This is a genomic window from Kitasatospora sp. NPDC059408 (genome assembly GCF_042751525.1).
In the GTDB taxonomy this organism is placed as follows: Bacteria; Actinomycetota; Actinomycetes; order Streptomycetales; family Streptomycetaceae; genus Kitasatospora.
The window spans coordinates 55,435-96,499 of record NZ_JBHYWI010000027.1; the positions used below are offsets into that span (position 1 = coordinate 55,435).

The window sequence follows — 41,065 nt, forward strand, 5'->3', positions numbered from 1 at the left end:
CCACGGGGGCGTGCACCCCCCCCTCGGGGAGGGCGCGGGCCGGCCACCGCACCCCCCCCCCTTGCGGCCCCCGGCCCGCCGCCGGGGCGCCCGCCCCCGTCACCGGGATTTCATCGCCCCTCCCTAGCGTGACCGTGTTCAGACACAGGCATGGGAACGCAGGGGAGAGGACGGCCCGATGGCACGGAGGAGATCGACGATGCGGCTGCCGGTGGCGCTCATGGCCGCGGCGGCCCTGCTGGGCACGATGGCGGTCGCCAAGGCACCCGCCGGCACACCCGACGCCGCGCCGGGGCCGGACAGGCCGACGATCCGGTACACCGAGTACGGGATCCCGCACATCATCGCCTCGACCCTGGGCGGCCTGGGCGAGGGCTACGGGTACGCCGCGGCCAAGGACAACATCTGCACCCTGGCCGACACCTACCTGATGGTCAACGCCCAGCGCTCCCGCTACCTGGGCCCCGACGGCAGGACGAGCCCCGGCGAGAAGCAGAACACCACCACCAACCTCAACAGCGACCTGTACTTCCAGCGGATCAACGACAACCGGGTGGTGGAGCGGCTGATCGACCAGCCCGCCCCCAACGGGCCGGAGCCGGAGGTCAAGGATGCCATCCGTGGCTACGTGAAGGGGTACAACCGCTACCTCGCCGAGACCGGGGTGAACAACATCTCCGACCCGGCCTGCCGCGGCGCGGCCTGGGTGCGCCCGATCACCGAACTGGACGTCTACCGGCACGCGCACGCCGAGATCATCATGGGCGTCGCCGACCCGCTGCTGGACGGCGAGGTCAACGCCGCACCCCCGGGAGCATCGGCGGCACCGCAGGCCGCCGCACCACGGGCGAAAGCCGGACAGCAGGAGGCCGCGCCGCAGGACGCCGCGCCGCAGACCGCCGCTCCGCAGGCCTCGCCCGAGGAGACCGCGGCGAAGATCGCCGACGCGATGGCCGCCGCCCGCAGCGAGGGCAGCATGGGCAGCAACGCCCTGGCCGTCGGCACGCAGGGCGTGTCCGCGGGCACCGGCACCGGCATGCTCCTCGCCAACCCGCACTTCCCCTGGCAGGGCAAGAACCGGATGTGGCAGAGCCAGCTCACCATCCCGGGCCGGTTCAACGTCTCCGGGGCCAGCCTGCTCGGCCTGCCCGCCGTGAACATCGGGCACACCGACGACGTCGCCTGGAGCCACACCGTCGCCACCGTCGCCCCGTTCGGCCTGTTCGACGTGCAGGTGGACCCGCTGCACCCGACCAACTACCTGGTGGACGGCGCCTGGCAGCCCATGACCTCCCAGCAGGTCGGCGTCGACGTACTGAACGCGGACGGCACCGTCGGCCGGGTCACCCGCACGCTGTGGTCCACCCGCTACGGGCCCGTCACCACCTCCATGCAGGGAATCCCGCTGCCCTGGGTGGTGAGCGCCCACGCGGTGCGCGACGCCAACATGGACAACCTGCGGGCCCTGAACACGTGGCTCCACCTCGACCAGGCCAAGGACGTCAACGACGTCGTCAGCGCCCTGGAGACCACCGAGGGCGTCCCCTTCTTCAACACCGTCGCCGCCGACCGCAAGGGCAACGCCCTCTACGCGGACATCCAGGCCGCCCCGAACATCACCGACGCCCACGCGCAGTCCTGCCTCACCCTGACCGGCCAACTGCTCTTCAACCAGCCCCTGAAGCTGCCCAACATCCCGCCGATCTCCATCTTCGACGGCAAACGCAGCGAGTGCGACTGGCCCGACGACCCGAACGCGGTCGCACCCGGCCTGCTGGACCCGCACAAACAGCCCCGCCTGATCCGCTCCGACTTCGCCGGCAACGCCAACGACAGCGCCTGGCTCGCCAACCCCGAGCAGCCGCTGGCCTTCCCGCGCGTCATGGGCGACACGGCCGCACCCCGCTCGCTGCGCACCCAGGAGCTGATCCTGACCGCGCAGAACCGGATCAACGGCACCGACGGCCTGCCGGGCCGGGGCTTCACCCCGGAGAACATGCGCCAACTGCTGTTCGCCGACAACAGCAGGGCCGCCGACCTCGCCCTCAACGCCACGGTGACGGCGTGCCAGAACACCCTGTTCGGGCTCGTCCTGGTGGACGGCAACCTCGTCAACATCAGCGAGGCCTGCCCGATCCTGGCCGCCTGGGACCACAAGTACACGGCGGACAGCCGGGGTTCGTGGCTGTTCGAGAACTTCTGGGCCTACCTGACGAACGGGCAGACACCCGACAAGCTGCCCTGGCGGGTGCCCTTCGACCCCAAGGACCCGGTGCACACGCCCAATTCGCTGGACCCCGGCAACGACGCCGTCCGCAACTCGCTCGCCCGCGCGGTCCTCGCGCTGCGCAACTCCGGCATCGCGCTGAACGCGCGGCTGGGGGACGTCCAGAAGATCACCCGCAACGGCGAGCAGATCCCAATCCACGGCTCGATCCACGAACTGGGCGTGCTGAACGTGGTCACCCCCGGCATGGTCGACGGCAAGCTGGACATCACCTTCGGCTCCAGCTTCATCCAGCAGACGCTGTTCACCGCCGACGGCCCGCCGCAGTCCGCCTCGGTGCTGACCTACTCCCAGTCCGCCAACCCCAACTCGCCGCACTACGCCGACCAGACCCGGCTGTTCTCGGCGGGCCAGTGGGTGACGGAACGGTACACCGAGGACCAGATCGCGGCCTCACCGGTCCTGGAGGTCAAGGTCCTTGACTGAGACCGCGCCGCACACGACACCACACCCGAGGGGGAGCAGCGTGACGAAGACACCCACCCGCTGGCGAACGGTGGTGGCCCTGCTGGCCGCCGTCGTCGGATTCGTCGGGACGGCCGCCACGGCCGTCCCGGCCCAGGCGGCCCAGCCGGCCCCCGCGGGACCGCCCCGGATGGCGGACGGCTTCGGCCTGACCCAGGTCGACACGACCGTCGGCGGACCCACCAACTTCTACCTCACCGTCACCACGCCCGAGGTCACCGGCAAGCACCACATCAAGATCATCCTGCCGAGCGGCTACTACGACGACCCCGCCAGGCGCTACCCCGTGCTGTACTTCCTGCACGGCTCGCCCGACGACCCGATCCAGCAGACCTACCCGGCGCTGACCACCTCCAACGCGATGATCACCGTCATCCCGGACGGCGGCCCCCGCGGCTGGTACGCCAACTGGCTCAACCAGAACACCGTGCTCGGCGCCCAGAACTGGGAGAACTTCCACCTCAACCAGGTGATCCCGTTCATCGACGCGAACCTGCGCACCATCGCCACCAAGAAGGCCAGGGCGATCGCCGGCGTCTCCATGGGCGGGTTCGGCGCCTTCCACTACGCCCAGGACCGCCCCGACCTGTTCAGCCAGACCGCCTCCCTGTCGGGCGACATCGACCTGTCCGCCGACTCCATGGACCTGCGGCTGGCCGCCGTCGCCACGCTCGTCGACGCGCAGGGCGTGGTCTGCGCCTCGGCGTCCGGGTTCTGCGACCCGAACAACGACCCCTACAAGCCCGGTGTGGACAGCGACGCCCTGTTCGGCTCGCCCTACCCGGTGTTCAACGTGGACTGGCGCTGGAACGCGGTAGACCCGTCGCAGCACATGGACAAGCTCGCCGGTGTCGGCGTCTCCGTCTACGTCGGCAACGGCCGCGGGGTGCCCACCGACCTGGAGTTCTGGCTGGAGGGCGCGTCCAAGCACGTCAAGGACCGCATGGACGCCCTGGGCATGCCGTACTACTACGTCGACTACGGCGACGGCTCCGCCTGGGGCACCCAGTGCAACGGCGGCCACACCGGCTACTGCTGGGAGCAGGACCTGCGCGACCTGATCCCGCGCCTGGAGCGGGCGTTCGCCTCCTGACGGCCGTACGGAACCGCTGAAGGCCTCGGTCTCACCGCACGACGGTGGTGAGACCGAGGCCGGCCTCGTCCCCGTGCAGGATCATCTGGTGGGTGCGCCGCAGCATCCGGCTCGGCGCGACGCCCAGGTCGTCGGCCAGGTGCCGGCAGGCGCGGGCGAACACGGCCAGCGCGTCGGCCTGCCGGCCGCCGCGGTACAGCGCGCGCATCAGCATCGCGGCCACCGGCTCGTTCAGCGGGTGCTCCGCGGACAGCGCGAACAGCTCGGCCACCGCCTCGGCGGGCCGGCCCAGCCGCAGCTGCCACTCCGACTTGCGCTGCGCGACGGCGATCCGGCGCTCGGTGAGCCGCACCCGCTCCAGCTCGGCGAGCGGTCCGGGCAGCCCGGCCAGGAGCTCGCCGCGGAAGAGGTCCAGCGCCCGCGCGCACAGGCGCACCGCCTCGGCCGTGTCACCCGCCCGGTGGGCGCTCCTCGCCTCGGCGACCAGGTCCTCCATGCGCGCCAGGTCCACGTCGGCCGTGCCGGGGACGAGCCGGTAGCCGCAGCGGTCGTGCTCGATCACCTGCTCCGGGCCGTCCCCCAGGCGCAGCGCCTTGCGCAGCCGGTAGACGTAGACCGGCACCACGTTGGTCACCGGCGGCTCCTGGCCCCAGACGCCGTCCAGGAGCTCCTGGCGGCTGACCGTCCGTCCGCCGCGCAGCGCCAGCGCCGCGAGCACGGCCTGCTGGCGCAGGTGCCCCAGGTTCAGCGAGCGCCCGTCCTGCCAGGCCCGCAGCGGCCCGAGCACGGAGATCCGCACCCGCGGCCCGCCCGCCCGCGCGGCACCGCCACTGCGCAGCACCGGGCCCGCCTCCCGCGTGCGGGGGCCGCGGCCGGGGGAGACGAGCCCGCAGTCGAAGGCGTGGACGATGGCGGCGGCCCGGTCCCGCAGCCCGAGCTTGGCCAGGATCCGCACGAGGTGCCCGGCCACGACGTCCTCGGGAACGGCCAGCACCGCGGCGATCTCGTCGTCCCGCAGCCCGCAGCCGACCGCGTGCAGCACCTCGCGCTCCCGCCGGTCGAGTTGCTGCCCCCTGAGCTCCGTGTGGCCGAGCACGGCGGCGCTCGGCCGGCCGACGGTGACGGTCATCGACATCGCTGCTCCCTGGACTCCGGGCCGGCCGCTCGGGCGGACGGCGTCGACAAGCTAGTGGGGCAGTGACCGCCCCGTAATCCGGAACGATCCGGGGTAACCGGGTGCATGACCGAGACGGGCCGTCCTCTGCCCAGCGCGAAAAACGGTGTGCGCAGGGCCGGGCCCGGGGCAGCCTTGGCGGTATGAAGATCCTGGTGCTCGGCGGTTCGTCGTTCCTGGGGCGGGCGTTCGCCGCCGAAGCCCTCGCCCGTGGTCACGAGGTGACCACGTTCAACCGCGGCCGCTCGGCCGCCGACCTGCCCGGGGTGGAGGCAGTGCGCGGCGACCGCGACTCGGACGCGGACCTCGCGCGCCTGGCGGAGGGGCGGCGCTGGGACGCCGTCGTCGACACCTCGGCCCAGCAGCCCGCCCAGGCGGCGGCCTCCGCCCGGCTGCTGCGCGAGCGCGCCGGGCACTACACGCTGATCTCCTCCGTCCATGCGTTCGAGGACTGGCCGGCCCGTGTGGTCGACGAGTCCTCGCCGCTGCACCCGTGCCCCGCCGACACCCCGCCCGGGCAGGAGTTCAGCGCCGCGCTCAAGGCCGGCTGCGAGCGGGCGGTGCAGGAGCACTTCGGTGCCGGGCGCTCCCTGGTCCTCAACAGCGGGCTGCTGATCGGCCCGTACGAGCGGGGCGGCCGTCTGCCGTGGTGGCTGGAACGGATGGCCCGCGGCGGCCGGGTGCTGGCACCCGGTGAGCCCGGCCGGCCCGTCCAGCTGATCGACGTCCGGGACTTCGCGCTGTTCGGCCTGGACCTGCTGACGGCGGGCACGGCCGGCCGCTTCCTCACCACCGCGCCGCCCGGCCTGCTCACCTACGGGCAGTTCCTGGACACCTGCGCGCAGGTGGCGGGGGAGGGGCGCGCCGAGCTCGTCTGGGTCCCGGACGCGCCGCTGGTCGCCGAGGGCCCGGACGCCGTCGAGCCGTGGAGCGAACTGCCGCTGTGGATGCCCGACGTTCCCGAGGCGGCCGGCACCTGGCAGGTCGACACCGCCCGCGCCCGGGCGGCCGGCCTGCGCTGCCGCCCCTTCGCCGAGACCGCCCGCGACACCTGGCAGTGGCTGCGCGGGCGCGGCCCGGCCGACGACACCGAACCCGACGGCCGCAAGCGCGGCCGATTCCCGCTGGGCATCGAACCGGCGAAGGAGCAGCGCCTCCTGGCCGCCCTGTCCTGACCTCGGGGACTCCTGCCCCGGGGACTCCTACCCGGGGACTCAGCAGTCCTGTGAGGGAAGGGCGGGCGGGCCGTCCTCGGTGTGCATGGTGGCGCGCGCCCGCTGGACGTACCGGTCGATCAGGTGGCGCAGCACGCTGACGGTGGCGGCGACGTCCGGGTCGGGGACGCCGTCCAGTGCGCCGGCCAGTCCGGTGATGTTGGCCTGTTTCAGCCGGTCGAGCACGGCGTGTCCCTCGGCGGTGAGTTCGACCTGGCGGGCCCGGCGGTCCGTCGCGTCCTGGGTGCGGGCCACCAGCCGCTGGCCCTGGAGGCGGTCGATCTGCCGGGTGACGTGGGAGGACTTGACCATGAGGCGGTGGGCGAGGTCGGTGACCCGGCTGGCGCCCTCGGCCTCGGCGAGCGCGCGCAGCAGGTAGATGTCCGAGCGGGCGGCGGTGATGCCGGCCCGGGCCATCTGGCGTTCGTGCTGCTGTGAACGCGTCAGGAGGTAGGCCAGACTGGCCAGTACGGCCTCCAGGTCCGAGGTGGTGGTCCGTTCGTCTACGGGGTCTTCGGCGTCCGACATGCAGGAACCTTAGCGATCCGGTGCGGGCCGCGGCGGTGGTGTGGCGGTCGTGCGGTGCCGGTGCGGGCCTCTGACCGGATTTCGGACAGATTCGTTCGCCACCCGGCGGGGCCTTTCGCCGCCACGGACCGCGAGTTAGCGTGACGATGAGTTAGTTGCTTAAGGCATGCAATGAACCCGGGGGCCGCTGCACCACCCCGCCGCACCACCCCACCACGCCCCCGCCAGCCGCCGGCACACCAAGCTCCGGGAAGGGAGCCCCCCATGGCCACGGCCGCACCCACCCCCCGCTTCACCCACCCCGCCGCCCGCGGCGCGTGCCCCTTCGCCCCGCCCCCCGCCTACGAGCAGGCCCAGCAGGAGGAGCCGATCAGCCGCGTCTCCCTGTGGGACGGCACTCCCAGCTGGTTCCTCACCCGCTACGACGACATCAAGGCCGTTCTCGCCGACCCCCGCTTCAGCTCCGACGCCACCCGCCCCGGCTTCCCCTTCATCAGCGCCGGCGCCCGGCAGCTGGGCGCCGGCCAGGTCACCTTCATCCGGATGGACGACCCCGAACACGCCCGCCAGCGCCGGATGCTCACCGGCGAATTCATGATCAAGAAGGTCGAGGCGCTGCGCCCCGAGATCCAGCGCATCGCCGACCGCCTCCTCGACGACATGACCGCCGGCCGCACCGAGGCCGACCTCGTCGGCGACTTCGCCCTGCCCCTGCCCTCCCTCGTCATCTGCCTGCTCCTCGGCGTCCCCTACGAGGACCACGCCTTCTTCCAGGAGTGCAGCCGCGTCCTGCTGCGCCGCGACTCCCCGCCCGAGGACGTCGACGCCGCCCAGAAGCGCCTGGCCGACTACCTCGTCGCCCTCACCGAGACCAAGCGCACCGCACCCGACGACGGCATCCTCAGCCGCCTGGCCGAGCGCGGCGAGCTCACCACCGAGGAGATCGGCGCGATGGGCCGCCTCCTCCTGATCGCCGGGCACGAGACCACCGCGAACATGACCGCCCTGTCCGTCCTCGCCCTGCTGCGCAACCCCGCCCAGCTCGACCACCTGCGCGCCCACCCCGAGTCCGTCCCCGGCGCGGTCGAGGAACTGCTGCGCTACCTGACCATCGTCCACTCCGGCCTGACCCGCGTCGCCACCGAGGACGTCGAGGTCGGCGGCGTGACGATCCGGGCCGGCGAAGGCGTCATCTGCATGGTCAGCACCGCCAACCGGGACGCCGCGCAGTTCCCCGGCGGCGACGAGCTCGACCTCACCCGCGCCGCCCGCCGCCACCTCGCCTTCGGCTTCGGCACCCACCAGTGCCTCGGCCAGCCCCTCGCCCGCCTGGAACTCCAGATCGCCCTCGACACCGTCCTGCGCCGCCTGCCCGGACTGCGCCTGGCCGTCCCCTTCGAGGACGTCCCCTTCCGCGGCGAGATGCTCGTCTACGGCCTCCACGCACTGCCCGTCACCTGGTAACACCCCCAGCCCCCATACCAGTTCACCCACCCCGAAGGGAAAACCCGTGCTCGTCACCATCGACCAGGACAAGTGCTGCGGCGCCGGAAGCTGCGTCCTCGCCGCCCCCGACGTCTTCGACCAGCGCGACGAGGACGGCATCGTCGTCCTGCTCGACGCCCGCCCGCCCGCGGACCTCCACCAGGCCGTCAAGGACGCCGCCGACGTCTGCCCCGCCGCCGCGATCCGCCTGGAACTCGCGTGACCGCACTGCGGCGGATCGCCGTCGTCGGAGCCGGCGCCGCCGGACTGCACACCGCCGAAGCGCTGCGCCGGGCCGGCTACGACGGCCGCCTCACCCTCGTCGGCGCCGAGGACGCGCCGCCCTACGACCGGCCGCCGCTGTCCAAGCACCTGCTCTCCGGCCAGTGGCAGCCCGAACGCCTCACCCTGCGCGAGCCCCACGCCCTGGCCGAGCTCCGGCTCGACCTGCGCCTGGGCGTGGCCGCCGCCGCCCTGGACCGCCGGGCCCGCACCGTCCGCCTCGCCGACGGCCGCGAGGTGCCCTGCGACGCCGTCGTCATCGCCACCGGGGTCCGCCCGCGCCGCCTGCCCGGCGCCGAGACCCCGCTGGCCGGCGCCCACGTGCTGCGCACCCTCGCCGACGCCCTCGCCCTGCGCGAGGACCTGCGCACCGGCGGCCGGCTGCTGGTGGTCGGCGGCGGACTGCTCGGCGCCGAGGCGGCGGCCACCGCCGTCGCCCTCGGCGCCGAGGTCACCTGGCTGGTCTCCACCCCGACCCCGCTGGCCGGCGTCCTCGGCACCGAGACCGCCGGCCTGCTGGCCGGCCTGCACCGCGAACACGGCGTGCGGATCCACGTCGGCACGGCCACCCGGGTCCTTGAGCGCGGCGGGCGCGCCACCGGCGTCCGCCTCGCCGACGGCACCGACCTCGCGGCCGACACCGTCCTGATGGCCGTCGGCTCCGAACCCGCCACCGGCTGGCTGGCCGGCAGCGGCCTCGCCCTGGCCGACGGCGTGCTCTGCGACGCCTACTGCGCCGCGGGCGACGGCGTGTGGGCCGCCGGCGACGCCGCGGCCTGGCCCGACCCGCACACCGGCCGCCACCGGCGCCTGGAGCAGCGCACCAACGCCACCGAACAGGCCCTGCACGCCGCCCGCAACCTCCTGGCCGGCCCGGACGGTACCCGCCAGGCCTACACCCCGGTCCCGTACCTGTGGACCGACCAGTACGGCCTGCGGATCCAGGCCTTCGGCCGCCCCGGCGCCGCCGACCGCTTCGAACTCGTCGACGGCACCGTGGCCGAGCACCGCTTCGCCGCCGCCTGCGTCCGCGACGGACGGGTCGTGGGCGCGGTGGGCATCGCCGCCGCCAAAGCCCTGCGCGGCCTGCGCGCCCAGGTCGCCGCCCACGGCCCCTGGCCCCCCGACCAGGCCTGACCCGGCCGTAGGGGGCGCGTATAGTCCGGGGTCTGATGATCATTCGTATTCCAATTCTTGGGGTTCCCTTGAGCAACACCTCCATCAGGCAGCGCGGCGCGTTCCTGTTCGCGACCACCGCCCTCGTCACCGCGGGCGTCATGGGCGGCACCGCCCAGGCCGTGCCCAACTCCGGCTCGCTGTGGGTCGGTTACGGCAAGAGCAACACGTACGCCAGCGTCAAGTGCGTCCAGCAGATCTCCAACTCCCTGCACTACCAGACCGGTTACCACACGATCGACGTGGACGGCTCGTTCGGCCCCGACACCGACGGGGCGGTCAGGGCCATCCAGAAGTGGGCGAGCCTGCAGCAGGACGGCGTCGTCGGCCCGCGGACCGGCGACGCCATGATCACGGCCACCAAGGACGCCTACGGCTGCTACCCGTACCTGCCCACCCTCAGGTGACACCCGCCGCCCGGCCCCGGTAGGCGCCCGGCCCCGGTAAGCATCGGGCGCCGATGGGCCTGCCCCGCCCCAGCCCGTCTCCGGGCAGGGCGGGGCCCGCACCGGGGGAGCGGTCCTGCCGCGACGCGGCCTACCGGCCCAACGGTCATGCGGCTACCGTTAGTTGGCGCGAGCTATCGAATCCCACGCTGGCGAACGCTCCGGCCCGACTTTCCCCGGCCGTCTCTCGTCCCGGTCCGCCGACGCCCGTCCTGCCCGATACCCGGCTGCGGCCGCGGGGGCGGCGGCACTAGCCTGGCGGCTTCGCGAAGTGGAGGAGGGGCGCGGTGCTGGTCATGCCGGGGCGGCGGACGTCGACGATGGAGCTGCTGGCCGTCGAGGCGGCCGGCCGGGGGATGCGGGTCCTGGCGGCGGAGGAGGCGGGCCCGGACGCGGGCCCGGACGCGGGACCGGTGCACTGGTACGGCGGGCCGCTCGCGGGTGCGCGGCTGGCGGAGCGGCTCGGGTTCGCGCTGCTCGAACCGGCCGACGACTGGCTCGCCGAGCTGCCGGCGGAGTTCACCCGCCGGGACGTCAGGGCGGCGACCCTCGCGGACGCGTGGGCGCTCGACCGGCCGACGTTCGTCAAGCCGCCGCGGGACAAGTCCTTCCCGGCGGACGTCTACGCCGACGGCTCCCGCCTGCCCGCCGGCCTGGACCCCGCGACACCGGTGCTGCTCTCCGAGGTGGTGACGTTCGCGGCCGAGTACCGGCTGTTCCTGCTGGACGGGCGGATCGCCACGGCGAGCCGGTACGCGGTGTTCGGCCGCCTCGACCCGCGACCGCTCGACGGCGACCCCGCCGCCACGGAGATCGCCGAGTTCGTCGCCCGGCTGGTCGCCATGGCCGGCCCCACCCTGCCGAGCGCCGTCGTCCTGGACGTCGGACAACTGCTCGACCCCTACCGCCCGGGCCACCGCTGGGCCGTGGTGGAGGCGAACATGGCGTGGTTCTCGCACGCGTACGCCGCCGACCCGGCACGTGTGCTGGACGTGGTGCTGCGCGCGGCGGGACCGCGCGAGCGGGTGCGGCCGCAGGACCTGCGCTTCGTGCGGCACCCGGAATACCCGGATTGCCCAGGGCAGTGAGAAGGGCCGGGACGTCGCCCCGGCCCCTCCCTCAGCGGCGGATTCCGGAGAACCCGCCGGTCGGCTCAGACACACTCCCACCCGTACGTCGACTCGGACACACATACGCTGGTGTTCAGGTGGCCGTTGATGCCGAACGCGTGCGAGCCGGGGTAGTAGAGGTCGGACGTGCCGTTCATGTAGACCCGGTAGTCGGTCCAGGGCCCGCGGAGCGTGAAGAAGACCGTGGAGACGTCCTCCGCACGGTTGTAGGACACGCCGTCGACGCAGATCTGCTCGCCGTAGCCGTTCATCGGGCTGCAGCGGGAGGACGCCTGGGCCGGGGCCGCGACCGCAACCGTTGCCGCGAGCATCGCTCCGGCCAGCAGGGCAGCTCGAACTGTGCGCATGTGGTTCCCCCTTGTGCGGTGGATGGCGCCGGGAAAATTACGCTGTCGGCCGTCGAGCGCGACGGGAACGCCCGCATCGACATCCAGCATTGAAACAGCGGGGGCAACGGTGGGCAAGCCTTCCGTCAAAATGCGTCCGACCAGCTGTAATTGACGGACAGACGTACCGCAAGAGACACTTTTCCGGACTGAATGACAGGTAAGTGACATAGCATCATAATGACCTTGACCTGGGGGGATACTGCGCTGGATCGCTCTTGTGCCGGTCCCGGAAAAGCTATTCAGGTCGATAGTCGCGCATACGGGGAAAATTCCCCAGACCTGCCTTTCCGTGGAATGTTGAATTCCTGAGGGACAAGGTCGCCGCCGACCGCGTAACCGAAGGGCGGAACCGCGCGGTCCGATCCCTCGTCACCTACGGTGGCCGGTCGCCCGTACCGGCCTGACCGGGGGAAACGTGCACATGTCGCTGCGGTGGACCGCCGCGCGCCGACCGTGGCCGCACCCGAACGACCGCACGGCGAAAGGCCAGCAGACATGACCACGCACACCGACAGCGCCACCGACAGCGCCACCGATCAGCCCGAGCGGCCCGAGCAGCCCCCGGCGCAGCCCGTCGGCCCCGCGGTGTCCCGGCGGCGCCTGCTGCGGATCGGGGCCGGCGTCGCGGGCGGCGGAGCCCTGCTGGGGGCCGGTGCCGCGGGCGGGATGCTCGCCGGGTGGCTGCCCGGCGGGGTGGCGCTGAAGAAGGCGCTGGGCATGACCGGCACGGACGGCACCGTGCCCGACGCGGCGCCGGGAGCGGTGCACGTCGAGCAGGTCCGCTCGGCGGCGCGCGGCCGGAACGTCACGATGGTGACAATGCTCCCGCCCGGCGCCACGGCGAGCACCAACCTGCCGGTGTGCGTGCTGCTGCACGGGCGCGGGAACGACGCCCAGGGCATGGTGACCCTGGGCCTGCCGCAGTTCCTGGCGGCCGCGGTCAAGGCCGGCGTGCCGCCCTTCGCCGTCGTCGCGGTGGACGGCGGGGACGCCACGTACTGGCACCAGCACGCCCCCGGCGACGGCGACGACCCGCAGACGATGCTCCGCGAGGAACTCCCGGGCTGGCTGCACGCCCGCCAACTGCCCACGCCACGCGCCGCGATGGGCATCTCGATGGGCGGCTCCGGCGCCCTGCAGTACGCGATCGGCCGCACCCACGCCGGCCGCAACCTCGACGCCGTCGCGCTGCTCAGCCCGGCCGTCTTCCGCACCTGGGCGGACGCCCGCACCACCGGCGGCTACGCCGACGAGACGGACTGGCAGGCCCACGAGCCGGCGCTGCGCCTCGACGGGATGCAGACCGGTGCCCTCGGCGTGTGGTGCGGCCAGGAGGACCCGTTCTGCCCCGCCGCCCGCGAGGTCGCCCGTCAGGCCCGCGCCCGCGAGGCGCACTTCCCCGACGGCCTGCACACGGACGGCTTCTGGCGGCGGGTGCTGCCCGACGCGATGTCCCTGCTCGGGCACACCCTCGCCACCGCGTCCTGACCGCCGCCCACTACTGTGCCGGGGTGACCGAGAAGACGATCAACCGTTACCGCCAGGCCGTGGAGCCGCTGCTGGGGCCTGGCGAGGCCTTGCTGGACGTGGCGAAGGTGGTCCCGGTGGCCGGGGTCGGGGCATTGGGGGCCGACCCGGTGCCGTTCGGGTCGGCACTCGCGCGCATCGGCGCGGTCGCCGGGGGAGGGGGGAGCCTGGCGGCGGCCTTCCCCACCGGGACGGCCCTGGGGAAGGCCGGGCTGCTGACGGTCACCGACCGCCGGGTCGCCTTCGTCGAGGCGGGCCCGGACCTCCGCAAGCCCGGCCGCCTGCGCTGGGCCGCGCCCCGGGCCCGGGTGGCACGGGCCGAGCGCCGGCCGAGGACGCAGGCGATGGCGCGCTTCCGGCTCCACTTCGCGGACGGTTCGTCCGTGGCGATGATGACCATGCGCCGGCGCACGATCGAGTCGCTGGCCGTCCACCTGGGCCGGTGACGGGCGCTCAGGCCCCGGCGTCCGCCTCCGCCCGGCGCAGCAGGTAGGCGCCGGAGGCGGCGGCCAGCAGGGCCATGCAGGCGGCGAAGACCAGGCCGGCGTGGGCCAGGCCGAGCGGCCCGGTGAGCAGGCCGACGCCGATGACGGGGACCGAGATGCCGAAGTAGGCGACGACGAACAGCGCCGAGAGCGCGCCGCCGCGGTGCTCGGCGGGGCTCGCGGCGGCGACCTCGCCCACCGCGCCGCGCAGCCCCATGCCCTGGCCGGCGCCGCCCACCAGCGCGGCGAGCACCAGCAGGGCCAGGACGGCCCACGCGAGCGAGCCCGCCAGCAGCGCCAGTCCGGCGATCAGCACCAGGCAGCCCAGCGGGATGGCCCGCGCGGTGCCCAGGCGGGGGACGAGGAGCTGGCCGAGCGTGGAGGCGAGGAAGGCCGCGAAGACGACGAGCCCGACGACGGCCCGGTCGTGGACGTCCAGCGCCTCGGCGAGGAAGGCGGGGCTGACCGACGTGAACACCCCCAGCAGGGAGAACCCGGCGAACGCGGCGAGCCCGGCCGGGACGAACACCCGCCGGACCTCCGGCGTCAGCTCGGCCCGCTGGGGCCGGGCGGTGCGCAGCGGCCGGGTGCCGGCGACGGTCTCCGGCAGCGTCAGCACGAGGGCGAACGAGGCGGCGAGCAGCACCAGGTGCACCACGAACGGCAGCACCAGGGGCCGGGGCGCGTACTGCGACAGCAGCCCCGACAGCAGGGGGCCGCAGCCGAGCCCGCCCATGTTGGCGGCGGTCGCGGCGAAGCCCGCGCGTCCCCGGTGCCGCGCCGGGGCGAGCTCCAGCACGTACGCGGTGGCCGTGCCGGTGAACAGGCCCGCCGACAGCCCCGACAGCAGCCGCCCGAGGCAGAGCAGCGCCACGCTGTCCGCGGCCAGGAACACGACGGCGCTGCAGGCCGCGAAGCCCAGCCCGCACAGCAGGACGGGCCGGCGCCCCACGGTGTCCGAGACGTTGCCGACCAGCAGCAGGACGCCGATGACACCGAAGGCGTAGACGGCGAACACGACCGTCACCGTCAGCTCCGAGAAGCCGATCCGCTCCCGGTACAGCCCGTACAGGGGCGTGGGCAGGGTGGTCCCGGCCATGGCCACGGCGAACGCGAAAGCGGCCGGCAGGTAGCCCGCCCGGGCGGCAGCAGGCCGGACGGCCCGATGATCGGTCACCACGCCACGATAGGCACGCCACCCGGCCCGGCCCCCGGCCGGCGGCTCCGCGCTGCGCCGACCGGCCGTACGCCGCGCCGCGGCCGCCCGCGGTTGATCATGGCTGCGGTGGGGCCTATGCTGGCCCGGTGAACGCAGCCGTACCGCAGCAACTCGCCGTCCTTCCCGGCGAGTTCGTCGTCGAGCAGCACGGCCCCGGCGCCCCGGTGCCCGGCGGCGACTGGCTCGCCCTGGTCCGCGCCCCCGAGGGCCTGACCGTCGTTCGGCCCGCCGACGCCGACGCCGACGCCGACGCCGACGCCGACGCCGACGCCGGGGGTGCGGGCGAGGGCGAGGGCGCGGAGCGCTGGGCCGCGTTCTACGGCGGGCAGACCGCCCACGGGCTCGACGTGCCCGGGATGCTGGCAGCGTTGCTGACCCCGCTGGCGGCGGCCGGGATCCCGGTCTTCACCGCCTCCACCTTCCACGCCGACCTCGTCCTGGTCCCCGTCGCCCGCCTCGCCGCCGCGACGGCCGCCCTGCGCGCGGCCGGGCACGTCGTCGGACAGCCGGCCGACGGGCACCGGGGCACCCCTGACCGCGAGGCTCACAGGAAGAAGCTGTCCCCGGGAACATAGGGATTCTCGACGTCCGTCCTGGTGTCCGGGGAAAACCCACTGGCATCGAGGTACACATTGCTGTTGGAACTCACGTTCCCGTTCAGGATGTTGCCGTCGTCGTCGAACGCGCTGAGCGAGACATCGGACGCGCCGAAGATGGACGCGATGCCGCTGGGGGAAAGGATGATGTCCAGGAGCGACCTGTCGAAGACGTTCGCGCTCTTCCCCGGCTCGATCGTGATGGCGTGCTTCCTGGCCTTGTCGAGGAGTTCGCCCGCGGCCGCGACCGCCTCGGCGCTCCTGGAGCCCGTGGCCACGGTGCCCATGAGCAGCTCGCCGGACACCCCTATGAACGCCCGCAGGTCCTTGACCGTCCGGATGGTCTCCGGCAGCCGGCCGGCCGTCACGGCGCCCTTGATCTCGCCGATCCCGTTGGCCATGAGGGCGAGGTCCGCCACGAAGTCCGCCGCGAGCCAGTCCGCGTTCGGGCCGGCGATGACGTACATGGTCCTACCGCTGACGTTCGTCACCTGCACCGTCGCGGACAGGGCGCTCGACTCCGAGGCCGCCTGAACCCGCGCCCCTGCCGCGGTCGAGGTCCTCGCGGTGGCGGTGGCGGTGGCGGTGGCGGCGGGGGCCAGGGAGAGGGTCGCCCCGGACAGCACGGCGGCCAGCGCGGCCGCCGCCGTGGCGCGGCGGACGTTTCGAATGCGGCTGCTCCTGTCGTTCATTTCTCGTCCTTTCGAGATCGCTCGTCAGAGGTTGGCGCAAGGGGTTCTGAATGACCTTCACCGCGGCCGGCGGGGCCCGGCCGGCCAGGGTTCTCCTTTTCGTGGTCCTTCCTGGCCGTGAGTCATCTTCCTGCTGCCGTGTCCGGCATCACCAGCCGCGTGGAAGCCGATGCTCCGCAAAATCCTGCCGCCCGTCTTCGCGTCATCGGCCGCGCAGGATCCGCCTCCCGTCCGCGAGTTGCGTGATCACCGCGTCCTCCACGGGGCGTGCGCCGTACGCTTGTCCGGACAGCGACAGGGGACGTCACCGGGGGGTGCAGCGCTGGTGGAAACTCGCGGGGCAGGGGCAGGGGCAGGGGCGCCGGATCCGGGCCGGGCGGAAGACCTCGCCGAACTCATCGGCCTGCTCGGCGAGTTGCGGGCCTGGGCCGGACAGCCGTCCTACCGGGTGCTGGCCGGCCGGGTGGGGCCGCTGCTGCGGCCCGCGCGGACGGTGTCGGCGACCACGGTCGTCGACGCCTTCAAGGCCGGGCGCCGCCGCCTCGACCTCGACCTGCTCGTGGGCATCGTCCGCGCCCTGGGCGTCGACGAGGCCGGCACGGAACGCTGGCGGGCGGCCTGCATCAGGGTGCACGCCGGGGCCAAGACCGGCGGCACCGCCGGGGTCTTTCGCCAACTGCCCGCCGACCTCGCCACGTTCACCGGGCGCGGACGCGAACTCGCCGCCCTGCTCGCGGCGGCCGGCCCCGGCGGCAACGCCGCGACGACCGTCGTGATCTCGGCGATCGAGGGCATGGCCGGGGTCGGCAAGACCCAACTGGCCGTCCACGCCGCCCACGAGCTGGTCCGCGCCGGCCGCTACCGGGACATGCAGCTCTACGTCAACCTGCGCGGATTCGACCCCGAACTGCCCCCGGCCGATCCGGCGGCCGTCCTGGACGCCTTCCTGCGCCACCTGGAGGTGCCCGCCCAGCGCATCCCCGACGGCCTCGACGCCCGCGCGGCCATGTTCCGCGACCGCCTCGACGGCCGGGCCGCGCTGATCGTCCTGGACAACGCCGCCGACGAGGACCAGGTCCGCCCGCTCATCCCGGCCTGCCCGTCCAGCCTGGTCGTCGTCACTAGCCGCCGCAGCCTGCTCGGCCTCGACGGTGCCACCGCGACCCGGCTCGACGTGTTCGACCCCGCCGAGGCCCTCGCCCTGTTCGCCCGCATCGCCGGACCCGAACGCACCGCGGCCGAACCCGAAGCGGCCGCCGCGATCGTCGCCGCCTGCGGCCACCTGCCCCTCGCGGTCTCGCTCACCGCCGCCCGCCTGCGCTCGCGCCCCACCTGGACCCTCGCCTACCTGCTGAGCAAACTGCACACCCACGGCGTCGACTCCGTCGCCACCTCACGACAATCACTGCGCGGCGTCTTCGACCTCTCCTACGAGGGCCTGCCCCCGGCCGCGCAGCGCCTGTTCCGCCTCCTGCCGCTCAACCCCGGCCAGGACTTCACCCCCGGGGCCGCGGCGGCCCTGGCCGGCCTCGACGAACCCGGAACCGAACTGCTGCTGGAACGGCTCCAGGACGAACACCTGCTCCAGCAGAAGACCCCCGGACGCTACGCCCTGCACGACCTCCTCCACGCCTACGCCGCCGGACGCGCCCGCCCGGACCGGGACGAGGAACGCACCGCCACCGGCCGCGTCCTCGCGTGGTACCTGGCCGGCGCCGACACCGCCGCCGACCGGATCGTGCCCTCCCGCTACGCCATGGCGCCGGACCCCGCCCTCGCCGCCGCCTCGCCCCCGGCCTTCGAGGGCAGCGCCGACGCCATGGCCTGGTGCGACGCCGAGCACGCCAACCTGCTGGCCGCCGCCGAGAAGGCCGCCGCACTCGCCGAAAAGGCCGCCGCACCGTCGGTCGCCGGGGTGCCGGGCGGCGGCGACCTCGCCTGGCGCCTGGCGACCGCGCTGTCGACCTACCTGCACCTGCGCTGCCAGTGGCGGGAGCACGAGCACATCCACGAACTGGCGCTGGAGGCCGCCCTCGCCACCGGCCACCTGGCCGGCGAGGCCTGGGTCCGCAACAACCTGGGCATCTGCCTGGCCGCCCTCGGCCGGCCCGACCACGCCACCGCACACCTCACCCGCGCCCTCCAGGTGCGCCGCGTCCTCGGCGACGTGAGCGGCGAAGCGGCCACCCTGAGCAACCTCGCCCGCGCCGCCGCCGAGGCGGGCGACCTGGAGGCCGGCCTCGGCCACGCCCTCCAGGGCCTCGACGCCGCCACCCGCGCCGGCGACCGCAAACGGGAGGCCGCGGTCCTCAACAGCATCGCGATCTGCCTGTGGGAGCTCGGCCGGCCCGAGGAGTCGCTCGCCTACCTGCTGCGGAAACTGGCCATGCACCGCGAGGACGAGGACCCCAACGGCCTGGGCCTGGCCCTGCACAACATCGCCGAGGTGCACGAGGCCCTCCACCAGTACGACCGGGCCGCCGGCGTGCTCCAGGAGGCCCTCGACACCGCCCTCGCCGCGGGCGACGTCCACGCCGAGGCCGGAGCCCTCTTCGGCCTCGCCCGCTGCCTGCACGCCACCGGCCGCTCCCGCACCGCCCGCGCACACCTCCAGCGGGCACTCGCCGTCTTCGAGGACCTCGACGCCCCCGAAACCGCCCGCGCCCGCGACCTGCTCGCCACCCTCGACGCCTCCGGACCGCACACCTGAACCGGGGAAAGGCGCGTCGAAGCCCCGGTCGAGGGCGACGGACGACGTCACCCTCGACCGGAGCCCCGACACGCCGGGATCGACCCCCACGCCGCCCCCGCACGTCCGGCCGGCACGCGCCCCGCACGACCGGCCGGACGCCGGATCAGCCCACCAGCCGCGAACGGAAGCCGAGGTAGACGCCCTCGATACCGGGCGGCTTCTCCGACGAGAACTGGGTGACGCCCACGCTCGTCAGCTCCTGGGCGTCGGGGGACACGGCGAACGTCTCCGGCGTGCGGTCGCGCGTGTCGGGGTCGACGTGCCGCGCCGCTCCGGTCTCCACGCTGCTGCCCTTGTTCGTGGTGAACTTGATCTTCCCGAGCTTCTGGCCGTAGGTGCCCTCGACCTTGGTGACGTACTCGTCCTGGGCGAGGGTGAGTTCTTTCAGGGCTCCGCCGGTGCCGCCCATCTTGTCGCCCCAGTCGTTGCCGTACTTGATCTGGATCGCGTCGACGTCGTCGTAGCCCCAGACACGCACGGCCGTGATCCGTTCTCCGCGCTTCGTGACGGTGGGCGGGTTCGACGCGTCCCAGGGGGCGCTGCTGATGTTCGTCCCGTCCCAGCGGTTGCCGCCGTTGCCCCGTCCGTACGTGCCGTAGAAGAGTTCCCGGTCCAGGCCGGCCTTCGCCGAGTCGGGGATCTTGTCGACGAGGTAGGGCCAGAGCCTGGCGTAGTCGAGGACGTTGACGTTCATCACCGTGTCGTACTCCGCGTAGGTCTTGTGCTCATTGGCCTCCGGACCGCCCCTGGAGAGGATCCTCGACCCGGGGACCTTCACCTTCGCGCGGCCTTCGGCGTAGACCTTGTTCACGTAGGACACGTAGTCGGTGTTCGCGGCGGCCGGCTGGGCCTGCCTGCCGCTCCGGAGTTCCTGCGCCTGCTCGCGCCAGACGTCGACCGACTTCGCGGAGACGCCCAGCGAAGGCCCCTTGGCGATCGCGTCGTTGAGCGCGCCGAGCTTGTCCGAGGTGCTCTTCGCGCTGCTCCCGGCGTTGCCTCCCGGCGTGGTGAGGCTCGTGAGCCGGTCGCGCATGTCCTTGATCTCGCTCGGCGAGAACCCCCACTTCGCACCCTGCTTGACGCCGTCGGTCAGCAGTGCGAGGTGCACGTTGGCCGCCGCGGCGAACAGCGGGAGCGCCGCCACCGCGTAGCCGTCCTTCTGGAACTGCGGGATCTGCTGCTGGACGTTGACCAGGGAGGCCCGGTGCAGGGTCCGGATCCGCTCGGCGGCCTTGTCCCGGTCCTTTCCCGCGGGTGCCTTCGCGAAGTCGTTGACCGCCTTGGTGTAGTCCTCCAGGTTGGTGTCGATGCCCGTCAGGCTCGCCCGCAGGGTCTTCGCGTCGTAGTCGCCGAGCTTCGCGTCGATCATCCCCCCGACGCGGTCGCTCAGCTTCTGCCACAGCTGGTCGACCGACGGCTTGCCGGTCGGGAACAGTGCCTTTCCGAGGAAATCGGTCATGCCGGACAGAGCGCTGCCGCCGTAGGGCACGAGCTTGACACCGAACGCGAAGACGGCCAGCACGTACCTCGCGATCTGGTTCGGATCCGTCACCTCCAGCTTGTCGCCTTTGCGTGAGGCCGCGTCCAGGCTGGTGAGCAGCTGGGTGATCCGTTCGGTCGGCGTCTTGCCGTCCATGGCGTCGGTGGGCTGGGCGGCGGCTGCCGAGATCCGCTGCGCCTCCCTCGGCTCGCCCGCCCAGGCGTACGACGACGCCAGGGGGACCGAGCCGAGGGACAGGACGACGGCCGTTGCCACGAACTTGAGCGGGATGCGCCGTGTGCGTTTCATGCTTTGGTGCCTCCAGGTCTTCCGGGTGGGCCTCTCTCCAGACGAAGGGGCCGTCCGATCCGCCGAGTCGAATGGCTGGAGTCCGATGGAGTGGCATGGATCATCCTTCGGCACCCGCACTCCTATAAGTGTCGAATACCCACAAAATGTCGCCAGAGGACGGCCCAGGCTCCGCTGCGGAGCAGTCTGTTGACGAACCGTCGGCGATCTGAGCGGTGGCCGTTCAGCGGCCGACGGTCACGCGGGAGACGATCGGCTGGTGGTCGGAGGGGATCTCGGCCAGGGGGTCGCCGCCCTTGCGGAGCCCGTCGTAGCCGACGATCCGCTCCTCGGAGAAGGAGGGCTGGGCGCCCGTCCCCTTGATGTAGCCGATGTAGTCCAGCCGGTTGCGGTACTTGGCGTAGCCGTTGTCCTTGTCGTCGCGCAGCCCGGCGCGCGGGTTGTCGACCATGTCGTAGGTGTAGCCGGTGGTGCCCGGCGTCGCGAGGACCCCGCCGAGCGCCTCGTTCGCCTTCGCGACCTCACCGCTGACGCCCGCCCCGGGCGCGTGACCGTTCTTCGGGTCCGTGGTGTAGTACTCGACGTTGAAGTCGCCCGCGACCACGACGGGTGCGCCCCCGGCCTTGTTCGAGGCCCAGGCCCGCAGCTCCTTGAGCTGTTCGAGACGGACCTTGCGCGTGTTCCCGACCGGGCTGCTCCCCTCCTCGTCGGCCTGGAGGTGGGTCCCCGCGACCCACACCGACTGCCCGTTCACCGACAGGCGCGCGAGCGCCGCGCCCTTGTTGGACTTGTAGTCGGAGGTCTTGGAGTCGGAGTTCCGGTACACGAGCTGGTGGGACTCCAGGATCGGGTACTTGCTGAGGAGCGTCACGCCTCCGTTGACGACGAACGGCGAGTTGCTGCAATTCCCCTCGTAACTCGTCCACCGGCCGGAGCCGCTGCAGTATTCGCCGACCAGGCTCGTCTGGTACGGGTAGACCTCCTTCAGCTCCATGGTGCGCATCGCCTGGGCGTACTTGTTGAACGCCTCGTCCAGCACGACGACGTCGGCGTTCTCCCGCTTGATGACCGCGGCGGCGGCCTCGCGCCGCTCCGCGCGGCGGTCGCTGCCCGGGGTGCCGGCGAGCTCGGTGATGGAGGGCAGCTGCTCCACGTTGAACGCCATGACGCTCAGGGACGGGGCTGCGCTCTCCGCGGCCGTCGCCGTGCCCACGGTCAGCGGGGACAGCAGCGCCGCCGTCCCGGTGACCACGAGCGCCGCGCGGGGGAGGCGGGGGAGACGGGGAAGGTCGAGGGCCACGTGCTTCTCCAATTCGGTTCGGATCCGGTGTACTTGGTGGTCCCGCCGGTGACATCGGGGCGGGAGCCGGACACTGCGAGAATCCCAGCGCCCCGCCCGCGAGCACATCCGGGAAATGCCGCAGTGTTCTTGCGGATTTCCCGCAACGTGCAGGTTCCGCCCCGCCATGAGTTCGTGTCGCAACCTTCCGGCAACCGTTCGCGGGAATGGTTGACAGTGGTTGCCGCGTATCGGAGGGTGGAAGGCGTTCCGTCCCCGCGCAAAGGAGCCGGTATTCCCATGCGATGTCCACGAAAAGCCGGTTGATGACCGTCCCCGCGACCGCCCCCGTGACCGTCGTCCTGGTCGACGACCACCTGACCGTGCGAGCCGGCACCCGGGCGCTCCTGGAACCCGAGGGATTCGTCGTGGTCGGGGAGGCCGCGGCCGGACCCGAGGCGATCGACCTCGTGCGGACGCGCCGGCCCGACCTCCTCGTCCTGGACATGGTGCTGGCGTCCGGCCCGGTGCAGTCGGCCATTCCCGAACTGCGCGCGGCCGCCCCGAGGACGGGGATCCTCGTGCACAGCATGTACGAGGACGCGGCGCTCGTGCGCGGGGCCCTGGCCGCGGGGGCGTCGGGCTACCTGTCGAAGAGCACGTCCGTCCCCGAACTGCTCCTGGCCGCACGCACGGTGGCCGCCGGCGGCAGCTACGTCCAGCCCCCGCTCGGGGCGGACACGGCACATGTCCCGGTGTCCCCGCGGGCGTTGAGCCCGCGCGAGGGGCAGGTGCTGGCGCTGCTGGCCGACGGCTACACCAACCGCGAGGTCGCCGCACACCTGACGCTGAGCGTGCGCACGGTGGAGAGCCTGCGGGCCGGGCTGCGCAACCGGCTCGGCCTGGTCACCCGGGCCGACCTCGTCGCCCACGCCCGGCGCAGCGGCCTGCTCGACGGGCCGCCGGGGTCCCCCGGGTCCCCCGGGTCCCCCGGGTCCCCCGGGTCCCCCGGGGCCCGTGGGTAGCGGCCCCCGCGGGCGCCCGGCGATCCACCGGCCGCACGTCCTCGGCCCCGTGCGCAACCTGTGCCTGGCGCTGGCACTCCTCGGTGCGGTCGCCTACGCGGCGGACGCCCTCACGCAGGAACCGCTGCCCGTGCGGCCCGTCGCCGCCCTCGCCGTCGCCTCGGCCACCGGCGCCCTGGCGGCCATGGCCCGCGCGCTGCCGAGGGTCCGCGTGCTGCTGACCATGGTGGCCTGCGGGTTCGCCGCCCTGGCCGCCGGCCGGCTGTTCCACGCCGAGGCGGCGTACCCGGCGCTGGTCCTCCTGCCGGCGGCGGCGGTGTACGCGGTGCGGGCCTGGCCCGAGGCGAGGACACTGCTCGGCCAGGGCCGGGCCCGGGCCCTGATCGGCCGCCAGGAGCACTACGCGGGGCTCATCGCCGGGGAGCTCCACGACGAGGTGCTCCAGCTCCTGGCCCTCACCCGTCGCCAGCTCGACGCGGCCCTCGCCGAGGAGGACCCGCAGGCGCTGCGGCGCTCCGCCCGGACGGCCGTGGGCCGGCTCGACGAACTGGCCGCCGTGCTCCGCAGCATCGTCGCCACCCTCCACCCGGTGGCCCTGCGCGGACTGGGCCTGGCCGAGACGGTCCGCTCGCTGGCCGCGCGGGTGGCGGCCGAGAACGGCCTGATCGTGGACGTCGACGTCCAGGGCGAGCGGCTCGGGGCGGCGCCGGCGGCGGACGAGGAGGCGTGCCTGGCCGCCTACCGCGTCGTGCAGGAGGCCCTCGGCAACGTGGTCAAGCACGCGGACGCGGAACGGGTGCGGGTGTCCCTGGCGTACCGTCACCATCACGTCGTGCTGTCCGTCACCGACGACGGGCGCGGCCTCGCGCACACCTCCCCGACGCCCGGACCGGGGTACGGGGTGGAGGGGATGCGCTGGCGGTGCGAGGCGTACGGCGGGACGTTCTCCCTCACCTCCGACGGCGCCGGGTGCGGCACCACCGTGCGGGCCGCCATCCCGCTCCCGGGGGAACGCCGCGGCGCGTGAGCGCCGCGCCGTCCCCCCCGCCCTGCCGTCCCCCCCGCCCTGCCGGCCCCCCCGCCCTGCCCGTCCCCCCGTCCTGCCGTCCCCCCGTCCTGCCGTCAGGAGACGACGTCGGCCGGGCACAGCCGGCTGCCCGGCCGCCCGCGCAGGGCGGCGTCCACGCAGCCGCCCGGCAGGCCGTCGTGGGCCGTGGTGCCGAAGTTGGCGGTGACGGTCAGCGTGCCGTCGCCGAAGACGGTCCGCTGCACCAGGTGGTCCTCGGTCAGCCAGCGGAAGGAGGTCAGCGGCTCGGTGCCGGCCGCCTGGTGCAGCGGGGCGAAGTACTGCTGCAGGGCGGCCAGTTCGCGCAGGTTCTGCGCGTCGCGCGGGTCCTTGTCGCTGAGTACGAAGTTGAGCGGGGTGTTGGAGAGCATGGCCAGCAGCGCGCGCGTGGTCTTCTGCTCCGGCAGCTTCCCGAAGGGCAGCTCCCACCGTTCGGCGTTGACCAGCGAACCGTGCAGCGCCGTCTCGTACAGCGGCACCCGGTAGCGCGGGTCGTACATCGCCTTGAGGGCGGCGGCCACCCGGGCCTGGTGCTCGGGCTTGAAGTCCGCGGTGCGCACCGGCTTGAAGAAGGTGGCGGCGGCCCCTTCGGGCATGTAGCCGCCCCAGGCGCCGTCGTCCTTGGGGTCCTGCGGCCGGTTGTCGAAGTGCCCGGTCTCCATGGCCCACAGCCGTCCGTCCACCGGGGTCGCCGCGCCGTGGTCGAAGGCCAGTACCTGGTTGGCCCAGGCGCCGGCCGATTCCGAGCCGAGCACCAGCGGCCGCGCGGACGTGTCGTAGGAGCCGTCCGTCAGGCGCCGCATCCGGGCGAGGCGGTTGGCGCGGTCCTCGGCCATGGTCATCGCGTGGGCGGGGTCGTGGTCCCGGAAGAGCTCGCCCGCCGCATCCACGTCCAGGAAGTAGCTGCCGGCTCCGTTGGCGACCAGCGAGCGGGTGCGGGCGGCGAGGTAGTGGTGCTGCGGCTCGGCCTGCTCGAAGGCCTGGGAGCTCAGGTAGCAGCCCTTGTTGCGGAAGCCGGGCTGCGGCGTCCCGTCGGCCCTGACGACGCAGAAGCGGGGGTAGACGTCGTCCGGCCACACGGTGTTGGGGGAGGAGTCCTCGGTCTTCTGTTGGCCGTCGGCGAAGGAGTCGTACGGGCCGGCGAGGTAGCCGTCGGCCTCGGCGGCCCTGACGTCGGCGCCGGTCATCGGGGCGTCGTCCGAGTCGTAGCCGAGCCAGAGCCGGGAGACGCCGAGCGCCTTGAGCTTGTCGAGGTAGGCGGGCCGGCGGGCGCCGCCCCAGGCGTAGGCGTGGAAGGCGCCGAGCAGCTTCGCGGTCTGCGGGTTCTTCCGGATCTTCTCGGCCAGGCTGCCGAGTTGCCCGTGCTCGGCGAGCCAGTCGCGGTAGTCCGCGGCCGGGGCCACCGGGGAGCCGTCGGTGAGGGAGAGGGCCACGGTGTACGCGCTGGTGCCGTTCCCGGCGGCGAACCCGTGCTCGGCGGTGGCCCGCAGCCGCCCGTCCTGGGAGGCGAACGTCAGCGACGTGCCGATGTCGGTGGGGACGATGTAGCCGGCGCCGGCCCGGCCGGTGCGCAGCGTGTAGCCCCACACGGGCATGGACAGCTGGGAGTCCAGCTCCTGCGCCTCGCCGACGAGCGCGCCGTCGGGGGAGTTCCAGAACGGGTCGTCGACGGGCACGGACAGCCCCTCGCCGCGCGGGAACTGGATCGCGCCGGCGGCCGGATCGGCGGCGGTCACCGGCCAGCGCACCGAGGTGTCGGCGCCGGTGGCGGTGAGGGTGACCAGCAGCCGGCCGTGGTCGGCGCGCGCGTCGGCCCGCAGGCCCGCCTCCGGGTACGACCAGCCGGCGCCGTCCGCCGTCCTGGCCGGGGCACTCGCCCGGCCCAGCCCGGAGGCGGCGGCAGCGGAGAGCAGGACCGTCCGCCCGTCGCCGGTGCGGGCCTCGGTCCGCAGGGTGGCGGTGTCGATGGTGGCCGTGCCGCCGCGGACGGGCACGTCGACGCGCCCGCCGTGGATCCGCACCCGCTGGGCGGAGCCGTCGGTGACGGCGCTCGCCGCGGTTCCGGAGAGCAGCGCGGTGGCCACTGCCAGGACGAGGACGGAACGCGGGACGTGGCGGCGGGCGGGGCGCGCGAGGGGTGACGCATGAGTGCCTGTGTGCATGACACAGTGATACGGAGTTTTCCTAAGAGGTCTTTAAGAACCGCTGCCACTGGGTCCGCTGACGAACCACCACCGCTACGACGCCGGGATGTCCAGCGAGAACCGGCCGCTCCTCGTCGGTCCGGCACCCCAGTACGGGCCCTTCTGCCGGTACTCGACGGACAGCGAGTACGTCCCGCTCCCCGGCAGCCGCACCCAGTCGCCGTGGAACTCGCCGGCGCGTTCCACCGTGGTGTCGGAGACGCTTCCCGACGACACCACCGCGCCCTGGTACGTGACGGTGTGGGACTGCTCGGGAAGCGAGTCGTAGCCCCAGGCGAAGAGCTCGTCCTCGGTGTAGCCGGCGCTGCGGAAGTGCTTCTTCATGTCGTCGAACGTCGACGGGTTGCCGCTCCACCCGTGGACGAAGACGACCGGCCGGTGCCCGTCCGCGCGGGCGGCGGCCTGCGCCGGCGGGGGCTGGACCTGGGACAGCACCGCGGCGACCGCGCCCACGGCCACGATCGGGGCGAGGCGGCGTCGCACGGGACGGTGTCGCACGGGGTGGTGCCGCACCGGGCGGCCGGGCGGTGGGAACGTGCGGGAACGGGCCGGTGGCATGGGAATGTCCTCTCCTGGGGCCTGGCCCCGTCTTCCGACTGTCGTCTCTCGGTTCTCGGCTTTCGGGTTTCGGCTTTCGGTTTTGCGAGAACCGTCGAACCGATCGTCATCGGCGGACGAACGCGGGGCATCGGTGGAAACCCGCACGATTCCTGCGGCTTTCCCGCAGCCGATCGTGCTGCCGGGAACGGTGGCGGGTTCTTGCGGCCCGGTGGCATTTCTGCGCCTGGCTGCCTCCGGCGCGGCGGTGAAAACATGACGTCCACTCGGGAAATTCACCCTGCACCCAGCCGGAGAGCCGTGATGAATCGCTGTGCCAACGGAAACCCGGCACCCACGGGCCGGCCCGGACCGCGGTGGTCCGTCCAGGCCTGGAGCCTGGTGGGACTCGGCTACCTGGCCGCCTTCGGCGCCGCCACGGTGGCGGCCGTCTACACCCTGGCCGGGCGGGCGGACCGGCTTCCCGGCTGGTTCGTCGACGTCTACGACGGATTGGTCTACTCCGGAGTCCTCGTGGCGGCGGTCGCCTTCGTTGTCGGCCGTCGACGGCTCGGGCTGAGCCGGACCGAGCTGGGGCTTCCGCCCAGGAAGGAGGCGTTCTCCGCCCGCTCCCTGGGGGCCGTGGCCGCGGCGTACCTGGTGATGCGGATCGCCTTTGCCGTCCTCGCCCTCCTCCCGCAGCCGGAATCCGCGAAGGCGTCGGAGGTCCTGAACACCGGCATGAGCACGGGCAGGATCCTGCTCTGGTCCGCGACGGCCGGAGTCGTGGAGGAAGCCCTGCTGCTCGCCCTCCCGGTCGCCGTCATGACCCGCATGCGGTGGCCGTGGCCGGCCCAGTTGGCGGTCCTGGTCGCCCTGCGGTTCCCCTTCCACCTGTACTACGGCGTCCAGTTCCTGGCCCAGGCCGTGATCTGGGCGGGAGGCCTCCTGTTCGTCTACCGCCGGTACAGGGTCCTCTGGCCGTTCGCGCTGGCGCACTTCCTCTACGACACGATCAGCCAGTCCCTGTACGGGAGGGCGAACCCGCTCCTGGGAGCCGCGCTGCTGGTCCTCGGCGGGTTCTCGATGGTGTGCGTGGCCAGAGGCCGGTTCGGACGGACGACGTGAAGGCCGTCGCGCAGGAGCCGTCCCGGTGAAGCGGCCCGGAGGCGGGCGCACCCGCCTCCGGGGCCGTGACGGTGGATCAGCCGCCGCCGTGCACTCCGGGGCCGCCACCGGGCCCGGCCGCCTTGCGAGGGGGCACGGCCAGACGGCACCAGACGTGCTGGTGGCCGTCGTGGAGCCGGGCCGCCCCGCACTCCAGGCTGAGGGCGGCGACGATGCCGAGGCCGCGCCCCCGCTCCCGCAGCCCCTCGCCGGGGAGCCGGCGCCCGCCCGCGTGGAAGGGGTGGTCCCGGCCGAGGTCGTAGACGCCGACGATCAGGCTGCCCGGAGCGCGGGGCTCCGAAGGGAAGACGTCGAGGCACAGCGCGTCCAGGCGCCCGCCGTGTTCGGCGGAGTTGGCGGCCAGTTCCGCCACGACGAGCCCGGCACACGCGATGACCTCGCCGTCGCAGTCGTGGGCCGCGAGCCACGCGCACGCGAGGCGCCGGGCGTCGCGCGAGGGGGTGGTGCCGAAGGCGTGCCGGCCCCACGTGACGGCGTGTCGGCGCCGTGTCTCCCAGGAGCTCCAGGACATGGGATCCATTCCCTTCCCTTGACGGACGATCGGGACAACGCCAGTCTTTTCGACCGCACCCGATTCATCCAGGGGCAGATCTGCCAGGCGCCGGAAACATGCCGCCGAAAATATGGCGCCGATTTCCGGAGCGGCGGGATTTCGCGCAGCGGTGTCGTCAACGGGCCTGGCAGACAGGGGAGATGCCCTGAAAGGATGGCCCGTGACCGGGAAAGGAAATGCGGGAAGTCACCGGCCGCCACGGCGCCGGTCGCCGTCCGCGGCGGGGGAAGGGGAGGGCCCCGGTGCCGCCGGGCGGTCGGCGAAGGCCGCCCGGTAGTCCTTCGGGGTGACGCCCACGATCTTCCGGAAGTGGTGCCTGAGCAGGGCGCCGTCGCCCATGCCGGTCTCGTGGGCGATCTCCTCGATGTCCAGGGAGGTCTCCTCCAGCAGGTGCCGGGCGTGCAGGACCCGCTGCAGGGTCAGCCACTTGTGCGGGGTGGTGCCGATCTCCGTGCTGAAGCGGCGGGCGAGGGTCCGGGGCGACATGCGGGCCCGCTGCGCCAGTTCCGCCACGCTGTGCCGGGCACCGAGGTTCTCCCGCATCCAGCCGAGCAGGGGCTGGAGACTGGCGCCCGGGTCCTCGGGGACCGGCAGGTCGACGAACTGGCGCTGCCCGCCCTCCCGGTGGGGCGCCACCACCATCTTGCGGGCGATCGCGTTGGCCGCGGCGGAGCCGAGCTCCCGGCGCACCAGGTGGAGGCAGGCGTCGATGCCGGCGGCCGTGCCCGCGCTGGTCAGGACGGTGCCGTCGTCGACGAACAGGACGTCGCGGTCGACCCGCGCCAGGGGGAAGCGGCGCGCGAAGGCGTCGACGTAGCTCCAGTGGGTGGTGCAGCGACGGTGGTCGAGGAGACCCGCGGCACCCAGCACGAACGCCCCGCTGCACACCGAGAGCAGGGTGGCACCACGCCGGTGCGCGGCGCGCAGCGCGTCCAGGACGGCCGGCGGGTAGTCCTCGCGGATCGTGGCGGCGGGCACCGCCACCAGATCGGCGTCCCGCAACGCCTCCAGACCGTGCGACGGGATGACCCGGAACCCCGCACCGGTGGACAGCGGCGCGCCGGCGTTCTCGCCGCACACCCGGAAGTCGAACGGCGGCACGCCCTCCGGGGAGCGGTCGACGCCGAAGACCTCGCAGAGCACGCCGAACTCGAACGGGGCCACTCCGTCGACGAGCACGACGGCGACGGTGGTCAGCACGGCACCGGCCCGCCGCCGCGGGAGCGGGGCCCGCGCGCCGGCGGGTGCCGGCGGCGGGCCCGCGCGGGTGCCGTGCTACGCCGCACGGTGGTAGAGCTTGGCCGCGACGGTCCACCGCTCGCCCACCTTGAGCAGGTTCAGGTAGTCCTCCATGGTGTTCCCGAACAGGCGCAGCCGGACCTTGACCAGGGCCATCTCGGGCGACAGGACGTCGATGAGGAGGATCTCGTCGTGCCGCGGCGCACCGGCCTCGGCGGGCGACTGCCGCCCCTCCATGACCGCCCGGTACGCGGCGCGCGGGCGCACGACGACCTCGCCGTCCTGTGCCGAGTACAGGACCGAGTCCGGGTGGAAGACCCGTTCGAACAGGTCCATGTCCTGGGTGTAGAGGAGGTCGAAGTAGTCCTTCAGCAGGCCTTCGATCCCCGAGCTGTCAAACCTCGCCCTGAAGTCGTTCACGGTTTCCCTTTCGTCGAGGACCGGCCGCACGGAGCGCGCCAGGGGTCCGCCGGGCGATGTACACGAAGAGTCTTCGCCTTCCCGGCCTCCTCCACCAGGGACGACAGCACCGTTCGTCCACAAGATCCTGCCAACCCGGACGAGCCGTGCGGCCCGCCACCGCACACCGGGGGCCCGCCGCCGCACCGCACGTCGGGGGCACCGCACGTCGGGGGCACCGCACACCGGGGGCCCGCCGCCGTCCGGCAGCGGGCCCCACACGCGCGGGTGCCTTCACGCCGCCTTGGGCGCGACGATGTCCGCCTCGGCGGCGGCGCGCTTCACGGCCTCGCAGCCCTTCTGCGCACCCTGCCTGGTCGGGTAGGACTCGCCGACCGCGACGATCTCCCCGTTTCCCGCCTTGAGCCGGAACCTCCACTGGTGGGCCTTGTCCTCGTAGACCTCGAAGTGTGCGGCCATGCCGTCCTCCTGCCGGTGCTCGGGGCACTGCTCCTTCCAGCCTGCGAGCAGGCCGCCCGTTCGGCATCCCGGCTACGGACGGTGTGGCCGGCGGTGTCCGGGTGGCGGTATTTTGCGGGGGGAAGCGGCGTTCTCGTGACTCAGCGCTACCAGGGGTCGAAGAAGGCGTGGTGGAGTTCCGTCCCGTTGACGAAGCCGGCGGGCGGCTCGGCGAAGTCTCGGCGATTCCGCCGCGGCCGGAGGCACTCGTGTTCCCCTCCCGGGGCGGTGTTCACCGCTCGGCGCGGCTGGCGCTCAGCAGTGCGGAGGCCGCGTTCGCGTGGATGCGCAGCAGGTCGACGGTGCGGCGGGTGCCGTCCGGGAGGAAGGGCAGGACGGTGAGGGCGGGCACGGTGGCGAGCACCGTGATCACGAGCGCGGGGGAGAGGAGGGCGACCAGCAGCACCCGCTGCAGGTTGCCGATGCCGCGGGGGCTGAGGGGCAGGAAGGCCATGGCGAGTCTCCGCTCGTTGTTCGCGCCGGGGTGGTCCCGGCGGGACCAAGCTGGCACGCGCGCGGGTTCGCCGGGGTTGTTCGCCGCTCCGTCCCAGGTCAGGCCCGAACAACCCGGGTTGTTCGGCGGCAAGGGCGATAATGGCGGCAAGGCCGGGCGGCAACAGGCGAGTTGGGGGAGCGGGTGGCGGCGCAGGGCAACCGGGGCGGGCGGCCCCTGGGGGAGGTCCGGGCCGACACGCGCGAGGCGCAGGAGCTGGCCGAGTTCCTGCGTCACCTCCTGGAGAAGGCCGGGACGTCGCTGACCGGCCTCGCGGGGGTGGTCGGCTTGGCGCCGAGCACGGTCAGCACGTACCTGAGCGGCAAGGTGCCCGAGGAGGAGTTCGTCCTCAAGGTGGTGGCCGCCACGACCCGCGACCCGCACGACCGGATCCGGGCCCTGCGCCTGCTGAAGGCGGCCCGCGACCCCGTGTCCCGCCACACGCCGGCCCGCCGCGCGGGCGCCGGCGCGGACCCGGACGGGCACCGCTCCCACCTGGAGAGCCTCCACCGGCGGCTGATCCGCGCCGAGGACCAGCGCGAGGACCTCCAGCGGACGCTGGACAACACCACCAGGCTCGTCATGCTCCTGCTGGGCATCCTCCAGGCGCTCCAGCAGCGGGTGGGCGAACTGACGGTCGAACGCGACGCGCTGCTCGGCCACCGCGAGGAGATCGCGCGGCTGCTCGCGGCCCAGGAACAGCTCGCGCGGGCCCAGGCCCAGGAGCGCCGGACCGTCGGCGAACTGGTGCGGACGGAGGCCCTGCGCAGTGAGACGGAACGGCTGCTGCCCCAAGTGCTCGACCAGGTCGTCCGGTTGACCGAGCAGGTCGCGCTGCTGCAGGGCGGTGCGGCCGGGCCGGCACACCCGCTGCCGGCCCGGCAGGGCCCCGCGGGCGCCGCGGACCCCGCCGCGCTCGACATCGACCGGGCGCTGACGCGCGCGGGCGAGGTGTACGCGCAGGACGAGCGGACCGTCCGCCGCATCTCCGGCGAACTGGCCCACCCGGGCGACCCGTTGCCCGCGCTCGCCCCCGGCGGCCCGGGGAACGCCGGCCCGGGGGGCGCCGACGGGCGCATCGTCACCTTCTACTCCTACGAGGACGGCATCGGCCGCCCCGAGGCGCTGGCGAACTGCGCCTGGATCCTGGCCGCCAACGGCCACCGGGTGCTCGTGGCGGACCTCGGGTTCGAGGCGCCGAGCCTGGAGCGCCACTTCGGGCGCCTCCTGGCGCCGTCGGCGCTGGAGGGCGCCCGGGGCGTGCTCAGCCTGCTCCTCGACTTCCGCGACGAGCAGGTGCGCACGAGCGGCCGGCCCGGCCGGGAGTGGCTGGGCCGCAGCGTGCGCGGGGCCGTCCGCACCGTCGACCGCTCCGGGTTCGCCGCCGGCGGCCTGCTCGACGTGCTGCTCGTGGGCCGCAGGGAGCGCCAGGTCACCGAACTGACGCGCGGCACCCAGGCGTTCGCCGACGAGGAGTACTTCGGCGACCTGCGGGAGGAGCTGCGCCGGCAGTACGACTACGTGCTGGTCGACGGCTGCACCGGCTTGTCCACCATGGCCGACATCTGCACCGAGCTGCTGCCGGACGACCTGGTCGTCTGCTTCACCCTGAGCGGGCGCAGCATCGACGACGCGTCGCGGATCGCGCTGCGGATCGCCGGACGCCAGGGGGAGCGGGCCGTGCGGATCCTCCCGGTGGCGACGATGGTCGACGGCTCCCACGAGGGTGTCACCGAGATGGGCCGGGCCCTGGCCGCGGCGCGCTTCGCGGGCCTGCCCGCCACGGAGCCGGTGGAGACGGTCGAGATCCCGTACCGGCCGCTCCACGACGACGGGCGGCCGCTCGCCGCCGCACCGCACCCGGGCGCCCCCGCCGGCCTGCTCGCGGCCTACGAGCGCCTGACCGCCGCCGTCACCGGAGGCCGGGTCACCGGGCTCCCGCGCCCGGCTTCGCCGACGCAGCCGCACCACCGGCCGGCCCCCGCCGAGCCGGTCGACGTCCACCTCAGCTTCGTGCCCGAGGACCGGATGTGGGCGGAGTGGATCGTCCACGTGCTGGAGGCGGCGGGCTTCCGGGTCCTGCCGCGCGACGCCGGGCCGGGGATGGCGCGCCCGGTGGAGACGGTCGTGGTGGTCGTGCTCTCCCCGGCCTACCTGCGTTCGGACGCGGTGGGGGAGGCGTGGGAGTGGGCCGTCGTCGAGCACGCCTTCGGGGCCCGGCGCCGGCTGGTGCAGGTGCGGGTGGTCCCGGTGCCGCCGTCCGAGCGGCTCAACCGGTTCGACCTGGTGGACCTGGCCGACGCCGACGAGCCGCAGGCGGCGGCCCGGCTGCTCTCCGCCCTCGGCCGCCAGGAGCTCCCGGCCCCGGGTGCGGCGGGCGCGCCGCGCTTTCCCGGCCGCCGTCCGAAGATCTGGAACGTGCCGCCGCGCAACCGCCACTTCACCGGCCGCGCGGAGGAGTTGGGGCTCCTGCGCGAGCGCCTGCAACAGGGCGCCGTCACGGTGGTGGGGCCGGCGCCCCGCGCCCGGGACCGGTTCGGCGGGGTGGGCGCGACGCAGCTCGCACTGGAGTACGCGCACCGTTTCAGGGCCGACTACGACCTGGTCTGGTGGATCGACGCGGGCCAGTCGCAGGAGGTCCTGCCGCGGCTGGCGGAGCTGGCCGGGGTGCTGGGCCTGGCGGACGGCGCGGAGCTGCCGCGCGCCGCCGGCCTGGCGCTGGTGGAGCTGCAGTACGGGAGCGCCGGGACGGACGGGCGGTGGCTCGTGGTCCTCGACGACGCGCAGGACCCGGGCGAGGTCGTCCACCTCGTCCCCGGCGGCGGCGCGGGCCACGTCCTGGTCACCTCGCGCGACCCGCGCTGGGCCCGGGCGTTCACCCCGGGCGCCGTGGCACCGACCGCCGCGGTGACCCTGGACGCGTTCACCCGCGCCACCGGCACGGACCACCTGATGCGCCGCACGGAGGGCGCCCTCGCCCGAGCCGACGCCGAGGCGGTGGCCGCGGCCGTGGACGACCTGCCGCTCGCGGTGGACCTGGCCGGCGCCTGGCTCAAGGCCACCGGCACCCCGGCCGCCGACTACCTGGCCGCCCTGCGCGAACAGACGGCCCGGCTGCGGGAAGCCGGCGGCGGCCCGGCGGACCCGCTGCCCGTCGTGCGCGCCCACTGGCGGGTGGCCGCCGCCTACCTGCGGCCGCACGCCGCCTCGGCGGTCGAGCTGATGCGGCTGTGCGCCCACCTCGGCCCCGGACCGATCGCCGCCCACCTCGTCCCCCGCCGCCTGGCCTGGGTCCTCCCCTCGGTCGTGCGGTACGGCCTGGTCACCGCGGACGCGGCGGACGCCATCCGGGTGCACCGGATGGTCGGGGAGGCCGTCCGCGCCGAGATGACGGGGGAGGAGCGGGACACCGCCCGGTACGCGGTCCACCGCCTGCTCGTCGAGGCCCGCCTGGCCGTCGGAAGCGCCGAGAACCCGGCCAACTGGCCCTTCTACGAGACGATCTGGCCGCACCTGGCGCCCTCCCGCGCCCACGAGTCCCGGGACACGGACGTCCGTGTCCTGATGCTCGACCGCATCCGCTACCTCCGCCGCCGCGGCGCCGGCCACCAGGCCCAGCGCATCGCCGACCAACTGGGCTGAGGCCCGTCAGCCGCCGTTGCCCAGTCCGCGGTCGGGGGCGCTCATGTCGCCCGTCCGGGGGATCCCGTCGGCGATCCCGTAGCGCAGGAACACCGTGCCCGTGGGGCCGGCCACCGGCGGTTCGAGGAGCGTGACGTTGGTGGGCACCGCACCGGTGTCGAACACCTTCTTGCCGACGCCGAGCACGATCGGGTGCACCCACAGGTCGAGCCGGTCGAACAGCTTCTCCCGCAGGAGGGTCTGCACCAGGTCCAGGCTCCCGACGACCTTCACGTGCTCGTGCCGCTCGCGGATCCCGCGCACCGCGGCGACCAGGTCCGGGCCGAGCTGCGTGGAGCCGGCCCACGGGAGGTCGGGCTCGCCGCGGGAGGCCACGTACTTCGGCACGCTGTTGAAGAGCCCGGCGAACGGGCCGCCCTCCTGCTTCGGCCAGTACGCGGCGAAGATGTCGTAGGTGCGCCGCCCGAGCAGGAGGGCGTCCGTGCCCTCGTACGCGGCGGCGATCTGCGCGCCGGTGGTCTCGTTCAGCAGGGGCGCCTGCCAGCCGCCGAACGGGAATCCCTCGGGGTCCTCGTCGGGCCCGCCGGGCGCCTGCGCGACGAGGTCGAGGGTCGTGAACAGCTCGATGTGGATGAGGCCCATTGCCTTGCTCCCGATGAGTGGGTCGTGCCGGTCGGTCCGGTCGGGATGCAGACCCGCGGCCGCCGGGAAACTCATCGCTCCGACGGCAACCGGTACTCCGCGTCGCGGATCGCTCACGCCATGCAATCATGCGTCGGCCGCGGGCGGACGACTGTGCGGATCGGCACCGCGCGGAGCCCCCGACTGTGCGCTCGCGCACCGGACGCCCCCGGCGGCCGACCTAGATTCGACGGCGGTCCGCGGGGCAGGGCGCGGGCCGGCTGACGCAACGTCCGGCTGGAGGGGATTCGATGCTCAAGGTACGCGCACTGGCACTGGCGGCGGTCGCCGCGGGATCGCTCGCGCTCGGGACGGCCACCGCCGCACCGGCGTCGGCGACCACGACCGACGTCTGCCAGGAGTGGTGGGACGGCAACACCTACGGCGCCATGTGCCCCCGCTCCGACAGCCACATCGTCTTCCGGGCGATGGCGGTCTGTCAGAACGGCGAGAACGTGTACGGCCCCTGGAAGCCGACCGGCAGCGGCCTGTGGAGCTACGCCTACTGCACCAGCGTGAACTCCTCGCTCCTGGACTACTACCCCCAGTTCAAGTAGGCCCCGCCGCCGGGGTGCACGGGGCTGCCGGGACTCCCACGACGGAACCCCCGGCAGCCCCGTCGGCGTCTCCGGGCCGCCCGCCGCTCAGCTCGCCGGGCGGTCCAGGACGGCCCCGACGATCCGTACGAGCCGTTCGCCCGCGTGCTCGACGCTCCGGTTCTGGGCGCTCACCTGGGCCCCTTCGAGGGCGAAGGTGATCTCCGCGGCCGCCCCGTCCGGGTCGGGCAGCCCGGCCCGGACGCACAGGTCGGCGAGGCGGCGCAGCTGGCGGGCCTTGTGGGCCTCGATCAGCCGGCGCGCGGGGTGGGTGCGGTCGGGCAGTTCCGCGATGGAGTTGATGAACGGGCAGCCCCGGTGGGAGATCCCGGGGAGCCCGTCGGCGATGAACCGGGCGATCCCGAGGATCTGCGCCCGGGGGTCGTCGGGGTGGGCGGTCTCCAGCCGGTCGAACGCGGCGGTGTAGTCGGCCGCGACGATCCGCAGCCATTCCTCGGCCAGCGCGTCCTTGGTCGCGAAGTGGCGGTACAGCGCCATCTTGGTGGTCTCGGCCCGGTCGGCGATCGCCTGGACGCCGACCGCCCTGATCCCCTCGCGCGAGAAGAGCTCCTCCGCCGCGTCGAGGATCCGTTCCCGGGGCGGCAGCTTGGCCACCCGGCTCCGCCTGCTGACTCTCGCCGTGTCCGCCGTGTCCGCCATGTCACCCTCCGCCGGTCCGCCCGATGGGGCGTCGAGCCGCCTGGCCGCAATGCTACGGTACCGATCAGTCCCACACGATACCGATCGGTATCGTGCGAGACCTTTCGGTATCGTTTCCCCTGGCCGGATCTGGACGGACGAAGAAGATGAAGCTCTCCGAGTACGCGGACCACGACGGCGTCGCCCTGGCCGCCCTGGTGGCCCGCGGTGACGTGACCGCCGCCGAACTCGCCGCGACCGCCCGACTGGCGTGCGAGGCGGTGAATCCGCGGATCAACGCCGTCGTCGAGACCTGGCCCGCCGAGGACGCGCCGGCGCCGGGCAGCACGCCGCTGGCGGGGGTGCCCTTCCTGGTCAAGGACCTCGCCGTCGCGATGGCGGGCAAGCGGGTGGAACTGGGCAGCCGCCTCGCCGCCGGCAACGTCGCCGCGGCCGACTCCTCGCTCATGGCCCGCTTCCGCCGAGCCGGACTGGTGACGCTCGGGCGCACGGCGACCCCGGAGTTCGCCTACAGCACCACCACGGAAGGCGTCCTGTACGGCGCCACCCGCAACCCCTGGGACCCGGACCGCAGCCCCGGAGGCTCCAGCGGCGGCTCGGCGGCCGCCGTCGCCGCGGGCATCGTCCCCCTCGCGCACGCCACCGACGCGGCCGGCTCCATCCGCGTCCCCGCCGCCGCCAACGGCCTGTTCGGGCTGAAGCCCACCCGCGGCCGGATCTCCATGGGCCCCGACGCGGACGAGGTCTTCAACGGGCTCGCCGTCCACGGCGCCCTCAGCCGCTCGGTCCGCGACAGCGCCGCCCTGCTCGACCTCGTCCACGGCCCCGAGGCCGGCGACCCCTACACGGCCCCGCGCCCCGAGCGGCCCTACGCACAGGAGGTCACCCGCCCCCCGGGCAGCCTCAGGATCGGCCTCCTCACGCAGCCCTGGGGCGGCCGCACTGTCGATGGCACCATCATCGACGCCACCCTGCGCTCCGCACGGCTCGCCGAGTCCCTGGGCCACCGGGTGGAGGAGGTCCGGGTCGATCTCGGCACCGGCTGGGAGGAGTTCGTCCTGGCCAACGCCCGCCTGTGGAGCGCCAACCTGGCGACCTGGATCGACGGCCTCGCCGCAGCCTCGGGCCGGCCCGTCGACCCCACCACCGTCGAACCCGAGATGCTCGCGAGCCACGCCTACGGGCGGGAGGTCAGCGGCACCGAGTTCGTCCACGCGCTCGCGATGCGCAACACCGTCGCCCGCGCGATCGGCCGCTACTTCGCCGAGTACGACCTGCTGCTCACCCCGACCCTGCCCGAACCGCCCGTCCCCCTGGGCACGTACGCCGAGGGCGCGGAGGGCGCCGACGGCCCCGGCTGGCTCCGGCAGGTCTTCCACCGCTCGCCCTTCACCGCCGTGTTCAACGTCGCCGGCACCCCCGCCATGTCCGTGCCCCTGCAGACCGACCCCGCCACCGGCCTGCCCATCGGCATCCAGTTCGCCGCGGGCCACGGGCGCGAGGACGTCCTCTTCCGCCTCGCCGGACAGCTCGAACAGGCCGCCCCCTGGGCCGGCCGGACCCCCACCGTCTGGGCGGGCGACCACCACGGGGCCTGACCCACCGGCCCGCCCCGCCACGACCGGGATACCCGCGTGACGGCCGCATGATCATCGGCGATACTCTTCGCCGGACGATCGGGGGCACGAACCATCACGGGCGCTCCCCGAATCCTGCACATCCGGCGTCACTTCGCCTCAAGGGGGACCATCCGTGACCATTCGTCATCGCGTCGGCCTGGCCGCCGCGGTTGCCGGCTCGGCGATAGCCGGGGCGCTTCTCCCCTCGGTCGCCCACGCGGCCGACCAGAGCGTGCTCCACGTCGACAACGCCTACGGGTCGGCCTGTTCGGACGCCGGGAGCGGGGCGCAGGACCGGCCGTTCTGCACCGTCCAGGCCGCCGTGGACGCGGCGCAGCCGGGCCAGACGGTCCAGGTCGCGACGGGCGGCTCCTACCGTGAATCGGTCACCGTCAGGCACTCCGGGCTCCCCGGCAGGCCGATCGTCATCAAGGCCGACATCCCCTACGGCATGCCCCAGACGATCCTCGGCATCCGTTCCTGGGACGCGGGTTCGAAGCCGGCCGCGCACGCCCTCGTGTTCTCCGGCGTGCACGACGTCACGGTGTCGGGCTTCCAGTTCGAGGCACCGCAGGAGGGCGTGCTCGTCCAGGACGCCGACCGGATCGTGGTGAACCGGAACACCGTCCTCGCCGGCGACCCCGTGTTCAACGGCGTCCCGTCCTCCTACCCGGACCCGGCGCCCGCCGTCCGCATCACCGGGAAGACCACCGCCACCACGGTGAGCCGCACGAGGGTCCAGGGTCAGGGGACGGTCGGCATCGCCGTGGACGCCGGGGTCTCCGGGACGGTCATCACCACCGACCTGGTGGTGGAGGGCCGCACGGGCGGCGTCGTGGCCACCGACGCCCCGGGCACCGTCGTGGCGAGCAACACCTTCGCCGGGAACTGCGGGAACGACGTCCTGCTCGCCGGGAGCTCCTCGGGGGCCGCGGTGACGAACAACGTGATCACCAAGCTCCCCGCGGGCTCCTGCACCGACGAGGCCCTCAAGTCCGCCGCCGGCCTGTCGGTCTCGGCCGGTTCCGTCCCCGGGACCAAGGCCGACTACAACAGCGTCGTGCACGCGGCCGGCGGCGCCGGCTACCTCTGGGGCGGCACCCCGTACACCGCCGCCTCCGACTTCAGGGCCACCGGTCAGGGCGCCCACGACAACGAGGCCGACCCGAAGTTCGGGTTCTACAGCAGCGACTACGCGCCCCGGGCCGTCGAGGGCCTGACGGACGCGGCCGACGCCACCGCGCCGGGGATGCTGGACACCGACTTCTACGACCACCCGCGCGCGGACCACCCGGCGATCGCCAACACCGGTACCGGGCCCGGCTACTACGACCGCGGCGCGGTCGAGCTCCAGGACGACACCTCCGTGCAGCTGTCGGCGATCCCCTACGCCACGGCGGGCCACCCGCTGAACGCCCGGATCCAGACCTTCTACCGGACCGGCTGGGCGCCGGCCGGTGCCAAGCTCGACTTCGGCGACGGCAGCACCCCGGTGGACGTGAACCCGGGCAGCGGCCTGGAGCTCGACCACGACTACCCGGCGCCCGGCACCTACACGGCGACGCTCACCGCGACCAGCCGGACCGGCCTGGTCTTCACCGGCATCGCCAGGTTCACGTTCGCCCCGGTGGGCGCCCTCCGGCTCAACCCCCAGGTGAGCGTCGCCGACCAGGCCACCGCCCGGGTCGCCTTCCACGACGCCACCTCCAGCCCGTGGCCGGTCGCCCGCTACGCCGTGGACTTCGGCGACGGCACCGCCCCCGTCGTCACCGACGGCCGGACCTCCCCGGACGGCCTGACGCACGACTACGGCGTCGGCGGCTACTACACCGTCACCGAGACCGTCACCGACGACCACGGCCGCCAGGCCACGGCGTCCGTGCAGGCCTCCGTCCCGGGCCCGCAGGCCGGGACGCCCTTCACCGGCTACCTCGGCGGCCCGGCCACGCAGGTCGGCCTCTTCGACAACGGCCGCTGGAACATCGACTACGGCAAGACGACCGGCCACGTGAACGAGCGCCGGGCCTTCGGCGAGCCCGGCGACGTCCCGGTGGTCGGCGCCTGGGAGAACACCTGCCAGTGCCAGCTGGGCATCTACCGCCCGAGCACCGCCACGTTCGGCCTGCAGCTGCGGGACGGGTCCGTCACCGCCGTCCGGTTCGGCGAGCCCGGCGACGTCCCGGTGGCCGGCGCCTGGGACCACAACGGCCACGACCAGCTCGCCGTCTACCGCCCGGCCACCGGCACCCTGGCCGTGCGCCACGACGACACCAGCGTGACGACCCTGCAGTTCGGCGGGCCGGGCGACGTCCCGGTGGCCGGCGACTGGGACGGCGTGCACCACGCCCAGTTCGGCCTCTTCCGTCCGGGCCGCAGCGCCGGCGAGCCGAACACCTTCCTCCTGCGCCACGACGACGGCAGCGTCTCCACCGCCTCCTACGGCGTCGCCGGCGACCTGCCGGTGGTCGGGGACTGGCAGGCCGCCGGGCGCACGACGTTCGGGATCTTCCGTCCGGGCAGCCACGTGTTCGCCCTGAGCAACGCCTACGTCGGCCGGGGCGACACGGTGTTCACGCTCTACGTCTGACGTCCGGGGATACGGCGGCCGGGGGCCGCGGCACGCAGGAGCCGTGCCG

At 73.8% G+C, this 41,065-nt stretch carries 35 protein-coding genes; 19 read left to right on the forward strand and 16 right to left on the reverse strand.

Going from position 1 to position 41,065, the window contains the following annotated elements; genetic code table 11:
• The first annotated feature begins 178 nt into the window (after positions 1-178).
• Together ACFXDE_RS19655 and ACFXDE_RS19660 are read left to right on the forward strand one after the other, a co-directional pair.
• The gene (locus ACFXDE_RS19655; RefSeq protein WP_380495907.1) at positions 179-2,713 is read left to right on the forward strand and encodes a penicillin acylase family protein; all 2,535 of its coding nucleotides are present in this window, start codon (positions 179-181) and stop codon (positions 2,711-2,713) included.
• Positions 2,714-2,753: 40 nt separating this feature from the next.
• Positions 2,754-3,845: an alpha/beta hydrolase gene (locus ACFXDE_RS19660; protein ID WP_380495909.1), complete on the forward strand. Its 1,092-nt coding sequence runs from the start codon at positions 2,754-2,756 to the stop codon at positions 3,843-3,845.
• A gap of 31 nt (positions 3,846-3,876) precedes the next feature.
• Here ACFXDE_RS19660 and ACFXDE_RS19665 read toward each other — a convergent pair whose 3' ends face one another.
• Entirely contained in the window at positions 3,877-4,980 is a 1,104-nt protein-coding gene (locus ACFXDE_RS19665; protein ID WP_380495911.1) for a BTAD domain-containing putative transcriptional regulator, read from the reverse strand.
• A 182-nt stretch (positions 4,981-5,162) separates the two neighbouring features.
• Here ACFXDE_RS19665 and ACFXDE_RS19670 point away from each other — a divergent pair, with 182 nt between their 5' ends.
• Entirely contained in the window at positions 5,163-6,194 is a 1,032-nt protein-coding gene (locus ACFXDE_RS19670) for an NAD-dependent epimerase/dehydratase family protein (protein WP_380495913.1), read from the forward strand.
• A gap of 39 nt (positions 6,195-6,233) precedes the next feature.
• On the opposite strand, the gene ACFXDE_RS19675 is transcribed toward ACFXDE_RS19670, so the two are convergent.
• Positions 6,234-6,761: a MarR family winged helix-turn-helix transcriptional regulator gene (locus ACFXDE_RS19675; RefSeq protein ID WP_380495915.1), complete on the reverse strand. Its 528-nt coding sequence runs from the start codon at positions 6,759-6,761 to the stop codon at positions 6,234-6,236.
• A 264-nt stretch (positions 6,762-7,025) separates the two neighbouring features.
• Here ACFXDE_RS19675 and ACFXDE_RS19680 point away from each other — a divergent pair, with 264 nt between their 5' ends.
• From ACFXDE_RS19680 to ACFXDE_RS19700, 5 genes are all read left to right on the forward strand, one after another.
• A complete protein-coding gene (locus tag ACFXDE_RS19680) occupies positions 7,026-8,225 on the forward strand; it encodes a cytochrome P450 (protein WP_380495917.1) in 1,200 nt (399 codons plus the stop codon).
• Positions 8,226-8,271: 46 nt separating this feature from the next.
• Positions 8,272-8,469 carry a ferredoxin gene (locus ACFXDE_RS19685; protein WP_380440429.1) on the forward strand — a complete coding sequence of 66 codons (198 nt, stop codon included), beginning with the start codon at positions 8,272-8,274 and terminating at the stop codon, positions 8,467-8,469.
• Positions 8,466-9,665: an NAD(P)/FAD-dependent oxidoreductase gene (locus ACFXDE_RS19690; protein ID WP_380495919.1), complete on the forward strand. Its 1,200-nt coding sequence runs from the start codon at positions 8,466-8,468 to the stop codon at positions 9,663-9,665. The genes ACFXDE_RS19685 and ACFXDE_RS19690 overlap by 4 nt, the downstream gene beginning before the upstream one ends.
• A gap of 68 nt (positions 9,666-9,733) precedes the next feature.
• Complete coding sequence (locus tag ACFXDE_RS19695; RefSeq protein ID WP_380495921.1) at positions 9,734-10,111, forward strand: peptidoglycan-binding protein; 378 nt, start codon at positions 9,734-9,736, stop codon at positions 10,109-10,111.
• A gap of 359 nt (positions 10,112-10,470) precedes the next feature.
• On the forward strand, positions 10,471-11,238 hold the full coding sequence (locus ACFXDE_RS19700; protein ID WP_380495993.1) for an ATP-grasp domain-containing protein: 768 nt from the start codon (positions 10,471-10,473) through the stop codon (positions 11,236-11,238).
• A gap of 65 nt (positions 11,239-11,303) precedes the next feature.
• Here the strand turns inward: ACFXDE_RS19700 and ACFXDE_RS19705 are convergent, their stop codons facing one another.
• Positions 11,304-11,627: a hypothetical protein gene (locus ACFXDE_RS19705; protein WP_380440437.1), complete on the reverse strand. Its 324-nt coding sequence runs from the start codon at positions 11,625-11,627 to the stop codon at positions 11,304-11,306.
• Positions 11,628-12,164: 537 nt separating this feature from the next.
• Between ACFXDE_RS19705 and ACFXDE_RS19710 the strand changes: the two genes are divergently transcribed.
• Both ACFXDE_RS19710 and ACFXDE_RS19715 read left to right on the forward strand, forming a co-directional pair.
• A complete protein-coding gene (locus tag ACFXDE_RS19710; RefSeq protein WP_380495923.1) occupies positions 12,165-13,157 on the forward strand; it encodes an alpha/beta hydrolase in 993 nt (330 codons plus the stop codon).
• 23 nt (positions 13,158-13,180) lie between these two features.
• Complete coding sequence (locus ACFXDE_RS19715; RefSeq protein ID WP_380495925.1) at positions 13,181-13,642, forward strand: hypothetical protein; 462 nt, start codon at positions 13,181-13,183, stop codon at positions 13,640-13,642.
• Between the two features lie 7 nt (positions 13,643-13,649).
• Here ACFXDE_RS19715 and ACFXDE_RS19720 read toward each other — a convergent pair whose 3' ends face one another.
• Entirely contained in the window at positions 13,650-14,861 is a 1,212-nt protein-coding gene (locus ACFXDE_RS19720) for an MFS transporter (RefSeq protein ID WP_380495927.1), read from the reverse strand.
• A 125-nt stretch (positions 14,862-14,986) separates the two neighbouring features.
• Between ACFXDE_RS19720 and ACFXDE_RS19725 the strand changes: the two genes are divergently transcribed.
• Positions 14,987-15,475 (forward strand): ACT domain-containing protein, encoded by a 489-nt coding sequence (locus ACFXDE_RS19725; RefSeq protein WP_380495930.1) that lies wholly within the window; start codon positions 14,987-14,989, stop codon positions 15,473-15,475.
• On the opposite strand, the gene ACFXDE_RS19730 is transcribed toward ACFXDE_RS19725, so the two are convergent.
• Entirely contained in the window at positions 15,445-16,188 is a 744-nt protein-coding gene (locus tag ACFXDE_RS19730) for a hypothetical protein (protein WP_380495932.1), read from the reverse strand. The genes ACFXDE_RS19725 and ACFXDE_RS19730 overlap by 31 nt on opposite strands.
• 325 nt (positions 16,189-16,513) lie before the next feature.
• On the opposite strand from ACFXDE_RS19730, the gene ACFXDE_RS19735 reads away from it, so the two are divergent.
• Positions 16,514-18,898 carry an ATP-binding protein gene (locus tag ACFXDE_RS19735; RefSeq protein ID WP_380495934.1) on the forward strand — a complete coding sequence of 795 codons (2,385 nt, stop codon included), beginning with the start codon at positions 16,514-16,516 and terminating at the stop codon, positions 18,896-18,898.
• A 145-nt stretch (positions 18,899-19,043) separates the two neighbouring features.
• Here ACFXDE_RS19735 and ACFXDE_RS19740 read toward each other — a convergent pair whose 3' ends face one another.
• Both ACFXDE_RS19740 and ACFXDE_RS19745 read right to left on the reverse strand, forming a co-directional pair.
• Entirely contained in the window at positions 19,044-20,729 is a 1,686-nt protein-coding gene (locus ACFXDE_RS19740) for an insecticidal delta-endotoxin Cry8Ea1 family protein (RefSeq protein ID WP_380495936.1), read from the reverse strand.
• Positions 20,730-20,952: 223 nt separating this feature from the next.
• Positions 20,953-22,029 carry a sphingomyelin phosphodiesterase gene (locus ACFXDE_RS19745; protein WP_380495938.1) on the reverse strand — a complete coding sequence of 359 codons (1,077 nt, stop codon included), beginning with the start codon at positions 22,027-22,029 and terminating at the stop codon, positions 20,953-20,955.
• A 284-nt stretch (positions 22,030-22,313) separates the two neighbouring features.
• On the opposite strand from ACFXDE_RS19745, the gene ACFXDE_RS19750 reads away from it, so the two are divergent.
• Positions 22,314-23,033 carry a response regulator gene (locus tag ACFXDE_RS19750; RefSeq protein ID WP_380495939.1) on the forward strand — a complete coding sequence of 240 codons (720 nt, stop codon included), beginning with the start codon at positions 22,314-22,316 and terminating at the stop codon, positions 23,031-23,033.
• Positions 23,026-24,060 carry a sensor histidine kinase gene (locus ACFXDE_RS19755; RefSeq protein WP_380495941.1) on the forward strand — a complete coding sequence of 345 codons (1,035 nt, stop codon included), beginning with the start codon at positions 23,026-23,028 and terminating at the stop codon, positions 24,058-24,060. Before ACFXDE_RS19750 ends, ACFXDE_RS19755 begins: the two co-directional genes overlap by 8 nt.
• A 95-nt stretch (positions 24,061-24,155) precedes the next feature.
• Here the strand turns inward: ACFXDE_RS19755 and ACFXDE_RS19760 are convergent, their stop codons facing one another.
• Both ACFXDE_RS19760 and ACFXDE_RS19765 read right to left on the reverse strand, forming a co-directional pair.
• Complete coding sequence (locus ACFXDE_RS19760) at positions 24,156-26,261, reverse strand: glycoside hydrolase (RefSeq protein WP_380495943.1); 2,106 nt, start codon at positions 26,259-26,261, stop codon at positions 24,156-24,158.
• Between the two features lie 75 nt (positions 26,262-26,336).
• Complete coding sequence (locus ACFXDE_RS19765; protein WP_380495945.1) at positions 26,337-26,786, reverse strand: esterase/lipase family protein; 450 nt, start codon at positions 26,784-26,786, stop codon at positions 26,337-26,339.
• A 456-nt stretch (positions 26,787-27,242) separates the two neighbouring features.
• On the opposite strand from ACFXDE_RS19765, the gene ACFXDE_RS19770 reads away from it, so the two are divergent.
• Positions 27,243-27,968, forward strand: coding sequence for a CPBP family intramembrane glutamic endopeptidase (locus ACFXDE_RS19770; protein WP_380495947.1), 726 nt, complete (start codon positions 27,243-27,245; stop codon positions 27,966-27,968).
• A 76-nt stretch (positions 27,969-28,044) separates the two neighbouring features.
• On the opposite strand, the gene ACFXDE_RS19775 is transcribed toward ACFXDE_RS19770, so the two are convergent.
• The 5 genes from ACFXDE_RS19775 to ACFXDE_RS19795 form a co-directional block, all read right to left on the reverse strand.
• Positions 28,045-28,539, reverse strand: a complete 495-nt coding sequence (locus ACFXDE_RS19775; protein WP_380495949.1) for an ATP-binding protein — start codon at positions 28,537-28,539, stop codon at positions 28,045-28,047.
• Positions 28,540-28,767: 228 nt separating this feature from the next.
• Entirely contained in the window at positions 28,768-29,781 is a 1,014-nt protein-coding gene (locus tag ACFXDE_RS19780) for a GlxA family transcriptional regulator (protein WP_380495951.1), read from the reverse strand.
• 75 nt (positions 29,782-29,856) lie between these two features.
• Complete coding sequence (locus ACFXDE_RS19785; protein WP_380495954.1) at positions 29,857-30,240, reverse strand: nuclear transport factor 2 family protein; 384 nt, start codon at positions 30,238-30,240, stop codon at positions 29,857-29,859.
• A gap of 273 nt (positions 30,241-30,513) precedes the next feature.
• Positions 30,514-30,699 (reverse strand): YegP family protein, encoded by a 186-nt coding sequence (locus ACFXDE_RS19790; protein ID WP_380446848.1) that lies wholly within the window; start codon positions 30,697-30,699, stop codon positions 30,514-30,516.
• 271 nt (positions 30,700-30,970) lie between these two features.
• Positions 30,971-31,192 carry a dTMP kinase gene (locus ACFXDE_RS19795; RefSeq protein WP_380495956.1) on the reverse strand — a complete coding sequence of 74 codons (222 nt, stop codon included), beginning with the start codon at positions 31,190-31,192 and terminating at the stop codon, positions 30,971-30,973.
• 183 nt (positions 31,193-31,375) lie between these two features.
• Between ACFXDE_RS19795 and fxsT the strand changes: the two genes are divergently transcribed.
• Entirely contained in the window at positions 31,376-34,873 is a 3,498-nt protein-coding gene (fxsT, locus tag ACFXDE_RS19800; RefSeq protein WP_380495958.1) for an FxSxx-COOH system tetratricopeptide repeat protein, read from the forward strand.
• A 6-nt stretch (positions 34,874-34,879) separates the two neighbouring features.
• On the opposite strand, the gene ACFXDE_RS19805 is transcribed toward fxsT, so the two are convergent.
• A complete protein-coding gene (locus ACFXDE_RS19805) occupies positions 34,880-35,515 on the reverse strand; it encodes a dihydrofolate reductase family protein (RefSeq protein WP_380446846.1) in 636 nt (211 codons plus the stop codon).
• A gap of 290 nt (positions 35,516-35,805) precedes the next feature.
• Between ACFXDE_RS19805 and ACFXDE_RS19810 the strand changes: the two genes are divergently transcribed.
• On the forward strand, positions 35,806-36,111 hold the full coding sequence (locus tag ACFXDE_RS19810; RefSeq protein ID WP_380446844.1) for a hypothetical protein: 306 nt from the start codon (positions 35,806-35,808) through the stop codon (positions 36,109-36,111).
• Between the two features lie 87 nt (positions 36,112-36,198).
• On the opposite strand, the gene ACFXDE_RS19815 is transcribed toward ACFXDE_RS19810, so the two are convergent.
• Positions 36,199-36,810, reverse strand: coding sequence for a TetR/AcrR family transcriptional regulator (locus ACFXDE_RS19815; RefSeq protein ID WP_380446842.1), 612 nt, complete (start codon positions 36,808-36,810; stop codon positions 36,199-36,201).
• A gap of 146 nt (positions 36,811-36,956) precedes the next feature.
• Here ACFXDE_RS19815 and ACFXDE_RS19820 point away from each other — a divergent pair, with 146 nt between their 5' ends.
• Complete coding sequence (locus ACFXDE_RS19820; RefSeq protein WP_380495960.1) at positions 36,957-38,408, forward strand: amidase; 1,452 nt, start codon at positions 36,957-36,959, stop codon at positions 38,406-38,408.
• A gap of 154 nt (positions 38,409-38,562) precedes the next feature.
• Entirely contained in the window at positions 38,563-41,016 is a 2,454-nt protein-coding gene (locus tag ACFXDE_RS19825) for a PKD domain-containing protein (RefSeq protein WP_380495962.1), read from the forward strand.
• Positions 41,017-41,065 lie beyond the last annotated feature (49 nt).

What these genes read in the sequence shown, in the direction of transcription:
- ACFXDE_RS19740 (WP_380495936.1), bottom strand. Translation starts at nt 20,729, where the DNA reads ATGAAACGCACACGGCGCATCCCGCTCAAGTTCGTGGCAACGGCCGTC.
- ACFXDE_RS19815 (WP_380446842.1), bottom strand. Translation starts at nt 36,810, where the DNA reads ATGGCGGACACGGCGGACACGGCGAGAGTCAGCAGGCGGAGCCGGGTG.
- ACFXDE_RS19750 (WP_380495939.1), top strand. Translation starts at nt 22,314, where the DNA reads ATGTCCACGAAAAGCCGGTTGATGACCGTCCCCGCGACCGCCCCCGTG.
- ACFXDE_RS19680 (WP_380495917.1), top strand. Translation starts at nt 7,026, where the DNA reads ATGGCCACGGCCGCACCCACCCCCCGCTTCACCCACCCCGCCGCCCGC.
- ACFXDE_RS19710 (WP_380495923.1), top strand. Translation starts at nt 12,165, where the DNA reads ATGACCACGCACACCGACAGCGCCACCGACAGCGCCACCGATCAGCCC.
- ACFXDE_RS19730 (WP_380495932.1), bottom strand. Translation starts at nt 16,188, where the DNA reads ATGAACGACAGGAGCAGCCGCATTCGAAACGTCCGCCGCGCCACGGCG.
- ACFXDE_RS19655 (WP_380495907.1), top strand. Translation starts at nt 179, where the DNA reads ATGGCACGGAGGAGATCGACGATGCGGCTGCCGGTGGCGCTCATGGCC.
- ACFXDE_RS19790 (WP_380446848.1), bottom strand. Translation starts at nt 30,699, where the DNA reads ATGGCCGCACACTTCGAGGTCTACGAGGACAAGGCCCACCAGTGGAGG.
- ACFXDE_RS19795 (WP_380495956.1), bottom strand. Translation starts at nt 31,192, where the DNA reads ATGGCCTTCCTGCCCCTCAGCCCCCGCGGCATCGGCAACCTGCAGCGG.
- ACFXDE_RS19805 (WP_380446846.1), bottom strand. Translation starts at nt 35,515, where the DNA reads ATGGGCCTCATCCACATCGAGCTGTTCACGACCCTCGACCTCGTCGCG.
- ACFXDE_RS19775 (WP_380495949.1), bottom strand. Translation starts at nt 28,539, where the DNA reads ATGTCCTGGAGCTCCTGGGAGACACGGCGCCGACACGCCGTCACGTGG.
- ACFXDE_RS19810 (WP_380446844.1), top strand. Translation starts at nt 35,806, where the DNA reads ATGCTCAAGGTACGCGCACTGGCACTGGCGGCGGTCGCCGCGGGATCG.
- ACFXDE_RS19820 (WP_380495960.1), top strand. Translation starts at nt 36,957, where the DNA reads ATGAAGCTCTCCGAGTACGCGGACCACGACGGCGTCGCCCTGGCCGCC.
- ACFXDE_RS19675 (WP_380495915.1), bottom strand. Translation starts at nt 6,761, where the DNA reads ATGTCGGACGCCGAAGACCCCGTAGACGAACGGACCACCACCTCGGAC.
- ACFXDE_RS19670 (WP_380495913.1), top strand. Translation starts at nt 5,163, where the DNA reads ATGAAGATCCTGGTGCTCGGCGGTTCGTCGTTCCTGGGGCGGGCGTTC.
- ACFXDE_RS19760 (WP_380495943.1), bottom strand. Translation starts at nt 26,261, where the DNA reads ATGCACACAGGCACTCATGCGTCACCCCTCGCGCGCCCCGCCCGCCGC.
- ACFXDE_RS19700 (WP_380495993.1), top strand. Translation starts at nt 10,471, where the DNA reads ATGGAGCTGCTGGCCGTCGAGGCGGCCGGCCGGGGGATGCGGGTCCTG.
- ACFXDE_RS19665 (WP_380495911.1), bottom strand. Translation starts at nt 4,980, where the DNA reads ATGTCGATGACCGTCACCGTCGGCCGGCCGAGCGCCGCCGTGCTCGGC.
- ACFXDE_RS19705 (WP_380440437.1), bottom strand. Translation starts at nt 11,627, where the DNA reads ATGCGCACAGTTCGAGCTGCCCTGCTGGCCGGAGCGATGCTCGCGGCA.